Annotated in this window: 43 protein-coding genes, 4 tRNA genes and 2 pseudogenes; 32 read left to right on the forward strand and 17 right to left on the reverse strand. The window is 26.7% G+C overall.

Features of this window, described 5'->3' with window-relative positions; genetic code table 11:
- The first annotated feature begins 8 nt into the window (after nt 1-8).
- The 6 genes from J2Z53_RS11610 (at nt 9) to feoB (ending at nt 2,920) form a co-directional block, all read left to right on the forward strand.
- A tRNA-Glu gene (locus tag J2Z53_RS11610) sits at nt 9-83 on the forward strand.
- A gap of 24 nt (nt 84-107) precedes the next feature.
- Nucleotides 108-183, forward strand: a tRNA-Val gene (locus J2Z53_RS11615).
- Nucleotides 184-198: 15 nt separating this feature from the next.
- Nucleotides 199-273, forward strand: a tRNA-Glu gene (locus J2Z53_RS11620).
- Nucleotides 274-286: 13 nt separating this feature from the next.
- Nucleotides 287-363, forward strand: a tRNA-Asp gene (locus tag J2Z53_RS11625).
- A 191-nt stretch (nt 364-554) separates the two neighbouring features.
- Complete coding sequence (locus J2Z53_RS11630) at nt 555-776, forward strand: FeoA family protein (protein ID WP_209797658.1); 222 nt, start codon at nt 555-557, stop codon at nt 774-776.
- A 17-nt stretch (nt 777-793) separates the two neighbouring features.
- Nucleotides 794-2,920 (forward strand): ferrous iron transport protein B, encoded by a 2,127-nt coding sequence (gene feoB / locus J2Z53_RS11635; protein WP_209797659.1) that lies wholly within the window; start codon nt 794-796, stop codon nt 2,918-2,920.
- A 50-nt stretch (nt 2,921-2,970) separates the two neighbouring features.
- Here feoB and J2Z53_RS11640 read toward each other — a convergent pair whose 3' ends face one another.
- Both J2Z53_RS11640 and J2Z53_RS11645 read right to left on the reverse strand, forming a co-directional pair.
- Nucleotides 2,971-3,948, reverse strand: a complete 978-nt coding sequence (locus J2Z53_RS11640; RefSeq protein WP_209797660.1) for an ATP-binding protein — start codon at nt 3,946-3,948, stop codon at nt 2,971-2,973.
- Nucleotides 3,941-4,942, reverse strand: a complete 1,002-nt coding sequence (locus tag J2Z53_RS11645) for a DnaD domain protein (protein ID WP_209797661.1) — start codon at nt 4,940-4,942, stop codon at nt 3,941-3,943. Before J2Z53_RS11645 ends, J2Z53_RS11640 begins: the two co-directional genes overlap by 8 nt.
- Nucleotides 4,943-5,131: 189 nt before the next feature.
- Between J2Z53_RS11645 and J2Z53_RS12975 the strand changes: the two genes are divergently transcribed.
- Nucleotides 5,132-6,328 carry a peptidoglycan DD-metalloendopeptidase family protein gene (locus J2Z53_RS12975; protein WP_209797662.1) on the forward strand — a complete coding sequence of 399 codons (1,197 nt, stop codon included), beginning with the start codon at nt 5,132-5,134 and terminating at the stop codon, nt 6,326-6,328.
- On the opposite strand, the gene J2Z53_RS11655 is transcribed toward J2Z53_RS12975, so the two are convergent.
- The 5 genes from J2Z53_RS11655 to J2Z53_RS11675 form a co-directional block, all read right to left on the reverse strand.
- Complete coding sequence (locus tag J2Z53_RS11655) at nt 6,329-7,525, reverse strand: S8 family serine peptidase (RefSeq protein ID WP_209797663.1); 1,197 nt, start codon at nt 7,523-7,525, stop codon at nt 6,329-6,331.
- A gap of 67 nt (nt 7,526-7,592) precedes the next feature.
- Nucleotides 7,593-8,417: an MBL fold metallo-hydrolase gene (locus tag J2Z53_RS11660; protein WP_209797664.1), complete on the reverse strand. Its 825-nt coding sequence runs from the start codon at nt 8,415-8,417 to the stop codon at nt 7,593-7,595.
- Nucleotides 8,418-8,440: 23 nt separating this feature from the next.
- Nucleotides 8,441-8,872 carry a DMT family transporter gene (locus J2Z53_RS11665; RefSeq protein ID WP_209797665.1) on the reverse strand — a complete coding sequence of 144 codons (432 nt, stop codon included), beginning with the start codon at nt 8,870-8,872 and terminating at the stop codon, nt 8,441-8,443.
- Between the two features lie 84 nt (nt 8,873-8,956).
- Nucleotides 8,957-9,418, reverse strand: coding sequence for a dUTP diphosphatase (locus J2Z53_RS11670; RefSeq protein ID WP_209797695.1), 462 nt, complete (start codon nt 9,416-9,418; stop codon nt 8,957-8,959).
- A gap of 153 nt (nt 9,419-9,571) precedes the next feature.
- Nucleotides 9,572-10,102, reverse strand: a complete 531-nt coding sequence (locus tag J2Z53_RS11675; protein WP_209797666.1) for a hypothetical protein — start codon at nt 10,100-10,102, stop codon at nt 9,572-9,574.
- 146 nt (nt 10,103-10,248) lie between these two features.
- On the opposite strand from J2Z53_RS11675, the gene J2Z53_RS11680 reads away from it, so the two are divergent.
- The 8 genes and pseudogenes from J2Z53_RS11680 to J2Z53_RS12880 form a co-directional block, all read left to right on the forward strand.
- Nucleotides 10,249-10,407, forward strand: a complete 159-nt coding sequence (locus J2Z53_RS11680; protein ID WP_209797667.1) for a DUF1540 domain-containing protein — start codon at nt 10,249-10,251, stop codon at nt 10,405-10,407.
- Nucleotides 10,408-10,656: 249 nt separating this feature from the next.
- A complete protein-coding gene (locus tag J2Z53_RS11685) occupies nt 10,657-11,922 on the forward strand; it encodes a UDP-N-acetylglucosamine 1-carboxyvinyltransferase (RefSeq protein ID WP_209797668.1) in 1,266 nt (421 codons plus the stop codon).
- Between the two features lie 20 nt (nt 11,923-11,942).
- Nucleotides 11,943-12,734, forward strand: coding sequence for an MBL fold metallo-hydrolase (locus tag J2Z53_RS11690; protein WP_209797669.1), 792 nt, complete (start codon nt 11,943-11,945; stop codon nt 12,732-12,734).
- A 27-nt stretch (nt 12,735-12,761) separates the two neighbouring features.
- Complete coding sequence (locus tag J2Z53_RS11695; protein WP_209797670.1) at nt 12,762-13,262, forward strand: SEC-C metal-binding domain-containing protein; 501 nt, start codon at nt 12,762-12,764, stop codon at nt 13,260-13,262.
- Between the two features lie 66 nt (nt 13,263-13,328).
- On the forward strand, nt 13,329-13,970 hold the full coding sequence (locus J2Z53_RS11700) for a lactate utilization protein (protein WP_209797671.1): 642 nt from the start codon (nt 13,329-13,331) through the stop codon (nt 13,968-13,970).
- 203 nt (nt 13,971-14,173) lie between these two features.
- A complete protein-coding gene (gene rlmH, locus J2Z53_RS11705) occupies nt 14,174-14,653 on the forward strand; it encodes a 23S rRNA (pseudouridine(1915)-N(3))-methyltransferase RlmH (protein WP_209797672.1) in 480 nt (159 codons plus the stop codon).
- 326 nt (nt 14,654-14,979) lie between these two features.
- Nucleotides 14,980-15,177 (forward strand): annotated as a pseudogene (locus J2Z53_RS12995) (CoA transferase); the annotation flags it as partial.
- A 102-nt stretch (nt 15,178-15,279) separates the two neighbouring features.
- A pseudogene (locus tag J2Z53_RS12880) lies at nt 15,280-16,008 on the forward strand (linear amide C-N hydrolase); the annotation flags it as partial.
- A 123-nt stretch (nt 16,009-16,131) separates the two neighbouring features.
- Here J2Z53_RS12880 and J2Z53_RS11725 read toward each other — a convergent pair.
- Both J2Z53_RS11725 and J2Z53_RS11730 read right to left on the reverse strand, forming a co-directional pair.
- Nucleotides 16,132-16,794, reverse strand: a complete 663-nt coding sequence (locus J2Z53_RS11725) for an FBP domain-containing protein (protein WP_209797673.1) — start codon at nt 16,792-16,794, stop codon at nt 16,132-16,134.
- 201 nt (nt 16,795-16,995) lie between these two features.
- Entirely contained in the window at nt 16,996-17,274 is a 279-nt protein-coding gene (locus J2Z53_RS11730) for a CD3324 family protein (protein ID WP_209797674.1), read from the reverse strand.
- A 392-nt stretch (nt 17,275-17,666) separates the two neighbouring features.
- On the opposite strand from J2Z53_RS11730, the gene J2Z53_RS11735 reads away from it, so the two are divergent.
- The 4 genes from J2Z53_RS11735 to J2Z53_RS11750 all read left to right on the forward strand — a co-directional run bounded on the left by J2Z53_RS11735 (nt 17,667) and on the right by J2Z53_RS11750 (nt 19,017).
- Nucleotides 17,667-17,951, forward strand: coding sequence for a CoA transferase (locus J2Z53_RS11735; RefSeq protein ID WP_327786721.1), 285 nt, complete (start codon nt 17,667-17,669; stop codon nt 17,949-17,951).
- 195 nt (nt 17,952-18,146) lie between these two features.
- Nucleotides 18,147-18,284, forward strand: a complete 138-nt coding sequence (locus J2Z53_RS11740; RefSeq protein ID WP_209797675.1) for a hypothetical protein — start codon at nt 18,147-18,149, stop codon at nt 18,282-18,284.
- Nucleotides 18,285-18,631: 347 nt separating this feature from the next.
- Entirely contained in the window at nt 18,632-18,775 is a 144-nt protein-coding gene (locus tag J2Z53_RS12885) for a hypothetical protein (protein ID WP_234925857.1), read from the forward strand.
- A gap of 56 nt (nt 18,776-18,831) precedes the next feature.
- Nucleotides 18,832-19,017 carry a hypothetical protein gene (locus tag J2Z53_RS11750; RefSeq protein WP_209797676.1) on the forward strand — a complete coding sequence of 62 codons (186 nt, stop codon included), beginning with the start codon at nt 18,832-18,834 and terminating at the stop codon, nt 19,015-19,017.
- 93 nt (nt 19,018-19,110) lie between these two features.
- Here J2Z53_RS11750 and J2Z53_RS11755 read toward each other — a convergent pair whose 3' ends face one another.
- From J2Z53_RS11755 to J2Z53_RS11765, 3 genes are all read right to left on the reverse strand, one after another.
- Nucleotides 19,111-19,941, reverse strand: coding sequence for a phosphoenolpyruvate hydrolase family protein (locus J2Z53_RS11755; protein WP_209797677.1), 831 nt, complete (start codon nt 19,939-19,941; stop codon nt 19,111-19,113).
- Between the two features lie 34 nt (nt 19,942-19,975).
- Entirely contained in the window at nt 19,976-21,184 is a 1,209-nt protein-coding gene (locus J2Z53_RS11760) for a Tm-1-like ATP-binding domain-containing protein (protein WP_209797678.1), read from the reverse strand.
- 156 nt (nt 21,185-21,340) lie between these two features.
- Nucleotides 21,341-22,534, reverse strand: coding sequence for a phosphoenolpyruvate hydrolase family protein (locus tag J2Z53_RS11765; RefSeq protein ID WP_209797679.1), 1,194 nt, complete (start codon nt 22,532-22,534; stop codon nt 21,341-21,343).
- Between the two features lie 360 nt (nt 22,535-22,894).
- On the opposite strand from J2Z53_RS11765, the gene J2Z53_RS11770 reads away from it, so the two are divergent.
- The 5 genes from J2Z53_RS11770 to J2Z53_RS11790 all read left to right on the forward strand — a co-directional run bounded on the left by J2Z53_RS11770 (nt 22,895) and on the right by J2Z53_RS11790 (nt 26,969).
- Complete coding sequence (locus tag J2Z53_RS11770; protein WP_209797680.1) at nt 22,895-23,119, forward strand: hypothetical protein; 225 nt, start codon at nt 22,895-22,897, stop codon at nt 23,117-23,119.
- A 567-nt stretch (nt 23,120-23,686) separates the two neighbouring features.
- The gene (locus tag J2Z53_RS11775; protein ID WP_209797681.1) at nt 23,687-24,664 is read left to right on the forward strand and encodes a mannose/fructose/sorbose PTS transporter subunit IIA; all 978 of its coding nucleotides are present in this window, start codon (nt 23,687-23,689) and stop codon (nt 24,662-24,664) included.
- A 37-nt stretch (nt 24,665-24,701) separates the two neighbouring features.
- On the forward strand, nt 24,702-25,508 hold the full coding sequence (locus tag J2Z53_RS11780; protein ID WP_209797682.1) for a PTS mannose/fructose/sorbose transporter subunit IIC: 807 nt from the start codon (nt 24,702-24,704) through the stop codon (nt 25,506-25,508).
- Between the two features lie 19 nt (nt 25,509-25,527).
- A complete protein-coding gene (locus J2Z53_RS11785; RefSeq protein ID WP_209797683.1) occupies nt 25,528-26,439 on the forward strand; it encodes a PTS system mannose/fructose/sorbose family transporter subunit IID in 912 nt (303 codons plus the stop codon).
- A 155-nt stretch (nt 26,440-26,594) separates the two neighbouring features.
- Complete coding sequence (locus J2Z53_RS11790) at nt 26,595-26,969, forward strand: DUF956 family protein (RefSeq protein WP_209797684.1); 375 nt, start codon at nt 26,595-26,597, stop codon at nt 26,967-26,969.
- A 200-nt stretch (nt 26,970-27,169) separates the two neighbouring features.
- Here the strand turns inward: J2Z53_RS11790 and J2Z53_RS11795 are convergent, their stop codons facing one another.
- Entirely contained in the window at nt 27,170-28,435 is a 1,266-nt protein-coding gene (locus J2Z53_RS11795; protein ID WP_209797685.1) for a cation:dicarboxylate symporter family transporter, read from the reverse strand.
- A 596-nt stretch (nt 28,436-29,031) separates the two neighbouring features.
- On the opposite strand from J2Z53_RS11795, the gene bsh reads away from it, so the two are divergent.
- From bsh to fliB, 4 genes are all read left to right on the forward strand, one after another.
- On the forward strand, nt 29,032-30,027 hold the full coding sequence (bsh, locus tag J2Z53_RS11800) for a choloylglycine hydrolase (protein WP_209797686.1): 996 nt from the start codon (nt 29,032-29,034) through the stop codon (nt 30,025-30,027).
- Nucleotides 30,028-30,223: 196 nt separating this feature from the next.
- Complete coding sequence (locus tag J2Z53_RS11805) at nt 30,224-31,048, forward strand: hypothetical protein (RefSeq protein ID WP_209797687.1); 825 nt, start codon at nt 30,224-30,226, stop codon at nt 31,046-31,048.
- Between the two features lie 114 nt (nt 31,049-31,162).
- On the forward strand, nt 31,163-31,693 hold the full coding sequence (locus tag J2Z53_RS11810) for a helix-turn-helix domain-containing protein (protein ID WP_234925858.1): 531 nt from the start codon (nt 31,163-31,165) through the stop codon (nt 31,691-31,693).
- Nucleotides 31,694-31,716: 23 nt separating this feature from the next.
- On the forward strand, nt 31,717-32,946 hold the full coding sequence (fliB, locus tag J2Z53_RS11815) for a flagellin lysine-N-methylase (RefSeq protein ID WP_209797689.1): 1,230 nt from the start codon (nt 31,717-31,719) through the stop codon (nt 32,944-32,946).
- Nucleotides 32,947-33,092: 146 nt separating this feature from the next.
- Here the strand turns inward: fliB and J2Z53_RS11820 are convergent, their stop codons facing one another.
- The gene (locus J2Z53_RS11820) at nt 33,093-33,743 is read right to left on the reverse strand and encodes a GNAT family N-acetyltransferase (protein ID WP_234925859.1); all 651 of its coding nucleotides are present in this window, start codon (nt 33,741-33,743) and stop codon (nt 33,093-33,095) included.
- 111 nt (nt 33,744-33,854) lie between these two features.
- On the opposite strand from J2Z53_RS11820, the gene J2Z53_RS11825 reads away from it, so the two are divergent.
- From J2Z53_RS11825 to J2Z53_RS11840, 4 genes are all read left to right on the forward strand, one after another.
- Nucleotides 33,855-34,667, forward strand: a complete 813-nt coding sequence (locus J2Z53_RS11825; RefSeq protein WP_209797690.1) for a MerR family transcriptional regulator — start codon at nt 33,855-33,857, stop codon at nt 34,665-34,667.
- Between the two features lie 169 nt (nt 34,668-34,836).
- A complete protein-coding gene (locus J2Z53_RS11830; RefSeq protein WP_234925860.1) occupies nt 34,837-35,178 on the forward strand; it encodes a zinc ribbon domain-containing protein YjdM in 342 nt (113 codons plus the stop codon).
- 198 nt (nt 35,179-35,376) lie between these two features.
- Complete coding sequence (locus J2Z53_RS11835) at nt 35,377-38,136, forward strand: YfhO family protein (protein ID WP_209797691.1); 2,760 nt, start codon at nt 35,377-35,379, stop codon at nt 38,134-38,136.
- A gap of 58 nt (nt 38,137-38,194) precedes the next feature.
- Nucleotides 38,195-39,622, forward strand: a complete 1,428-nt coding sequence (locus J2Z53_RS11840; RefSeq protein ID WP_209797692.1) for a glycosyltransferase family 39 protein — start codon at nt 38,195-38,197, stop codon at nt 39,620-39,622.
- A 77-nt stretch (nt 39,623-39,699) separates the two neighbouring features.
- Here J2Z53_RS11840 and arcC read toward each other — a convergent pair whose 3' ends face one another.
- The 3 genes from arcC to J2Z53_RS11855 all read right to left on the reverse strand — a co-directional run.
- Entirely contained in the window at nt 39,700-40,644 is a 945-nt protein-coding gene (gene arcC, locus J2Z53_RS11845; RefSeq protein ID WP_209797693.1) for a carbamate kinase, read from the reverse strand.
- A 159-nt stretch (nt 40,645-40,803) separates the two neighbouring features.
- Entirely contained in the window at nt 40,804-42,246 is a 1,443-nt protein-coding gene (gene arcD / locus J2Z53_RS11850; protein WP_209797694.1) for an arginine-ornithine antiporter, read from the reverse strand.
- A 95-nt stretch (nt 42,247-42,341) separates the two neighbouring features.
- Nucleotides 42,342-42,440: hypothetical protein (locus J2Z53_RS11855; protein WP_407927652.1), on the reverse strand; the 99-nt coding region annotated here is incomplete at its 5' end.

The following is a 42,440-nucleotide window of genomic DNA, read 5'->3' on the forward strand; positions in this document are numbered from 1 at the left end:
CTTAATATGGCTCCTTGGTCAAGCGGTTAAGACACCACCCTTTCACGGTGGTAACAGGGGTTCGATTCCCCTAGGAGTCACCATTTATTTTTTTTATATTTTTATATGGGCGCATAGCTCAGCTGGGAGAGCACCTGCCTTACAAGCAGGGGGTCACAGGTTCGAACCCTGTTGTGCCCACCAAATGTTTTAGGTTTTGGCTCCTTGGTCAAGCGGTTAAGACGTCACCCTCTCACGGTGAAATCAGGAGTTCGATTCTCCTAGGAGTCACCATAAAATTTAATACGGCTCAGTAGCTCAGTTGGTTAGAGTGCCGGCCTGTCACGCCGGAGGTCGAGGGTTCGAGCCCCTTCTGAGTCGCCATATCAAAAAAGAAGTAAGATAATCTTACTTCTTTTTTTTGTATACAATTATTAAGCTAATAGTTCATTATAAATTCAATATTGAATTTATATAATTAAAAGCAATCACAATGAATAAGTTTTTTCATAGATTATTAATAGGAAAATTTACACTTTTCAATTTGAATTTCTGTTTTAGAAAGGAGGAGAAGTATGAATTTAAAGGAGGCAGAATTAAACAGTATTGTAGAAGTATCTAAAATATGGGCTGATGGAGAACTTAGGAGGAGATTTTTTGACTTAGGAATAATAGAGGGAACTTCTATAGAAATTTTATATGAAAGTCCATTTGGAGACCCTAGAGCATATTTAATAAGAGGGGCTGTAATTGCAATTAGGGAAGAAGACAGTAAAAAAATTGAAGTAATAAATTAATTTTAGGAGAGGTTTGTATGGGCTTAAGTAAAAATTCAACTGGTGCTAAAATATTATCTTTAGATAGTAAAAGAAGCTCTATAAAAGAGGATTATGTGATTGCATTGGCTGGAAATCCAAATGTAGGGAAAAGCACTGTCTTTAATGCCTTAACTGGATTAAACCAACATACTGGAAATTGGCCAGGAAAAACTGTAGCTAATGCAGAAGGAAATTATACATTTAAAGGTAAAACTATAAAAGTGGTAGATTTACCTGGGACTTATTCTCTTTTATCAAATTCAGAAGAAGAAGAAATTGCTAGAGATTATATATGTTTTAATGAACCTGATTTAGTTGTAGTAATAGCAGACGCAACATCTTTAGAGAGAAACTTAAATTTATTTTTTCAAATATCAGAAATAAGCAAAAGAGTAATACTTTGTGTAAACTTAGTAGATGAAGCAAAGAAAAAGAACATAATTATAAATTCAAAATTGCTTTCAAAAGAAATAAATGCAACTGTTATAGAAACAGCAGCAATAAGTGATTTTGGAATAGAAGAACTGAAAGAAGCTGTCTTAAATGAAATACAATTTACGAAGAAGACGGAAAGCAAAATAAGATATGATTTAGATATAGAAAGTGGTATAAAAATTTTATCGGAAGTAATAAAAAAATTTAATAATGATATTAGTGAAAAGGATCTTAGATGGATATCTTTAAGATTTTTAGAAGGAAATTTAAGTATACAAGACTCGATAAAATTTAAATATGATTTTACTGAAGATGAATTAGAAAATATATTAATGGAAGTTGATAATATAAAAAAAAGAGAAAAAGAAAAAAACATAGAAGATAGGATAGTAAAAAACCTTATAAGTGAAGCTGAAAGAATAGGTAAAAAGGTAGTTACTATGGAAAAGTCATATGATAAATTCCAAAGAAAATTAGATAAGATATTAGTTTCTAAGGTAACAGGAATACCTATAATGATATTTACCTTACTTATAGTATTATGGATAACAATAACTTTAGCTAATTATCCTTCATCAATGCTTTCGAACTTATTTGGTCAAGGGGAAGAATATCTTAGAGGATTATTTCAAGATACATCAATTCCTCATTGGATTACTGGAGTATTAATAGATGGTGTATATGTAACATTAGCTTGGGTTATTTCTGTAATGTTACCTCCTATGGCTATATTTTTTCCTATGTTTACTCTGTTAGAGGATTTAGGCTATTTGCCAAGGATAGCTTTTAATTTGGATAAATGTTTTAAAAAATGTTGTTCCTGTGGAAAACAAGCTTTAACTATGTGCATGGGACTTGGGTGTAATGCAGCTGGAATAATAGGATGTAGAATAATAAACTCTCCTAGAGAAAGATTAGCAGCTATATTAACTAATGTATTTATGCCATGTAATGGTAGATTCCCTATGCTAATTTCTATAGCATCAATATTTATTGGTGGAATTTCAATTGGGTTTAAAGGAAACTTAATATCAGCAGTAACAGTTACAGTTGTTATTATACTTGGTGTTTTTATGACATTAATTGTATCTAAGATATTATCAAAAACTGTATTAAAGGGAATACCCTCAAATTTCATATTAGAATTACCACCTTATAGAAAACCACAAATAGGGAAGGTTATTATTAGATCAATATTTGATAGAACACTTTACGTTCTAGGTAGAGCTATTGTTGTTGCAGCACCAGCAGGTGTAGTAATATGGATATTTTCTAATGTTTCAGTTGGAGATGGATCACTTTTATCTGTATGTGCAGACTTTCTATCCCCATTTGCAAATAGTATAGGAGTAGATGGATATATTTTAATGGCTTTCATTTTGGGGCTTCCTGCTAATGAAATAGTTATGCCAATAATAATAATGAGCTATTTAAGAGCAACAACAATGCTTGAATTAGATACTTTATATCAGCTTAAGGATTTATTAGTTGCTAATGGATGGACGCTTTTAACTGCAATTAATGTTATGATACTATGTTTAATGCATTATCCTTGTGGAACTACTTTATTAACTATAAAGAAAGAGACTAATAGTGTTAAGTGGACTATTATAAGTTTTATGATTCCAACTATTGCAGGAATAGGTATATGTTTCTTTACAACACAATTATGGAGATTATTTGGGTAATTAAAAGAGGTTATTGCTTTTGCTAATAACCTCTTTTAATTATAAATATATTATCTTTTTGATAAATTCAATTTTATTCTTATATCATCAGAATAAAACTTTTGTAGTTTAAAGTTTCCAATAAGTCTTGATGATATTCTTTCACTATAGTTCATAGTGATTTCTGGTAATGTAAAATTAGTTGATATAATCATCTTCTTCTTTTTAAGAAGTTTCTTATTAATTAGGTTAAATAATTCTGTTGCGACAAAGTCATTTAATTGTTCTGAACCTAAATCATCAATTATAAGAAGATCACAATCAATTAATAATTTTTCAAGAGAAGAATTATCATTAAACTTTGCATCTTTTAAACATCTTATTAATTCATCTGAAGTTTTATATACAACTAAAAAACCTTGATCTAATAATTCTTTAGCAATACAGTAAGATAAAAATGTTTTACCACTACCTGGAGAGCCATAAAATAATAAGTTATCTGAACTAAATCTAAAGTTTGGAATAAATTCATTCCTTACATAATCTACATTATTTTTCATATTAGTTCTAGCAGAATATTTTTCTCCAAAATCTTTAGAAGTTGAAAATAATGATAAATTAAAGTTACTAAAGTTATTATCCTTAAGTATTTCTTCAAGTTCAGAATCTTTATAATAAAGTCTTATAAGTTTATCTTTATAACAATCACATTTTTTAGTTCCTATATATCCAGTGTCCTGACATTTAGAGCATTTATAATGCATATTAAGATATTCAGGATTATATCCATATTCAACTAGCTTTTCGCATTTCTTTGCTCTTAAGTCTGTAATTTCATCTCTTATTTTTTCAATATCATCTTCAGTTGTAGAGTCTTTTAAAATTGTCATGGAAAGTTTTAATGATAGCTTGTGAATGTCGTTATCTAATTGTATTATTTCAGGATGTAGAGCTTTAATTTCAGCTCTTCTTTGTTTTAACTTTTTATCTTCTTCATTTCTAATTTTTTGATATACTTCCATTAATTCTGTTTGATACCCTTTAATCATCCTTATCCCATCCTAACAATTTCTTTTCTAAAGAATCATAGTCATATTCTCTTTGTTTAAAGTTATTAAATCTTATAGCTTTAGATTTATTGTTATTAAAATTATTGTTAAATTGTTTATTATTAGATTTTTTAATATTTTTATCTTTAAGAGCTACATCCTCTAAAGTTTTAATATTATTTTCTTTCCATTTACCTAGTATACCATCTATGTATTTGAAATCTGCTCTGTTAAGTCTTTCAAAACATATATCACAAGCTTTTTCAATTAATTCCATGTTGAATTTATAAGTAAAAATCCATTTTTCAAGCATTTCCTCTTGGGGTTTCATAACTTCTGAATTTTTCATTCCAAGATAAGATAATATCCTTCTTATTTTAGTCCATTTATCTTCATTCTGCTTAATATGAATTTGAGCTTCCTCAACAGTTTTTATGTTCATATCATTCCAAGACTCAGCTACCTTTTCCATGTATCTAAAGTTATTTTTCCCCTTTGATGAACAGTATTCTATTAATATAAGAATAAGTTCAGATGGAAAATTAAAATCACGTTGCCATCCAAGGTATATTTGCATTTCCTTACTTGATAGAGGCCTTGCTAGAATTTTTTCAATATCTTTAAGCATATCAGTAGTTTCGGAATTATTTAAGGCATCTAATATGTTAATACTTTCTGTGTCCACATTGCTTTCATCTTCTTCTAGGTTTAAAAATTCTATACTAAAGTTATTCATCTTATCTATTGGAACAAATTTAATAACACCTTCATCATTCCAATAGTTTAGTGCATTCATTATATCTGATTCTAGTAAATTAAGTGTTGAAGCTAAAACTTGTGAACTAACACCAATTTCGCTAGCAATATTGTATTTTAACATTAATAAATAAACCTTAACAAACTCACCACGAGCTTTTGGCATATATTTTTCTATAAATATATTACTTACAGGGGTAAAATCTAAAGGTGTATTTTTAAGCATAAAAGTGCTCATTTATAATATCTCTACCTTTCAAAATTATATTTAATAAATTTAAGTTATAACATTCATTATATGTAAGCTAATTATAACAAAGTGATGTTAGGATAACAACTTAAGGAAAAAATAACATATGTATAAAAAGATAATTATTGGATAAGTTAAGAAATATGTTACAAATTTGTCTAAAAAGAGGAGATACATATGTACAATAATAATGTAAAAAAGATTATTTTTCTAATTATATCATTAATTATAATTTATATATCAGTAAATAAATATTTAGATTATAATTCTAAAGGATATGAAGTCTATTTAGGTAATTCAGTTGTTGGATATACAAAGAATAAAGATATTACTAAAAGTAATTATAAACAAATAATAGATAATTTAAACAGTAATATTGATGAAGATAAAGTAATAACTAAAAAATCACTTTATTTTAAAAGAGTATATGAAGACGTTAATTCAAGTGATTATAATGAATTTGAAAGAAATATATTAAATACAATAAATGATAAAATAAATCTTAAATCCTTAACTATAGATAATAAAAAAGTTGGTTATGTAGCAAATAAAATAAATGTAAATGATATTTTACTTAAAGTTTGTGATATATATGCTAAAAATAATGGTATAAGCAAGGATAAAATAAAATCAGTTAATGTTAAAGGTAATATTAAATTAAAAGATGAAGTTGCTAGTGTATCAAAATTAGATAGTATTGATGAACTTGCAAATAAGATAGTGAATATTAATAAAGATATGTTATGTATGGACATAATTACTAATGATAAAAAAGTAGTCAATATAGAACCATCAGTTAAAATAGAGAGAACTAATGATATGCTGTTAGGGGAAAGTAAAGTTAAAGAAGGAAAGTTAGGGAAGAAAGAGCAAAGTATAAAAGTAACATATAGAAATGGTCAAAAAATTAATACAGAAGTTTTATCAGAAAAAATAATAAAAGATAGTGTTAGTAAAGTTGTATATAAAGGAACTAAAAGTACTATGACTTCAAATAAAGCTTTATTAATTAATCCAACTAGAGGAGGTTTAGTAATAACATCAGCTTTTGGTGAAAGATGGGGTAGACACCATAATGGTATGGATATAGCAGGTAATATGGGAGATCCGATTGTAGCTACTACTGATGGAGTTGTTAAGAATGTCTTTTATGAGAAGGATGGCTATGGAAATGTTGTTATTTTAGAACATAAAGGTGGAATAGAAACTAGATATGCACATATGAGCAAATCAGAAGTTAAGGAGGGGGAGAAGGTTAAAAAGGGAGATTTGATAGGTCGAGTAGGAAATACAGGAAGGAGCACAGGACCTCATTTACACTTTGAAGTAAGAATAAATGGAAATCCTGTAGATCCACAAGGTTATTTAAAATAATTACTTTAGAATTCTATTTATATTTAAAATTCCTTCGCCTACATTATCTTTTGATAAATCTTTACGGTCACAAGCTAATTTTAATATAGATTGTAAGTCATTAAATGAGTAAGAATTATTGTGCTCTAATAAAAGTGCGCATACTGCAGTTATAAAAGCTACTGATATTGATGTTCCACTAAAAGATTTATAATTAGTATCAAGTTTTTTGGGGTAAAGTTTAATACCATCTTTTTCAGATATATATGATGTATCACTATTAAGTGATGTTATATTTGTACAACTTGAAACCAAATCTGGTTTAGTTATTTTAGAATAAGGTCCTTTTGATGAGTAAATATAGGGTGTTTTACTTTGAGTTTCAATTCCACCAACTGTTAAGCAATTTTTTAGAACGGAAATACCCATAATGTTATTATTAAGGTAATTATTACTTCCACTTGGAACTATTGGAATGATTTTGTTGTTTATTGCTACATTAAATAATGAATTAAATGCATCTATAATAAAATAATTATGGTTTAAAAGTTCAAATGGAAGACATAAAATTCTTATATTTTTACTGCTAGAAATTTTTATTAGACTTTCTATACTATAAAGAATATCAGAGGCATATCCTTTACCTAATTTATCGAAGGCTTTGTAGCATACTATTTTACTTGAAGTAGCTATGCCTTTATAAAGACTATTAGATGAGGTGCCACTTCCACAAATTATTCCAGCCATTGCTGTTCCATGACCATTGTCATCGTAAGGATGAGTAAATCCATTAACTAAATCAAAAAAATCTTCTATTTTATTATTAGGGCTTAGTAAATCAGTGTGAGGATAAACTCCACTATCTACTAAGCCTACTTTTATATTATTTCCTGAATAGTTTAAATCATTTTTATTTAGAGAGTAGCAATTATTTGCAGAGCTTATACTAACTCCACATAAAAATAAATAATCATCAAAAAATATTTTTTCTACCTCTGGATATTCTAAAATTAGTTTGATTTCATATTTATTTAAATTTGCTACAATTATGTTGCAATACTCTAAAGGATATATTAAAGCTTCCTTAAAGTGAGAAACTTTTTTTAATATAACTGGAAATAATTTTTTGCATTTTATAAGAACCCTATATTTTTTATAGGCATTTTCCCTTATAGCAATGTTTAAATTGTAGTCAAGCTTACTTCTAATATTAAACATAAAGTACTCCTATAATATTTATCACAATATCATAGTATAGTAATAGTCTTTTAAATGTTAATAAATTTTATAGTTTATATGTTTCACCTACATTTATTATTTTTACCGTATCATCTTTAAAGTTTACAAGAGTCTCATGGGTTTCATTAAAATCTTCTAATGAAATTTTAAATGTCTTATAGTGTATAGGTATCATTATCTTACTCTTCATCATTTTATACATTTTATAACCTTCATCTGGGGAACAGTGCATATGTTGAAATCTAGCTGGCTTATAGCAACCAACAGGCATTAAAGCAACATCACATTCTATATCTTTAAAGTTTTCAGTATAAGCTGTATCTCCTGCAAAGAAAACTTTAGTATTATTTCTTTTAATTAGATAAGAATTACTTTCATTATCGATACCAACATAAAATCTACGACCGTCATGATTAGCTTTAACTGAAGTTATTTTTATAAATTCATCTTCAAATGTATCACCAGTTCTTAATAGATGAACATTATTATAGCCAAGAGCTGAAAGAATTTTTTTGTAACCTTTAGGAACTATAACTGTAGCATCTTTGTTTATCTTCCTTAATTTTTTTAGAGAAGGAAAATGCATATGATCCATGTGACCATGAGAAAGCAGTATATAATCAATTTTAATTTCACTTAACTCAAAGGGTTTATTAATAACCCTTTTAAAATACCCTAATCTATTAGATATTACTGGATCAGTTACAATTATTTTACCATCTATATTTATTACTGTAGTAGCATGACCATACCAGTTTATTGAATTATTTTCTATAGGATCACTATTTGATTCTTCTCTATCATTAAAATATTCTTTTATATTGTTATAAGTTAGCTTTGATAAAAAGCTTATATTCTTAAAAAAATTCATAATTTTGTATCTCCTTATTTAAGTTACCTTTTCCACTTAAATACTATAATACCTGCTATCATAATTGCAACACCTATAAATTCTTTTAAGGTAAAATTTATCTTTTCACTTCCAAAAAGGCCAAAATAATCAATTACTGCAGCAGCTATAAGTTGAGAGACTAAAATTATACCTATTGCACATGTAGTTCCTAAAGATCCTATGCTCATCATTACTGTAAAAATGATAACTACTCCTAATGCTCCTCCTAATAGATATATTTTATTAGATTCACTTAAAGCTTTAAAATTACCTTTACCAAAGAAAGCAGTAATTACTAAAGTAATTATTAATCCTGTTAATTGTACAATTGTGTTTGTTTCCCATGTTCCTATTTTTTCTCCAAGTCTTGTATTAAAAACTCCTTGTAAACTCATTGCAATTCCAGATACTATTGCAAATATAAATCCTAACAAATAAATCACCTCACTAGTAGTTTTACCAAGTAAAATAAATTTATAATAAAAAAAGCTATAAGAATTAACTTATAGCTAAAGAATTTATTTAATTTTACTTTGAAAACTATCTAGTATTTGTTGCTCTGAGAAACCAAGTGTATAACCAATACTTAAAAAATCTTCAAGCAATGTTTTGAAATGATCTTCAGAACGTGAAATGATTAAATCATTTATATCGATATATAAATTAAGGAATTGGTCACTTAAGCAATATTCATTAGGTTGTATAGAAATTTCTCTGACATTGTCATATCCATTAGTAATTCCAACTGAAAGTACTTGTTTTAAACAATCTACATATTTAGATAAAATAATATCATAATTATCTATAATATCTGTATTTTTAGTGTATGCATAACAATTAGTTTCATTTGCAAGATCACTTACTTTAATATGTAGTTCTAAGTTTTTACGAGCTTTAATTTTATACTCATCTAAATCTGGGTTTATACATAACTTTTCATCAAGTTCTTTTTGTATTTTGAATAAATTTGAAATAAACATTAACAAATCCCCCTGTTCTTAAGGCAATTATCCAAATCTATTTTACAAAAACTTTTTATTTATGAAAAGTGCAGTAAACGAATACAAAATAAATTTGTTTAAAAATTTATAAAATTTAAACAAAATCAGGGAAAAAGGAATAAATATACAGAATTAAAAAGTTTTTAATTCAAAATCTTTAACTCTAAGTTCTTTCTTATTGTGAGGAACTTTCCATAATTGAAATTTATCAATTTTTAAAGTTTTATTTTCAGGTATAATTTGTGGATCTATAAACTTCATTTTATTATCTTTAGGTAGATAATTTAAGTTTGCTAAAGATATAGAAAGATTGTCTATATTACCCTCTCTAATATTAAAACCATGTAGAATTAAAGTTTCTTTAAGTGTTCGTTCAATTTTTTTGATATAACCTACATCACTAATATTTAAATTTATTGTTTTTAAATCTTCGCAAATAGAAAAGTTGTTAGAAAGTTCTATTTTAAATTTTTTATATGGTTTTAATGTTTTTTCTATAAGTGTAGTTAATTTTTCAATATTTGGATTATCAAGTACTTCTAATGCTATATATGGTGCTGGTGAATTTCTATTACCCCTAAACTTTTTAGATACAGTTTTTTGTACTGGAGTAATAAATTCATAAGAAGAAGTATCAAATAATGCAACAATATAATATTTCATATCTTACCTCACAATTCTTTATGATATAGTATGTAAACTTTTCTATAAATTATAACATAATACTTTAAAGAAAAAAACTAGATGAATAAATAAAAGAAGAGTACACATAATACTTAATGTAATTAAGTTAAGGAGGGATTAGAGTTATGAAACATAACCCAAGTATTAAATGTAGTGTAGATGAATGTAAATATCATTGTAAGGAAGATGATTATTGTACTTTAAACTCAATAAAAGTAGGTAAGCATAAACATACTGCAAATACAGTAGAAGAAACTGATTGTAATTCTTTTGAATTACAATAAAATTTGCATGAAAATTTAACTTATTAAGTAAATTTATGGATAGGCAAAATCGTTAAAATGATTTTACCTATCTTATTTTTTTACTTTATTAAAAAAAATATTTCAATAATACAAGTTTGTGTTATAATGATAATCGAACTATAAAAAATAATAATAGGATTATAATGTCTAATAGATGTTTTTTTGGATAAATAATATAAATATTGGGAATTTTAAATATATAGAATCTAAAAAATAAGGGTGAATTGGATGAAAAAGTTAGTTATAAATGGAGGAAATCCTCTAAAAGGTTCAGTTGAAATAAATGGAGCAAAAAATGCAGCAGTTGCAATATTACCAGCAGCAATAATTGCTAGTGAAGGTAAATGTATTATTGATAATATACCAGATATTGAAGATGTACATTGTTTAGAGAGAATACTTCTTAGTTTAGGATGTAAATTAAATAAAATTAATAATAATACTTTAGAAATAGATAGTACAGAAGTACATAGTTGTGATGCATGCACAGAAGATGTAAGAAGAATGAGAGCATCATATTATTTTATTGGAGCACTTCTTGCAAGATTTAAGGAAGCAAGGGTAGAGCTTCCAGGAGGTTGTCCTATAGGGGTAAGACCTATAGATCAACATATAAAAGGTTTTGAAGCATTAGGAGCAGATGTTGTAATAGAACATGGCTCAGTAAGAGTTAAAGCAGATAGATTAATAGGAACTAATATATTCTTTGATGTAGTTTCAGTTGGAGCAACTATTAATGTTATGATAGCAGCTACAGGTGCAGAAGGTGTAACAACATTAGAAAATGTTGCAAAGGAACCTCATGTAGTAGATGTTGCAAACTTCTTAAATTCAATGGGAGCAAACATTAAAGGAGCAGGAACTGATGTTATAAGAATAACAGGAGTTGAAAAATTAAAGGGATGTGCATATAGTGTAATTCCAGATCAAATAGAAGCTGGTACGTTTATGATAGCTGCATTAGCTACTAAAGGTGATGTAACTATTACAAATGTTATACCAAAGCATTTAGAATCAATCACAGCTAAGCTTAATGAAATGGGAGCTATAGTTGAAGAAGGTGATGATTTGGTGAGAGTTAAGTATAATGGAAAGCTTAAAGGTGTAAACATTAAGACGGCTCCTTATCCTGGATTCCCAACAGATGTTCAGCAACCTATGTCAACATTATTAAGTATAGTACCAGGAAGAAGTTTAATAACTGAGTCTATATGGGAAAATAGACATAAACATATTGATGAACTTAAAAAAATGGGTGCAAATATAAAAGTTGAAGGAAGAGTAGCTATAATAGATGGAGTTAACAAGTTAACTGGAGCTGTAGTTAAAGCAACAGATTTAAGAGCTGGAGCTGCAATGGTTATAGCAGGTCTTATAGCAGATGGTGAAACAGAAATTACAAACATAGAACATATAGATAGAGGATATCCACACATTGAAGGCAAGTTTAGAAGACTAGGTGCAGATGTGAGAAGGATTGATGACGAAGAGTAAAATTTTTGGGGGAACAGCAGATGATATTTTGTTCACTTTATAGTGGCAGTAGTGGGAATAGTATATTTGTGGGAAATGAAAAAACAAAAATATTAATAGATGCAGGTGTTCCAGGAAAAAAGATAGATGAGGCATTAGCTAAAATAGATCAAAATCCTAGAGAAATTGATGGAATTTTTATTACCCATGAACATTCAGATCATATTAAGGGTGTGGGAGTCATATCAAGAAAATATGATATTCCTATATATGCAAATGAAAAAACATGGCAAGCTATGGAGAAATCTATAGGTAAAATAAAAGAACATAATATAAAAATAATGGATAAAAGAAGTACTGTGGATATAAAAGATTTATCAATTAAGTCTTTTAATATACCACATGATGCTATTTCTCCTGTTGGATATACAATTAAGTCAAAGGACAGAATTGCAAGCATAGCAACAGACTTTGGTACATTCACAGAAGAAATAAATGATAATATTAAAGAATCTGACATAATACTTTTGGAAAGTAATCATGATGTTAGTATGTTAAAGTTTGGACCATATCCTTATGTATTAAAAAGAAGAATATTAAGTGAAATAGGTCATTTATCAAATGATGATTGTGGTAAAGCAATAATAGATCTAATTAAACATGATAACAATAAACAAATAGTGTTAGGTCATTTAAGTGGAACTAATAACCATCCAGACTTAGCTTATCAGACAGTTATTAATATTTTAGAGGAAAAGGGTGTTAAGCAAGGGGAAGATGTTAAGATTTCAATGGCTAGTAGACATGAACCTAGCTCATTAATTAACTTATAATTTAAAAAAGAAAGAGGAGAAAATGAGATGAGTTTATACAAAAATTGGACTGATATGGTTGTTGAATATGTTAAAACAAAAGGAGAAAAGGCCTTCTGGGAAGAATATGGTAATATGGAGACAAGCATATATAAGGACTTATTATCAAATCACAAAGAAGTAAAAAAGGCAAAAATATGTGAATTAGCTAATGAATATAATACAACAAATGAATTTATAATGGGATTTGTTGATGGAATAAATGATAGTTTAAAAGAAGGTTATGATTTAGAGAATATTGATGAAAATACAGAATTAGTATTTGATATTGATTTAGAAAAATTATATTTCAATATGCTTGATGCTAAGGCTGATTACTTATATACTTTACCTCAATGGGAAGGAATATTCTCAGAAGAAAAGAGAAAAGAGATTCAAAAGAAATATAGAGAATCAAAGATCGTAAGAAATGATGAAAAGATTGGTAGAAATGATCCATGTCCATGTGGTAGTGGAAAGAAATACAAAAAGTGTTGTGGAAGAAAATAGTTTAATATATTTAAAAGCTCATAGTTTTAATTATGGGCTTTTATTTAATTTTTTAGGAGGGGTATAATGGATAAGAATGTTATTTGGTCAAATGAAGAAAAAATTAATAGAACAATAAAATCATTGAAAAATAATAATATGAATGGATACTATGCAAAAAGTAGGGAAGAACTTATAAATATAATAGAAGGCATAGTAAAATCAGGAAGTAAAGTTTCTTGTGGTGGCTCTATGACATTGTTTGAAACAGGAGTAATTGAGCATTTAAGATGTGGTAGATATGAATTCCTAGATAGATATAAAGAAGGTCTTACAAAGGAAGAAGTTATAGAGATATATAAGAAAGCATTTTTTGCAGATGCTTATTTTGTAAGTAGTAATGCAGTTACTGAAAATGGAGAACTTTATAATGTAGATGGAAATGGAAATAGAGTTGCAGCTATGCTTTATGGTCCAGATAAGGTTATAGTTATTTGTGGAGTAAATAAAATAGTTAAAGATGTTCATGAAGCTATAAAAAGAAATAGAGAATGTGCAGCTCCAATAAATGCAAAAAGATTAAATAAAAAAACTCCATGTACAAAGGTTGGTTATTGTATGGATTGTAATAGTCCTGAAAGAATATGTAATGAGTATACGTTAATAAAGAGACAAAATAATCCTGAAAGAATTCATGTTATCTTCTTAAATGAAAATATAGGTTATTAAAAAGAAAAGCACTAGTTATATTTAAAAAGTATACTATACTTAAATTAACGTAAGGAAACATTTTTTACGAATAACTAGTGCTTTTGGAATTATACTATGTTTTATATATATGAATTAAGAAATTTATTTATTACATAACCTAACAGTATGTAAATTAAATATAAAGTGTATCTAAAATTATAGAGGAAATCTTAGGAGGAAAAATGAATATAACTTTAATAACAGTAGGAAAATTAAAAGAGAAATATTTAAAGCAAGCAATAGATGAGTATTCAAAGAGATTAAGTAGATATTGTAAACTTGAAATTATAGAATTGCCAGATGAAAAAACTCCTGATAATGCATCAGCAAATGAAGAGAAACAAATAAAGGAGAAGGAAGGAAGAGGTATTCTATCTAAAATAAAGGACAATTCATATGTTATAGCTATGGATTTAAAAGGAAATCAAATTACTTCTGAGGAATTTGCAAGTTTTATTGATAGATGTGGAGTTACTGGAAATTCTAATATTGTTTTTGTTATTGGAGGTAGTCTAGGTCTTTCTGAGGATGTTTTGAGGAGGGCTAATTATAAGCTTTGTTTTTCTAAAATGACTTTTCCTCATCAGCTTTTTAGAGTTATGCTTTTGGAACAGGTTTATAGAGCTTTTAGGATAATGAAGGGTGAACCATACCATAAATAAATGAGGTTTTTAGTTCATAAATATATATTTTTATTTTATGATAAAGTTTAAATAACTCTAAACTTTCCCTTTTATATGCTAAATACTTTAATTTTTGATGTGAGATTAACTTATAAGTAAAAGAAAGTTATTAAACTTTTTTATCTAAATAATTGAATACTTTTTAACTTAAAGAATAAAAAGGAGGAAATTATTATGATAGCACCATTAAATGGTATTAAGATTATTGACTGGACTCAAGTACAATAAGGCCAAGCTTGTACTCAGTTATTAGCTTGGTTAGGAGCTGATGTAATTAAAACTGAAGTCATGGGACTGGAGATTCAACGCGTAGTGAGTTAATTGATTTACCTGATTTAGACGGATTATATTTTTTACAACTTAATAGTAACAAGCGTTCAATAGAACTAGATATTAAAACTCCAGAAGGAAAAGAGATTTTAAAAAAATTTTTAAAAGATGCAGATATTTTTGTTAAAAATTTACATTCAGGAGCTGTAGGAACAGGATCATTTTTAATGTAATCTACTCTTGTTTTATATGAAGGTATTAATGAAAAAGGATTAATGGGCGGTCAATTATATTATCGTAATTATGCTCATTATTAACCTAAAGCAAAGGACGGAACAATAGTAGTACAACCACCTTATGTTGTAACATACTTATTAACACAATGTGCAACTGTAGAAGAAGTTGTTGATGCTTTAACAAATACAATAACAGTAGTTAACATACCAATGTTTGGAAGTGTAGGAATGGTTCGTTGGTCATTTACAGATAAAACTGGAGAAACAGTAATAGTAGAACCAGATGAAACTGGTATAACAATATATCGTAATGCAATGGGAGTATTAACTAATAGCCCAAGTTATGCATGGCATAAATTAAATTTATATAATTACTTTAATATAAGAGATTTAGATTATGATTCTTTAAGTGTTAATGGATTTACTTTAGAATAATGTGCATCAGGAAATGGTACTTTAGGACTTCTAGGAGATTCTACATCTCAATCTAGATTTGTAAGACTTGCATTCTTAAAGAAATATGGAGTTAAGGGTAAAACAGAAGAAGAAGGAATTACTTATGGAATACATTTATTTAATAATGTAGCAATGCCTTTAGGTATGGTTAGAGTTTCAGAGCCAGGAGATTTAAAACATGCTTCAGGTGTAGTTCCATTTGATTATATAGTATATACTTCAATGATGTGTGCTGAATCATTAAAATTCTATTGGGTAACTTATGAAAATCAAACAGTACAATGTGTAGATTTAAATGATTTATTAAGTAAAAATGATTATGCACAATTTGATCTTGGAAGAGTAACTGAATTTAAATATTTAACAAAATAAGTAGTAATATTATACAAAAAGTAGAGTGTTAATTCACCCTACTTTTTTAATTTATTAGGTAACTTGCATTACTAGATTTTTATTAAATAATAATAGTAAATTTCTAATTGTGAAATATGGGTACTATTTCTTTATGTGATTTACATTCCTTAAAATATCTTCAAGTTTTTCAGTAGAAATGATTCTTTCATTACAAGCTTCACTATCTAAGCATACATGGAAACCAAGAGATCTATAAGCATCTGCTCCAAGATGAGAAGTCTTACATACAGGAGAAACAAATGCAACTTCATTATTAGTTCCTATATGATTGCAGAAAGTACATACATTAGTATTATTTGAATTAGAATTAGTAAGTCTACAAGCCATACTTATAAATTTTCCATCTAGATTATAAACTATAAGCAATTTTCGTATAGATTGATCAATCCACCCTAAATATACTTTTGGTGAATCTTGTATACTTAAATCAGGTAATTTTAATTTCTTTTCCTTTTTAAAAAGTTTACTAATTTGTTGGTTTGTAATTTTTGGAATTCCATATACATAGCCATTTAATTTGGATAAAAAAGCATTTATATGAAATGAATCAGTAATATTACTTATATCAAGAAGCTCTCTTTCCTCTTCTGATAAGTTAGTAAAAAAACTATATATTTTGTCTTGTATGTATAATCTAGTTGTATCAACTGTACCAATATCTATGCAATTTTTTAAAGCATTATTTAAATCATATAAACATTTTTTTATATAATTGTATTCATGTTTTTTTATAAAAGGATTCATAAAGCATAACACCTCTCTTTATAAAATAAAAAAGATGATTATTATTGTTTAAATTAAAGCAAATAATAATCATCTAAATATACAAATAGTCATAATTATTTTGCTTATAAACTTAATATATTAACGTTAATCTATCTAATACAATGAAAGGATAACATAAATTAAAATAGTTACTCAATCTAATAAATGTTTCTGTAAAAATTATAAGCATAGACGTTTTTCTTCGTATATTATTCTTTGTATACTTTTCTCTGATAGAAAATATTCTTTAGTTAGTGAATTAATAGTAGCACCATTAAGATATTTGTTATATATTTCATTATTCCTAATCCTAAGGCTATTTTTTATACCACTCTTTTCACCCCATGATTTATGATTGCACTCTTTTCTTGGTATATAAAGGTATTCTCCATCAACATATTCTTGTATTATTTTAAGAATTTTATTTGGTAACACATCTTTTGCTTTTATATATTTCATTTTTTGCTCCTTTATCTTTAATAGTAATTATTAAAGCAAAGAGTACAAAAAGGCTATGTGTTACAGAACCTAAAATATACATTACATATCAGCTAACTTAATAGATTAGGCTCCAAACAAAGCATAGCTGCTTTTTGTTTAATCTCTGCAGGGAGCAAGTAGATTTAAAAATGAATGTACTACTAAGTACTTTCATTAAAAAACACCTCCAATACAATATGTTATGTATATTATATCATAATTAAATGGGAGCAACTAAATTCTAATTTAAATAGATAAATATTAAAATTTACATAAAATTATTATTACACCTTATTTTTCACAACATATTAAGAATATTATAGTGAAGTTAAATAGCGACTACAACTAGTTGGTGGGATAGAGAATATAATATTCCGACTCAATCAGGAGTAGCACTTGGACATAGTAATACAGGAATGCACTTAGTAATAGAATTACTTACAGCTTTAATGCAAAGAGAAAAAATAGGTGAAGGATGTTTTGTATATCAATCAATGCAAGAAGCGGTTTTAAATTTATGTAGAGTTAAACTTCGTGATCAATTAATCTTAGAAAATACAGGTACTCTTAAACATTTTCCAGGATACCCTGAAACTAAAGTGGGTAATATAGTTCCTTGTTATGGTGACTCTGAAGGTGGCCAAGTACTTGGGTAGTACTACAAGTGTAAGGGATAGGAAACTGACCCTAATGATTATGTTTATATTGTTCTTCAAAATGAAGAGAAAGCTTTTGCTCAAGCATGTAAAGGATTTGGAAAGCCAGAGTGGATAACAGACCCTAAATTTAACACTCCAGAGGCTCGTAATTTAGTTAAAAAGGAAATTTATAAAGAAATTTAAAAATATGCTATGACTAAGAGTAAGGATAAAGTTGATTTAAGTGAAAGAAAATTCATTAAAGAAATGACAACAGTTAAAAAATTACCTAAAGATTATCTTACAACTGAATTTGTAAGATATGTTAAAAAAAGATACAATTTAAAGTAGAATAATTCGTTAATTTTTTTAGTAGTTATATATAAATAATAATTTTTTTTGTAAATATTTTTAGTAGAAATAAATAAAATTATAAATATATATTATAACAAAGAAACGATATTTTAGTTAATAATGACAAGGTAGATAAAGTAAAATTGAATCTACCTTGTTTTTTTATAGAAAAATATAATAGGGGGAATAAATGTTACAATAAAGATTAGAATTAAAGAAGATGTAAATTTAATCAATAAAGAACAAAAGGAGGTTATATTTATAATAAAAAAATAATAAAAACTTTAGATGAAAATTATGGAGAAAACAGAAATGTAGATAAAGATTTAGAAGTATATGTTTTAGTGACTGAAAACATAGGAGATATTAAAGAGCTTAAAAATGGTATGCTGAAAGAAATACTACCAGAATACACAGATGAGATTATATGTAGTGAAGGAGTTAATTATACTTCTTCACTATTTTTACTTTCTAGGATTTTTCAGTAGTAGTCATAGCTTATGAAGAAATTCCTAAAGTACTTTTAGAATAAGGAGGTGATAGTGTGGCTAAAAAGATTGAAGAGGAAATAATAAAAAGCACTAGATACTGTAATCTTATAAAACAAGCTAGTTTGAAAGATGAAGATTATACATACTACATAGAAAAGATTTTTGCAGATCACCATTACAAGAAAAGGTATTTTCATATATTGAATTCTTTACTAACAGTGTATTTAAAGTATGGTTAGAAACCTAAGATAAAATTCTATTAAACTAAAGATACCAGATCTTAGATTAATAATCTAAGATCTGGTATAAAATGTAGTTTATTATAATATAATTTACTTTGTTATTGATTTGAATGATGATGTTTGTTCTTTAATACCTTTTTCAGCTGCAAATCTTTCAATGCTAGATGCACCAAAGAATCCATCTATTCCTTCTGTTCTTTCCATTACATACTCAGCATCTTTAGGCTCCGCAATAGGTCCGCCATGACAAATTACCATGATATCTGGATTAACTTCTTTACCAGCTTTAATAATAGCAGTTATTTTTTTCACGCAATCATCTAATGTAAGAGATGTTTTAGCACCAATTGTTCCCTTGGTAGTTAATCCCATATGTGCTACTAATATATCAGCACCTGCTTCAGCCATTGCTTTTGCTTGCTTCTCATCGAATACATAAGGAGTTGTAAGCATATCTAATTCATGTGCTTTTCTAATCATTTCAACTTCTAGTTCATATCCCATACCTGTTTCTTCTAAGTTTTGTCTAAATACTCCATCAATTAGACCTACTGTTGGAAAATTTTGAACTCCGTTAAAGCCTTGATCTTTTAATTGTTTTAAATATACATCCATAACTCTAAATGGATCAGTTCCACATACTCCAGCTAATACGGGAGTATTTTTTACAACTGGTAATACTTCTGAACCCATTTCAACTACAATTTGATTTGCATCTCCATAAGATAATAATCCTGCTAATGAACCACGTCCTGCCATTCTATATCTTCCAGAATTGTATATAATAAGCATATCAGCTCCACCAGCTTCACTACTTTTAGCTGTAATACCTGTACCAGCTCCTACTCCTACTAATATTTTTCCATTTTTAACCTCTTCCTTAAATTTTGCCATAATTTCTTTTCTTGTCATTGTATTCATTTATAAATCCTCCTTAAACAAATTATATATAATTTTATTTATTCATTAAATCTATTAACTTTTGTGCTGCTGCTTCTGCAAATTCTACATCATTAATTGCACAATCCATTTCAACTATTTCTACAATATTTTTATTAACACCATTTCTTAGTGTATCGAATAACATTTTATCCTCTTTTACACCATGGAATACTTCACCTTCTAAATCAATACTAGATATTCCTTTCAAAGGTAAAAATAAGGCTGTTTTTTCTTTTGCCATATTTAACTTCTCAACAAGCTTTTTACCAATTAATTCATTTTCTTCTATAGTTGTTCTCATAAGTGTTACTGTAGGGTTATGTTTATATAAGTTACGATTTTTAAATTGATTTGGCACTGTATCATATGGTCCAAAATTACACATATCAAGGGCACCAACTGATACAACTTGTGGAATGTTATTCTTTCCTGCTGCTTCTAATCTATGTGGTCCTGCATTTAAAGTACCGCCAACAATTTCATCTACCCACTCTGTGGTTGTAATATCTAACACTCCTTCTATGAATCCACCTTCAATAAGGGCTTCCATGGTCTTTCCACCTATACCTGTTGCGTGGAATACAAGTACCTCATAACCCCTATCTTCAAGATATTTCGCTGCTTTAGATACACAAGGGGTTGTAACTCCAAACATAGTTGCTGCAACTAATGGCTTTTTAGCAACTACTTTTTTATTTTCAAATTTAACCATACCTGCAATTGCAAATACTGCATTTGTAAAAATTTTAGTTGAAATTGAGTTAAGTCCTGCAACATCTACTATGGATGGCATCATAATAATATCACTTGTACCTATATATTGAGCAGTATTTCCTGATGCTACTGTTGATACCATAACCTTTGGTACACCTATAGGTAATGCTCTCATAGCTGGTGTTACTAATGAAGTTCCTCCAGTACCACCAAAGGAAATAATTCCATCAAATCTACCTTCTTCATATAATTGAGGTATTAATTTTTCTACTCCCTTTGATAATAATTCTGTTGCTAATGCTCTATCCTTTTTAGCAACAAGAGTTTCAATATCTGTACCTCCAGCTTTTGCTACTTCTTTGTTTGATATATCTGGTTCAAAAGCTGGTTTAAATACTCCTGTATGTATTGTAAGAGTATCAAGTCCCAAACTCTCAATTAATTCTTTAACATAAGAATATTCAATACCCTTAGTATCAAATGTTCCCACAATAGCGATTGTTTTCATTTTAAATCCCCCATTCAACCTTAGTTTGTTATACAGCCTGTATACTCTTAGATAAACCTTAAGAATATTCTTAAAAAAATAGTATGATTAACTATAAATTAATCATACTGTTTCTTCTTATTTGTGTAAACGTTATTATGTACTATGTTTTTGTGTTTATGTTATATTTTTAGATTTATGTTGTTTAGGTGAGTAGCCCATATATTTTTTAAACATTTTGCTAAATTGTGCATAGTCTTTATAACCTACCAATGATGCCACTTCAGATAATTGAAAATTTTTTCTATCTAAAATTTCTACTGCTTTGTTTATACGGAATTTAACTAAATACTCAGGAAAATTACAACCAACCTGCTTTTTAAATAAGCTACTTAAATAACTTCTAGATACATGTGCAACCTTAGCTAAATCTAAAAATGAAATTTCATTCATATAATTTTGAGCAACGTATTCCTTTACAAAATCAACATAATCATAATGTTTTGTAATTCCATCTAACATTTTACTCATTAAATCATCTTCATTTAATTGTCCTGATACTTTAAATGTTTTTGTTATATTAATAATTGATTTTTCAGAAGGAATTCTCTCAAATGCAGATCCACCTATATAGCCCATTAAATCATCATTATTGTTATACATATATTGAATATCCACAGGTGTTTTTATAGGCCCGCCATAAATTAATTTAATTACATTAGGATTTAATTCATTACATTTATCAAATATTTTTCTTGCTCTAATTTTTGCAGCTTCTAATGAAAATACTTTTTTTGATCCTAACAATCCTCCACCTGTTAAACCTAAATGTACACAAATAACATCAGCTCCAGAATTAATCATTTGAACTGCTTGTATTTCATCAAAAACAAATGCAACTGTGAATAAACCTTTTTCATGACCTATTCTTATTGCTTCTACTTCCATTAAATAATTTAAGCCATTTTCTTCAAGTGTCTCTCTAAATTGCCCATCTATAAGCCCAATTGTTGGATAATTATTAATTCCTGAAAAACCCATATCAATTATTTTTTCTATATAACTCTCTATATTTTTTGTAGGATCTGTTGCATTAAGTCCAAAAATAATTGGGATATCTTTTGCTAATGGTAATATTTCTTTAGAGGCAAAATCCATTACCATATCGTTGCTATTACAAAAAGGTAAAAATCCTGCTAAAGAGCCCCTTCCCATTTGACGAAATCTACCTGAGTTTAGCATTAGAAGAAAATCAGCCCCAGCATTCTGTGAATGTTTTACTGTCATTCCTGAGCCTGTTGCTATTCCAATAATATGATTACCTTTTTTTATTTGTAATCTGAGTTTTTCCAAAATTCTGTCTCTTTTCATCTTCTCAAATCCTTTAATCTATATAATATTTAATTATATTATATAGATAAATATTAAAAAAGGGTATGAAAAATATATTTTATATACTAAAAAATAGTGATGTAAAATATATTTGATACATAAATAAGTTCTAAGCAATAGGATTTAATTAGGAGGAAGATCAAAGTGGATATTAGTAAACAAATAAAAAAATATATGCTCAATTTAAAATTATCCTAGGCAGATTTGGTTGAAAAAGTATTTGTAATATGTAAGACAATTTAAAATTGGTAAAATTGAAGGAATTATCCATATATAAATATCTTGGTACTATTAAATATTCTCTTTGGTGCTTACATTGGTATTCTAGTTAAATAAGATTTGGAAGAAATGGAAGAAGAAATTAAAACAGAGAACATTAAAAGGTTTAAATGTGACGATATGATTTTTATAATACTACTGGTTGTTCCATTACTTCTTTACTTAAATTTTATTGTAATTATAATTTGCTTAGTACTATATGATATTCCAATGTATTATACAAAAGCTATTGAAAAACAAAAGAAAATTTATGATATTCAAACATACAAGGATAAATGCAAATAAAATAATTAGTGTATTAATTTAATATATAAGTGTATTATGTAAAATTTTAAGTTCAAAAGCTTGATTAAGCTAAAAGCATTCGACTAACTGTTTAATCAATATTTTCTATAGAAATTAACTATTAAAGGAGATTTAATACATAAATTTTTTAGAAGAAAATTAAATATAATTGTAATAAAAAATATATATAAGGAAATAATATATTAAAAGATATCTTGAATATTATGTTGAATAAGAACGAAATTTGTAATATTAATAAAATATTTAAATAAGTATATCAAAATACTTTAAACTAAAATAAAACAGTATCAAAAAACAGTTGAAGTGTATTAAATAAAAAATATTAATTATTAAAATTAAAGCTTAAATCATTGAAGTATATAGCTTTAAGTAGATTAAGTATTATTAATACATTTTATTGGCATGATACTTGCTACTAATATAAATGTAAATAATAAATTATTAAAAAATTTTGTTTATAAGAAAAATTATAATTAATAATTTTATTACAAGTTTTTAGAACTTATTTATAATTTTTGTAACAAATAAAAAATAGGAGGTATATATATGGTAGGAATTATTCTTGCTAGTCACGGGGATTTTGCTAAAGGGATCTTACAATCTGGTAAAATGATTTTCGGTGAACAAGAAAACGTTAAAGCTGTTACATTGATGCCTAGTGAAGGGCCTGATGATATTAAAGCAAAAATGAAAGATGCAATCGCATCCTTTGATAGCCAAGATGAAGTTTTATTCTTAGTTGATCTTTGGGGTGGTACACCATTTAACCAAGCAAATAGTTTATTTGAAGAACACAAAGATAAGTGGGCAATTGTAGCTGGTATGAATTTACCAATGCTTATTGAAGCTTATGCAGCTCGTCTTTCAATGGAATCTGCACAAGAAATTGCATCTAGTATTATAGAATCATCTAGAGAAGGAGTTAAGGTTAGACCAGAAGCATTAGAACCAGTTAAAGAGGTTAGCACTTCTGATAATTCTACAAATAATTCTAACTTAGGTAAACCAGGATCATTTGAGTATGTATTAGCACGTATTGATTCTCGTCTACTTCATGGACAAGTAGCAACTGCTTGGACTAAAACTGTTCAACCAACAAGAATCATTGTTGTATCAGATGCAGTAGCAAAGGATGATCTTCGTAAGAAATTAATTCAACAAGCTGCTCCTCCAGGAGTTAAAGCACATGTTGTTCCAATTAATCAAATGATTAAACTTGCAAAAGATAATGAGCATTTTGGAGGACAACGTGCAATGCTTCTTTTTGAAAATCCAGAGGATTTACTTAGAGCAGTAGAAGGTGGAGTACCTTTAAAGACAGTTAATGTTGGTTCTATGGCTCACTCAGCAGGTAAAGTTCAACCAAATAAAGTTCTTGCTTTTAGTCAAGAAGATATTGATACTTTTGAAAAACTTAAAAAAGCTGGGTTAGATTTTGATGTTCGTAAAGTTCCAAATGATTCAAAAGGAGATATGGACGAAATTATTAAAAAAGCACAAAATGAATTAAATAAATTAAAATAACTTAGGTTGTTTTAATAGAAAAAGGAGGATTAACACAGTGGATCTAAATATAGTTCAAATAATATTAGTTATTATTATTGCATTTTTAGCTGGGATGGAAGGAATACTAGATGAATTCCAATTTCATCAACCATTAGTTGCATGTACTTTAATCGGATTGGTTACAGGCAACTTAATACCATGTCTAATCTTAGGTGGTACTCTTCAAATGATTGCCTTAGGTTGGGCAAATATAGGTGCAGCAGTAGCACCTGATGCAGCATTAGCATCTGTTGCATCTGCAATTATTCTAGTTCTTGGTGGTCAACAAGGTAGAGCAGGAATTGATTCAGCTATTGCTATAGCAATTCCATTAGCAGTTGCAGGTTTATTATTAACAATTATCTGTCGTACAATTGCTACAGCATTCGTACATTTCATGGATGCTGCTGCAAAAGAAGGTAATATTAGAAAAGTTGAAATGTGGCAAATTATTGCTATTTGTATGCAAGGTGTACGTATAGCTCTTCCAGCAGCATTAATTTTATTAATTGGTTCTGGTCCTATTAGCGCATTACTTACTTCTATGCCAGCTTGGTTAACAGATGGTTTAGCAGTAGGTGGTGGAATGGTTGTAGCTGTTGGTTATGCAATGGTAATCAATATGATGGCAACAAAAGAAGTATGGCCATTCTTTGCAATTGGTTTTGTATTAGCAACTATTCCTCAAATTACACTTATGGGATTAGGTGCAATCGGTGTATCTATAGCTCTTATTTACTTAGCACTTAGCAAAAAAGGCGGTTCAGGTAATGGTGGATCAAATACAGGAGATCCAGTAGGCGATATTATCGATAATTATTAGGAAGGGAGAGAAGACGAATATGGAAAAAAAATTAAAGTTAACAAAAAAAGATCGTCTTTCTATTTGGTGGCGTTCAACTTTCATTCAAGGATCTTGGAACTATGAAAGAATGCAAAACGGTGGTTGGGCATTTTCATTAATTCCAGCAATTAAAAAATTATATAAAACTAAAGAAGAAAGAGCAGCTGCGTTAACACGTCACTTAGAATTCTTTAATACTCACCCATATGTAGCTTCACCTATTATTGGTGTAACATTAGCATTAGAAGAAGATCGTGCAAATGGATCACCTGTAGATGATGTAACTATTCAAGGTGTTAAAGTTGGTATGATGGGACCTTTAGCAGGTATCGGAGATCCAGTTTTCTGGTTTACTGTTAGACCTATATTAGGAGCATTAGGTGCTTCACTTGCTATGGCTGGTAATATAATGGGACCTATTATATTCTTCTTTGCTTGGAACATTATACGTATGGCATTTACTTGGTATACACAAGAACTTGGTTACAAAGCTGGTTCTCGTATTACAGAAGATTTATCAGGTAGCTTATTACAAGAAATTACAAAAGGTGCATCTATACTTGGTATGTTCATCTTAGGATCATTAGTTAATAGATGGGTATCTATTAAATTTACACCAGTAATATCATCTGTTCAATTAAGTAAAGGTGCTTTCATTGATTGGGCTAACCTTCCAGCTGGAGCAGAAGGTATTAAACAAGCATTAATTCAACAATCAGCTGGTTTATCATTAAGTCCTGAGAAAGTTACAACATTACAAGGTAACTTAGATTCATTAATTCCTGGACTTTCAGGATTATTATTAACACTTCTTTGTATGTGGTTACTTAAAAAGAAAGTATCTCCAATTGTAATTATTCTTGCTTTATTTGTAATTGGTATTGTATTCCACGTAATAGGATTAATGTAATATTTTTTATTCAGCCTAGGTTAGTATAATATTTTTACTTAGCCTAGGCTTTTATTAAACATAAAAAAGCTAAAATAAAAATAAATTTTGTGATATTATAAATTATGATAGTATATAAAAATAAATGTATACTTAAGTAGAAAAGAGGTAGAACGATGGTTGAATCACTTAATACAAATGTAGATTTAGTAATGGATGCAACATCTTTCGCAGGACTTACGGATTATGGGAAGATAATGATTGGCGATAAGGCTTTTGAATTTTATAATTCTAATGATTCTAGAAAATTTATTCAAATTCCTTGGAAAGAAGTTGATTGTGTAATTGTATCTGTAGTATTAAAAGGAAAATGGATTCCAAGATATGCAATTAAAACTAAAAAAAATGGTACATATTCCTTTGCATCTAAAGACCCAAAGAAGGTACTTCGTGCTATTAGAAATTATGTTGACCCAAATCACATAGTTAAGTCATTAGGATTTTTTGATGTTATTAAAAGAGGAATAAAATCTATATTCAAGAAGAATTAATATTAGCTTAATGATATGTAAGTATATAGGTAGAGCGTTTCTGTTTAAGGGAAGTGCTCTTTTTTGTTTTGTTGATGCTATAAATTTAATTATCTATTTTAATATTTAATTTAATAATTTTTATGTTAAGGAAAATGAAAAAAGATACAACTCTAATTTTAATAGATTTGTATCTTTTTTATAATTATATATATTTAAAATTATGCCATTTCACTAACTGATTTAATATATTCTTCTCCTTTTTTAGGGTGGAACTCCTTTTCCCATTTAGATATAACAACAACAGCTAGTGAGTTTCCAAGTACATTAACAACAGTTCTTGCCATATCAACAATACGATCTATACCTGCAATGAAAGCAACTCCTGCTACAGGGATTCCTAGAGAACCAACAGTTGCTAATAGTACTACAAAGGATGCACCTGGAACTCCTGCCATACCTTTTGAAGTAAGCATTAATACAATTACTAAGTTAATTTGAGCAGAAAGTGGTAGATGAATTCCGTATATTTGAGCAATAAAAAGTGCTGCAATAGATTGATATAAAGTAGATCCATCTAAGTTAAAAGAATATCCTGTTGGTACAACAAAAGATGTAATTGACTTAGGACATCCAAACTTCTCCATCTTCTCCATTAATTTTGGTAAAACTGCTTCAGAACTTGCTGTAGTATAAGCTAAAATAAGTTCATCTTTTAAAAGTTTTATAAGTGATAGGATATTTATTCCTGCTATCTTTGCAACAAAACCAAGAACAAAAAATACAAAGAAGAACATTGCACCATAAACAGTAATAATTAACTTTCCTAAAGGAATTAATGAAGCTAATCCAAATTTAGCAACTGTTACACCTATTAGACCAAATACACCAAGTGGTGCAAGTTTCATAATTTGATTAGTTATCCAAAACATTGCATCAGCTATTCCTTGAAATATTGCAAGAACAGGCTTTCCTTTTTCTCCAATTGCAGCTACCCCTAATCCAAACATAACTGAAAAGAAAATAATAGGAAGTAAGTCACCTTTTGCAAGAGATTCAAAAATATTAGTTGGAACAATATTTATAAATGTATCCATAAACCCATGGTTAGATGCAGCTTCTGCTGTATGCATATATTTATCAATATTAGTAGTTGCAAGATTGCTAATGTTTACTCCATTTCCTGGGTGAACTAAGTTAGCTACAATTAAACCTATTATAATAGCAAAGGTAGTTACAATCTCAAAATAAAGTATTGTTTTACCACCTATTTTTCCTAATTTTTTAATATCCCCAACTCCTGCAACACCAACAACAAGTGATGAGAAGACAATAGGAACAACAATCATTTTAATTAATCTTATAAAAATATCTCCAAATGGCTGTAAATATGAAGTAATAGCTTGATTACCATAAAAAACAGCTCCTACTATAATACCAAGAACAAGTCCAAGTATAATTTGAAACGCTAGTCCGAATTTTTTCATTTGTTTAATAGCCCCCTTGATTGATTTATAACTTAAAAGTCATTTTGTAAATTTTCTTAGATTACATAAATGCAAGAAATATATATGTAAAAATTCATTTTACAGACTATAGTATATCATAAAAAAAGTGAAATTAATCTTATATTTTTAAAAAAATATAGATTAATATATGTATTTTTTAAATTTTAACCTAAAAATTTAAAGTAAATATAGAGAAAATTGATAAAAATCCTTCATTAAATTAAAAAAAGTGCAAGTTTTATGTTAAAAATATCTATATATTCGAATGATATATGGGGAAATTGAAAGTTTACCATAATAATACAATTAATCTAATGTTAATAAAATTATGAAATTTATTAATAGATTTTAATTCAAAATTATAAATGAATATATTAGAGATAAAATGAAAAAATAAAAATTAAGCAGATAAATAAATTTTAATTATTAAAAAAAGAATTTATGGAATATTAATTTATAATTATAATATTTAAAAGGAATAAGTATTATAATTAAAGTTAATAAAATTATAATCTTATAAAAAGTATCTAACTTAAGTTTGATATTAATAAACAAATAAAATAGGGAGTGATTTTATGTGTACAGGATTAACACTAGAAACAAAAGATGGGTTACATTTATTTGGTAGAAATATGGATATTGAATACTCATTTAATCAATCTATAATATTCATTCCAAGAAATTTTACATGTATTAATTCTGTTTCTAAAAAGGAATTAACAACTAAACATGCAATTCTTGCTATGGGAACAATATTTAATAATTATCCAACTTTAGCTGATGGAATGAATGAGAAAGGTTTAGCTTGTGCAGGGTTAAACTTTCCACAAAATGCTTATTTTCCTAAGGAAAGATCAAAAGACAAAGAAAATATTCCAGTTTACAACTTTATTTTATGGGTTCTAGCAAACTTCAGTAATATACAAGATTTAAAAAAGGCATTGACAAATGTGAAATTGGTAGATGAAACTATTGATGAAAATATACCTAATTCAACACTTCACTGGATGGCAACAGATATAACAGGAAAATCTATAGTAATTGAACAAACAAAAGAGGAAGGATTACGTGTTTTTGATAACAATGTTGGTGTTCTTACAAATTCACCAGAATTTCCTTGGCATATAACTAATTTACGCCAATATATTGGTATGATAAATTATGATATAGTTCCATCATATGAATTGAGTGATGAAAATTTAATTGCACTAGGACAAGGAAATGGATTAATTGGATTGCCAGGAGACTTTACTCCAGCAGCTAGATTTATAAGAACATCCGTATTTAGGGATGCAGTTATGAAAAACGATAAAGATAAAATTGATATTATTGAATTTTTCCATATATTAAATAATGTTGCTATGGTAAAGGGTGCAGTTAGATTACCATCTTCAAAGAGTGATGTTACTCAATATACAAGTTGTATGAATTTAGAAAAGGGAATTTATTATTATAACACTTATGAAAATAGTCAAATAAATGCCATAGATATGAATAAAGAAAATTTAGATGGTAAAGAAATGAAGATGTTTAAGTATAATACAACTTTAAATATAAATTTTGAAAATTAATATATATAAATTATTAAAACATAAATATTTAAGTTTAAAATAAGAAGGATAGCTAATATATAAGGCATTTCCTTCTTTTTTTATTAAAAAGGTATTTAATTATGACTTTGTAAATTGTATACTAAAAAGTGCTTATTAAAATTTGGAAAATTTAATTTAATAAGTATTATTTTATAAAATAGGAGTTAAAAAATACATGAAGAAAAAACATAAGATAATGTTAGCTATTGTAAGTATTATTATAGTAGTAACTATATTAGGGGTTATATCCTTTTTTACATATAGAAGGATAAGTGAAAATAAGATACTAGAAAAAGGTATACACTTTATGGATGGGAAGGAATATGATAAAGCTTTAGTTTTATTTGATTTGGATTATAAGTCAAAAAATAAAGAAGCATTAGAATACAAAGATATGATAAAGGAATACTTATATTCTAAAAAGCTATTTAATGAAAATAAAGTAGAAGAGGCAAAAAATGAAATTAAAAAAATTAATTCTAGTTATGTGAAATTTTATGGATTAAAGGATGATGTTGATAATCTTGAAATAAAAATAGATGATTCAATGAAAAAGATAAGTGAATTTAATAAAATAAAAGAATTAATAAAGAAAAAAGACTCTAATGAAGCTACAAAATTACTCAAAGACTTAGAAAAAGAGAAATTAAATTTAAATGAAAAGAAAGAAATTAAAAAAATTAAGGATGAAATAAAATACATAGAAGATGAGAAAATAAATCCAAAGGAAGCAAAGAGAATTAAGAAAGAAAAAGAAGAAATTTTAGAAAATAAAAGTCATTGGAATACATTTTATAAAGCTGTTCAATTAGTTAATGGAGTGCTACCAGAAGGAACTGACTTTATATATGAAGGTATTATGAGTAAGGATAAAATCCAATATTATCAATTTTTAGATACTGATTTAGTGAGATATGCTGTACCTTTGAAAAAAAGTGATAATGTATATTTAGTTGTGAGTAATTATGGAGAGCCAATACTTAAGTTAATAAATAACTAATATTTATTTTAATATAAGACATGCAACTATTAGTTAACAGTATGCAACTACAAAGTTATTGTACATATTTAGAAGTTTAAATATAATTTAAGTTATAAGATGAGGTGGTTATATTTGAATTTAGGGGAAAACATAAAAAGATTAAGAAAAGAAAAAAACTTATCTCAAGAACAATTAGCTAAAATGTTAAATGTATCTAGACAAGCTATATCAAAATGGGAATCGGGGAGTACATATCCAGATATAAGTAATCTTGTTTTATTAAGAGATATATTTGATGTAACATTAGATAATTTAATAATTGATGAAATTAAAGATAGTGATAAAATTAAAAATAGTAAAACGTTAGGTAATAATTCTAAGGAATTAGAAAACAAAGAAGATTTTCAATCAATAGAAGATAATAAAAATCTAAATATTCAATGCAAAAGTTTAGAGGATGAAAACTGTAATGAAGAATTAAATGAGGAAGATGATCTTTTTAGTAGTTTAATGGTTGGTGGATTTGTTATTGGAACTGGATTAGGTTTTATTACAGATAATTTTATGCTAGGAACAGCTTTTAGTTTTATTGGAATGGGTATAGGATATATAGTAGAGATTACTAAAAAGAACTTTAAAAAAACAAATATAAAAGAAAAATAATTTATTTGTAAAGGAAGTATACAATGGAAAAGAGTATAAAAAAAAGATATCCAAAATATCTTAAAGAATTTAAATGTATAGGTGGAAAATGTACAGATAGTTGTTGTATTGGTTGGGATATAGAAATTGATAAGACAACTTTTAAGGAATATTATAAAGTTCAAGATAAAGAAATGAAAAAAATGTTCCAAAAGAATGTTCATAACAATGATAATTACATAAGTCCTAATATAGATTATGGAAAAGTAAAATTAAAAAAGGATAAAAGATGTCCATTTTTAGATGATGAAAATTATTGTATTATATATTCTAAACTCGGAGAAGAATATCTTTCAAATGTTTGTACATGTTTTCCAAGAATACTTAATAAAGTAGATGGATATTATGAAATGTCTTTAGATGTTTCTTGTCCAGAAGCTTCAAGAATCCTTTTGTTAAAGGAAGAAGGAATTAAATTTGAAGAATGTACAGAGGTTTTAGGAAAGCATATAGTATCAAGTGAAATAGATACTAAGTCTAAGGAATTTAGTAATTCACCTATAAAGTATTTTAAAGAGATTAGAGATTTAAGTATTAAGATCTTGCAAAATAGAAAGTTTGATTTAAATGAAAGACTTTATATATTAGGAGAATTTATAAATAAGTTAGAGGATGAACTTAAATATAATTTTAATAATGTACCTAAATTTATTAAAGAATATAATATAAATTTAGTTAATGATCCATATGAAAAAGATGATTTAAGTTATATTCTTCAAATGGATTTTTTTCAAAAAACACTAAAGTTTTTTAATAATTTTAGAGAAGTAGATAGTATTGTTTTTAATGAAGATACAAATAAAGTAATAGAAGGATTTAAGCTTGAAGAGAAAGGAAACCTAGGTAAATATTCAAAGGTTTATATAGAAGCATTTAAAAACTATACTGAAAAGTTTATAAAAAATAATAGCTATATATTTGAAAATTATTTAGTGAATTTTATGTATAATGATATGTTCCCTTTTTCTGAAACTGAATCAGTATTTGATGGATATATTATGCTTTTAATGAGATATTCTTTTATTAGATTTTATTTAGTTGGAAAATATTTATACAATAAACAGGATTCCATTGAAGAAATAGTTCAATTTATTCAAGTTTTTTCAAAGGGAATGGGACATCATAAAAGTTATTTAGTTGATATTTTAAAGTATATAAAAGAAAAGGAATTTAATAATATAGAGTTTGCTAAAATACACTTACCTAAAATGTAGAAATATTATATCAATAAATTATTATGTTTTAATTAAAAATAAATTTTAGACATTTTTTATACTAACTTAATTGTTCAGAAAGTTTTATAACAGATTAAAGTAGCCCTATAAAATTTATAATTTAAGGGCTACTATTTTTTTGTTAATTAGAAATCATAACTATATAGGAATACATTAAGTTTTGAATTTAAAGAAGTGAAAGTAATTTCCTTTTCATTTATACGCTTAAAGTTTTGACTATCATAAAATCCATAGTTGCATCTAGTATCTGTATATAAGTATATGGATTTTACATCTCTACTTTTCATATAGTTAAATAAATGATTAATTAGAGTCTTTCCAACCCCAAGTCCCCTAGATTCTTTAGATACAATAAATAATTGTATTGCACCTTGAAAGTTATCTTCCTTTCCTTCTATAATTTCATTATAGGTATCTTTAATTTTTAATAATTCTTGTATTATCATCTGATTTTCTTCGTTATCCATAATTAAATCAAGATTTTCATTTTCATCATTTGAAGTTTTATTAGGCTCTTCTAAAATATTTTCATCATTTTCTGCTTTTCCTAAAATAAATCCAATTAGTTTATTGTCTTTTTCTGCTACTTTACTAAAGGAACTATCTAAAAGGCAGTCTTTCATATAGGAATCTAATACTAAATCTAAAAATTTTTTATTTTTAATAAATTCATTAAAGCCAAAAGCCTCACCAATTAACTCTTTTATAATTCCATAATCCTCTTTAACTAAATCTCTATAAATTACCTTATTCATAGTTATACCAAACCCTTTCATATTAAAAATTAAATTTGTATTTTATGGTAAAACAACCTTATAATGATAGTAATATGTTCTCTAAGGGGAGAGTCAATAATAAATTTTAAAATATTAAAGGAAGTTATAAAAATGAAAAATTTATTTTCTATTGGTGAAGTTTCAAAGATTAAAAAGATAACCATAAAGGCTTTAAGATATTATCATAAAATGGGTATTCTTATTCCAAGTTATGTTGATGAAGAAACAGGTTATAGATATTATTCTATAGATCAATTTATTTATATAGATATTATAAAAGGATGTAGGGCTTTAGGAACAAGTATAAAAGAACTTCAAGAAATTTTTAAGGAATGTAATACTGATAAATTATTAGAATTTTTAGAAGTAAAGAAAAAAGAAGCAGAAGAAAATATAAATAAAATGAAAGAGATAATTAAAAATATTGATGATTTAAATGAAACCGTAAAAACTTCTAGAAGTATATTAGAAAATGATGAAATCGATATTAAATTTTTTGATGAACGTTATGTAATTACATCACCATGTAAAGAAGCTGGTAGCTTAAAGGAATTACTTTATTACTCAGATTTAGAAAGAGTAATTCAAGATAAAGATATAAAAATATCTTTGGATAGGGGAATAATGTATGAATTTAATTCAAATGGAAAAATAAATCCTTTATATGTTTTTAATGTAATAGATGTTGAAGAAAATACAGATATAGACTTAGAAGATAATATAAAAATATTACCAAAAGGAAAATATTTAACTCTAAATTATAGTAAAGATAATGAGAATGAACGTATTAGAAAAGTAATTAATTATGCAAAGGAGCATAATTTAAAAATTAAAAATTTTATTGAAATGGAACTTTTTAATGACATCTTTAATATAGAGTCTTATAATTGTCAAATTCAAATTCTTGTAGAAGATAGTAATTAAATAAAATTAAAATTGTTTGTGAATATAATAAGACTATGATATTATATAAACCTATAAATATCCCCCTATATGTTTTTGTAAATTTCAAGTTTATAATTCTTATTATTACAAAGTTATAAAAAGGGAATTTATTAGAATTAGCAATAATCAAAATGGAGGAAATCAAATAATGATTAAATTACCAAATTGTCCAAAATGTAATTCAGAGTATACTTATGAAGATGGAGTTTTATTAATTTGTCCAGAATGTGCTCATGAATGGACTTTAGGATCAGAAAATGAAAATAATGAAGATGACCTTATAGTTAAAGATTCTAACGGAAACATTTTAAATGATGGTGATTCTGTAACTATAATTAAAGATCTTAAAGTAAAAGGATGTTCATCAGCCCTAAAAAAAGGTACAAAAGTAAAGAATATACGTTTAGTTGAAGGCGATCATAATATTGATTGTAAAATTGATGGATTTGGAGCTATGCAATTAAAATCTGAATTTGTTAAAAAGTTATAAAAGATAGAATATACAATTTAAAATAATTAAAAATATTGAAAATAAAAACACCTATAGAAAATCTATAGGTGTTTTTATTTAAGTTTTAAATTACTTTAATGGTGATTGTGTTTGAGATATTTTTTTATACGTATTTATTGTAAGTATTTTGGATATAATCGAGAATAGTGATTATTTAATTAAAAAAGAGGTAAGTTTATGAAAACTGTAAAATCAATAAAGAACTATCCAATAATTACTTATACATTTATATTTTTATTTATTTTTTCTTTATATTATGGTCTATTTTTAATAGAAGGTAAAACGTTAATATGGAAAAGTGATGGAATTAATCAGCATTTTTCTATACTTTATGATTTTAATGAGATTATTAGAAATTTTATTAAAAATCCCTTAGATGGAATTAGTGAATGGTCATGGAATATAGGTTATGGAAGTGATATAATAGGTGCTTATTCTTATTATGTTATAGGAGATCCATTTTCATATTTATCATTATTATTTCCATTGGATAAATTAGAAATAGTATATGATTTATTAATTGCTCTTAGGTTATATTTTACTGGAGTAGCGTTTATATTATATTGTAAGAGGATTAAATTCTCTAATTATGGATCTATTTTAGGAGGAATTTCCTATGCTTTTTCAGGATTTATAATAATGTCTGCAATAAGACATCCTTATTTTATTAATCCCTTAATAATACTTCCACTTGTTTTTATTTGTATAGAAAATATATTAGATAATAAGAAAAAATATTTATTTTCTATTATTGTTTCAGTATCTATGATTTCTAATTTTTACTTTGCTTATATGCTTGCAATTATAAGTATAATATATTCTTTTTTAAGATACTTTGAATTAAAAAACTTAAAAAATATAAAATTTAGTAGGTACTTTTTTAATTTGCTGTTGTACTTTATTATAGGAATTTTAATATCGTCCGTTATATTTTTGCCAACCCTTTATTCAATATTAACGTCATCTAGAATTTTAAGTGATAATACACAACAATCAATATTAATTTATCCTATAGCTTATTATATTAATTTAATATATTCTTCTATTTCAAGCGGAAGTTATCCTTTTTGGACTGTACTTACATTACCAGTATTAACATTTATATTATTACCATTATTCATTAGAAATAGAAAAAATCATAAAACTTATTTTTATATGACTATAATATTTTCTATAATGATTTTAATACCTTTTTTTGGTTCTGCCATGAATGGTTTTTCCTCTATATCTAATAGATGGTCCTTTGTATTTGCATTTATTTCAAGTTTAATAATAGTATTAGGATTCGATAATATAAAAAGTATAAATAAAGTAGATATTTTATGGAGTATATTTATACTTTCTATTTTCTTTGTATTTGGAATTATAAAACTTAAATTTCCTAAAGTTAAAAATGAAGTTTTTCCAAGTGTATTTTTAGGAATAATAACAATTGGGTTTATATTGTATTATTTAAAATTAAAGAGAAAAAATATATTAAAAAATAATAGAATATTATTTTGGGGATTATGTATTTTACTTTCATTAAATATAATTTTTAATAATTATTATAGATATAGTATTAATGGAAACAAATATATTAAAGAATTTTTAGATAGGGGTGAGGCTTTTTCATACTATAAAGATTCTTTTAATGGTGCAGAAAAATATATTAAAAGTAATGATAAATCCTTTTATAGAATAAGTAAGGCTGATAATGTATCTCGTGATAAAACTAGAAATAATTCTATAGTATTAAATTATAATGGAATAGATTCTTTTTTATCTATAAATAATGGATATTTAGCGGAATTTTCTAGAAGCTTAAATAATAGAGCTTTTACCCCTAATAGTCCAATAATTAATTTTGATAATAGACCTATAGTAAGTAGTTTAATGGGAGTTAAATATTATATAAGTAAAGAGTATGAAGATCCAAGATTCGATTCATCAATAAATAAGGTTAAAAATATTGGAGAATTTTCTATATACAAAAATAATAATGTTTTACCTTTTGGATATGTTTATTCTAATATATTAGATATTGGTACATTTGATAGTTTAAATGGATTAGAAAAGGAAGAAGCATTAGTTTATTGTGCAAGTGTGGATTCTAAATATTCTAAGATCAATATAAAAAGTATACCTTCTAAATTAGAAAATATAATATTTGATACTAAAAATAGTACAGCAAAGATTAGTTATAATAAGATTACTGTAACCAAACCAAATGAGACGGTTATTTTAAATATTAATAATAAATCAGAAGGAAATATATATGTAAATATTAGAAACTTAAAATTTACACCTTTTTCAAAAGGCTTAGAAGGAAAAGGTGAAAGTAAAGATTTTAATAATAAAATAAAACATCTAGTTAAAAAGTTATATAACATTAATAATGGGGATGGTTTTAAGATAAATGCATCATATAAAAATATAAGTAAAAATTTTAATAAACCAGATGGGTTAGATGCTTCAGGATACTTTGATATGGATAATATATTATATAATTTAGGATATCATAATGATCTAGATAGTAGTGAACCTATTATACTAACATTTAAAAATCCAGGTGAATATAGTTATGATGACTTAGAGGTAATTAACTTACCTATTAAAAAGTATGATGAAGAATTTAAAAAGCTTAGATCAAATAATTTTGTTATAGATAAGGTATATAACGATAAAATATTAGGAAATATAAATTCTTCTAAAGATGGTATACTTACCTTTCAAATTCCATATTGTAGGGGTTGGGAAGTTAAGGTAAATGGAAAAATGGTAGAAACTTTTCCAGTAAATAAAGCTTTCTTAGGAATAAATATAGAATCTGGGAAAAGTGAAATAGAATTAAAATATAAAACACCATTGTTAAGAATTGGATTAGTGATTACTATAATTGGAATTACTATTCTTTTAGTTTTTATAATTTTAGAAAAGAGAAATAAAGATACTTAGGATTGTGTGATATAATCAGCTTGTACATTAGATTATAATTCATGAGAGGATTAATAATATGTTTGTAAATTTTATAAAGAAGTCATCATGGTTAGTTGTTACTGGAATTACACTAATTATATTAGGTGTAATGGTAAATTTAAATATTTCTCCCATTGGAAAAGTTAATTTATTACTAAGTGATAATATAAATGTATTTTTATATATTTTCTTATCATTGTTTATAGGGCTTTTATTATATCGAATAAAAAATAATAAATACTTTTTATTAGCATTATTTTTAACAGCGTTAATTATAAGAGTTATTTGGGTTTTAAATATTTATAGTCTTCCAGTATCGGATTTTATGCAAATGTATAATGGAGCACAAGATATATTAAATGGAAATATTGACGCTTTAAGAGGAAGTGAATATTTTCAAACATGGGTATATCAACTAGGATTTACTTTTTTTCAATACGTTATAATTAATATTTTTGGAAATTCAATAGGTGTATTAAAGTTAGTTAATGCTATTATAACTTCTTGTATTCCCATAGTTATTTACTTAATATGTAATACTTTAAAAAAGGGGAAAAGTGCTAGGGTTCCTGCTTTAATATACTGTTTTTATGTCACAAGTATAGCAATGACCTCTGTATTAACTAATCAACATCTTTCAACTTTACTTATTTATTTCGGATTGTATTTATTAATAAGTAAAGAAAAATACTTTTTTAGTATTATTTATGTTGGAGTAATAATTTCTTTAGGAAATATAATTAGACCAGAGGGTATTATAGTTATAATTGCAATAGTATTATTTTTAATATTTAATGATTTTGAAAATATTAAAAATCCTAAGAGATTTTTAAAATATAATATTTTAAGACCTACATTAATAGTAGCTATATACTTAATAACAAGCACAATGGTGTCAGGAGCATTTAAGTTAAGTGGATATACTGATTATTCTTTATCTAATAGAGAGCCTTACTGGAAATTTGTAGTTGGATTAAATGATAAGCATGGTGGACTTTGGAATTCTGAAGATGGTGATTTAGTTAATAGGTATCCATTAGGAGAAAAAAGAGATGATTATGAAAAACAATTAATTTTAGATAGGCTTAAAGATAAGGAAAAAGTAATAAACTTATTTAATAAAAAATTCCGTTATATGTGGACAAAAAATGATTTTGGAAGTCTTTCATTTTCTCTAAACTATAAAGGGGCATCTAAACATTTGATGAAGTTACTTTTAAAAATAGAAAAGGTTCAATTTATAATTATAGTATCTTTAGCATTTTTATCAGTAATTATAAGTGTGTTTAAAAGAATCAAATTTGGTTATTATCATCTTTTTATGATAATACTAATTGGATATGTGTTGTCTCATTTAATTTTAGAAGTACAAACAAGATATAGATATTTTATAATTCCTACTTTAGTAATTTTATCAATAGAAGCAATATCCTCTATGAACAAATATAGAAATAATTACGATTAGATAATTATGATAAATAATAAAATTAAGGTGATAGATTTTAAATCTATCACCTTAGTCTATTTTTAGGTGTAGTTTTATTACTTTACTATTTTTGTTCCAGATTTTCCAACTAAAGCATCATTAGCTCGGCTAAGAGAAGCAATTATTGCTGATTTATTTTCACCAGATTGAACGAACTTTTTACAAGCTTCAACCTTTGGTAACATACTTCCTGGAGCAAATTGTCCTTCTTCAATATATTTATCTACTTCTTCAATATTTATTTCTTCTAATGCTTTTTGGTTTGGTTTATTAAAGTTTACACAAACTCTATCAACAGCTGTAAGTATTAAAAGTACATCTGCATCTAAAAGTTCTGCAAGCTTTTCAGCAGCAAAGTCTTTATCAATAACTGCTGGAACTCCAACTAAGTCATTTCCTTCTTTTACTACTGGTATTCCACCGCCACCGCAAGCTACAACTACGAAGCCATCTGAAACCATTTTTTCTATAATATCTTTTTCAACTATATCAACAGGCTTTGGTGAAGCAACAACTCTTCTATATCCTCTTCCTGCATCTTCTTTCATTACATAACCTTTATCTTTTTGAAGCTTTTCTGCTTCTTCCTTGCTATAGAATGAACCGATTGGTTTAGTAGGATTTTTAAATCCATTATCATTTTTATCTACAACTACTTGAGTTACCATAGTTCCAACTGATTTTTGAATATTTCTATTTTTTAATTCTTCTAATATAGAATTTTGTAGGTGATATCCTATATATCCTTGTGAAAATGCTCCTACAACATCAAATGGGAATAATGTATTATTATTATCAGCTTGATATGCAGCTTCTAAACTAGCTAAGATTTGACCAACTTGTGGTCCATTTCCGTGTACTATTGAAACTTGATGTCCAGCTTCTATTAAATCTACTACTGACTTAGCAGTTTCTTTACAAGTTTTAAGTTGTCCTTCTGCACTTTTATCTTTTGGATCTGCTTGTAATGCATTTCCACCTAATGCTAAAACTATCTTCATAATTTTATCCTCCTTATAATTGAGTAAAATTTTATCATCTGTAAATTTAATTAAAATTATTTTATAAATTATAATATTTTATCTTTTGTTCTTTTAAATTAAAAAATTTATCTTTTGTAAATTTAACATCTTATCTTTTGTTTATTTATTTTATTATGATTAAATAGTAACCTTACCAGTTGCAAGTAAGATAATAGCTAATATACCAATTGCTAAAATTACTATCATAACAACATTTTCTTTTCCTTCAAAAACCTTTTGATCAGGATTAGTTTCCTTTTTAGCTTTCCAATAGAATATAATTCCTATTGCATAAAGAATGAAACATAATAATAAGTATTTTAATCCTGCAGCATAACATAACCATATAGCATAAATTGTTGCTATAGTTGAAGCTATTTTATCTTTAGTTCTTCCTTCAGGATTTACATCGTATGTTTCTCCTGAATAGGATAATTTCATTGCATACATTGCACTTAAAAGATATGGAACAAGTATAGCAGTACTTGCTATTGAATAAAGAGCTTGATAAGTACTATTTGAAACTAAAGTTAATAATAAGAAAACTTCTACTAATATGTTAGTAATAATTAATGATCCAACTGGAGCATCATTTTCATTTACTTTTGAGAATATTTTTGGAAGTGCACCATCTTTTGCAGCAACAAATGGAATTTCAGCTGAAAGTAATGTCCATCCAAGTAAAGAACCAAATAGTGAAATAATTAAACCTAAGTTAATTAAAACAGCACCCCATTTACCAACAGCAAATTCTAAAACATAAGCCATTGATGGGTTTTGTAAGTTTGCTAAATCCATTCTCTTCATAACACCAAGTGCCATTAATGAAATTAACATATAAATGCATAATGTTCCTATTAGTCCAATAACAGTTGCTTTACCAACATCACTTTGTTTCTTAGCTCTACCAGATACAACAACTGCACCTTCAATACCTATGAAACACCATAATGTTACAAGCATTGTATTTTTAGCTTGATCTATTACACTACCTAAGTCTGGACTTCCCCAGAATTCAAATGTGAAATTATCGAAGTGGAATGCAAATATTGCAGCTACTATAAATACAAAAATAGGTACTAATTTAGCTATAGTTGTAATTAAGTTAACTAAAGCTGCTCCGCTTACACCTTTAAAAATTAATAGTGCGAAAGCCCATACTAAAATGGAAGCACCTATAACAGAAGCTAAATTATTTCCTTCTCCAAATATAGGGAAAAAGTATCCTATAGCTCCGAATAATAATACTGCGTAAGAAACATTTCCAATCCAAGCACTTAACCAATATCCCCATGCTGAATTGAAACCTATATAATCACCAAAACCAGCTTTAGCATAGCTATAAACACCACCACTTAATTCTGGTTTTCTATTTGCTAATGCTTGATAAACAAAAGCAAGTGCTATCATACCAATACCAGTTATAACCCAACCTAAAATAATTGCACCAGATCCAGCTCCTCTTGCCATATCTGAAGGTAAATTGAAGGCTCCACCACCGATCATTGAACCTACAATTAGGGCTGCAAGCGAAGCAAATCCAAGATTTCTTTCTTCACCAGTAGATTGTTGTTCTGACATAATATTCACTCCCTATTCAATTAAAAATAAATTATTTATATAAAAAACTTTAGTCGACTATTAGGAAATAGTCGACTAATTCTAATGATATATTACTATTTTCCTGCAGTTGCAACCATTACAGCTTTAATAGTATGCATTCTATTTTCAGCTTCATCAAATACTACTGAATTTCTACTTCTAAATACTTCGTC

The organism is Clostridium moniliforme, assembly GCF_017873235.1.
Lineage (GTDB): Bacteria > Bacillota > Clostridia > Clostridiales > Clostridiaceae > Clostridium > Clostridium moniliforme.

What these genes read in the sequence shown, in the direction of transcription:
- J2Z53_RS11630 (WP_209797658.1), top strand. Translation starts at nt 555, where the DNA reads ATGAATTTAAAGGAGGCAGAATTAAACAGTATTGTAGAAGTATCTAAA.
- feoB (WP_209797659.1), top strand. Translation starts at nt 794, where the DNA reads ATGGGCTTAAGTAAAAATTCAACTGGTGCTAAAATATTATCTTTAGAT.
- J2Z53_RS11640 (WP_209797660.1), bottom strand. Translation starts at nt 3,948, where the DNA reads ATGATTAAAGGGTATCAAACAGAATTAATGGAAGTATATCAAAAAATT.
- J2Z53_RS11645 (WP_209797661.1), bottom strand. Translation starts at nt 4,942, where the DNA reads ATGAGCACTTTTATGCTTAAAAATACACCTTTAGATTTTACCCCTGTA.
- J2Z53_RS12975 (WP_209797662.1), top strand. Translation starts at nt 5,132, where the DNA reads ATGTACAATAATAATGTAAAAAAGATTATTTTTCTAATTATATCATTA.
- J2Z53_RS11655 (WP_209797663.1), bottom strand. Translation starts at nt 7,525, where the DNA reads ATGTTTAATATTAGAAGTAAGCTTGACTACAATTTAAACATTGCTATA.
- J2Z53_RS11660 (WP_209797664.1), bottom strand. Translation starts at nt 8,417, where the DNA reads ATGAATTTTTTTAAGAATATAAGCTTTTTATCAAAGCTAACTTATAAC.
- J2Z53_RS11670 (WP_209797695.1), bottom strand. Translation starts at nt 9,418, where the DNA reads ATGTTTATTTCAAATTTATTCAAAATACAAAAAGAACTTGATGAAAAG.
- J2Z53_RS11675 (WP_209797666.1), bottom strand. Translation starts at nt 10,102, where the DNA reads ATGAAATATTATATTGTTGCATTATTTGATACTTCTTCTTATGAATTT.
- J2Z53_RS11680 (WP_209797667.1), top strand. Translation starts at nt 10,249, where the DNA reads ATGAAACATAACCCAAGTATTAAATGTAGTGTAGATGAATGTAAATAT.
- J2Z53_RS11685 (WP_209797668.1), top strand. Translation starts at nt 10,657, where the DNA reads ATGAAAAAGTTAGTTATAAATGGAGGAAATCCTCTAAAAGGTTCAGTT.
- J2Z53_RS11690 (WP_209797669.1), top strand. Translation starts at nt 11,943, where the DNA reads ATGATATTTTGTTCACTTTATAGTGGCAGTAGTGGGAATAGTATATTT.
- J2Z53_RS11695 (WP_209797670.1), top strand. Translation starts at nt 12,762, where the DNA reads ATGAGTTTATACAAAAATTGGACTGATATGGTTGTTGAATATGTTAAA.
- J2Z53_RS11700 (WP_209797671.1), top strand. Translation starts at nt 13,329, where the DNA reads ATGGATAAGAATGTTATTTGGTCAAATGAAGAAAAAATTAATAGAACA.
- rlmH (WP_209797672.1), top strand. Translation starts at nt 14,174, where the DNA reads ATGAATATAACTTTAATAACAGTAGGAAAATTAAAAGAGAAATATTTA.
- J2Z53_RS11725 (WP_209797673.1), bottom strand. Translation starts at nt 16,794, where the DNA reads ATGAATCCTTTTATAAAAAAACATGAATACAATTATATAAAAAAATGT.
- J2Z53_RS11730 (WP_209797674.1), bottom strand. Translation starts at nt 17,274, where the DNA reads ATGAAATATATAAAAGCAAAAGATGTGTTACCAAATAAAATTCTTAAA.
- J2Z53_RS11740 (WP_209797675.1), top strand. Translation starts at nt 18,147, where the DNA reads ATGACTAAGAGTAAGGATAAAGTTGATTTAAGTGAAAGAAAATTCATT.
- J2Z53_RS11755 (WP_209797677.1), bottom strand. Translation starts at nt 19,941, where the DNA reads ATGAATACAATGACAAGAAAAGAAATTATGGCAAAATTTAAGGAAGAG.
- J2Z53_RS11760 (WP_209797678.1), bottom strand. Translation starts at nt 21,184, where the DNA reads ATGAAAACAATCGCTATTGTGGGAACATTTGATACTAAGGGTATTGAA.
- J2Z53_RS11765 (WP_209797679.1), bottom strand. Translation starts at nt 22,534, where the DNA reads ATGAAAAGAGACAGAATTTTGGAAAAACTCAGATTACAAATAAAAAAA.
- J2Z53_RS11775 (WP_209797681.1), top strand. Translation starts at nt 23,687, where the DNA reads ATGGTAGGAATTATTCTTGCTAGTCACGGGGATTTTGCTAAAGGGATC.
- J2Z53_RS11785 (WP_209797683.1), top strand. Translation starts at nt 25,528, where the DNA reads ATGGAAAAAAAATTAAAGTTAACAAAAAAAGATCGTCTTTCTATTTGG.
- J2Z53_RS11790 (WP_209797684.1), top strand. Translation starts at nt 26,595, where the DNA reads ATGGTTGAATCACTTAATACAAATGTAGATTTAGTAATGGATGCAACA.
- J2Z53_RS11795 (WP_209797685.1), bottom strand. Translation starts at nt 28,435, where the DNA reads ATGAAAAAATTCGGACTAGCGTTTCAAATTATACTTGGACTTGTTCTT.
- bsh (WP_209797686.1), top strand. Translation starts at nt 29,032, where the DNA reads ATGTGTACAGGATTAACACTAGAAACAAAAGATGGGTTACATTTATTT.
- J2Z53_RS11805 (WP_209797687.1), top strand. Translation starts at nt 30,224, where the DNA reads ATGAAGAAAAAACATAAGATAATGTTAGCTATTGTAAGTATTATTATA.
- fliB (WP_209797689.1), top strand. Translation starts at nt 31,717, where the DNA reads ATGGAAAAGAGTATAAAAAAAAGATATCCAAAATATCTTAAAGAATTT.
- J2Z53_RS11820 (WP_234925859.1), bottom strand. Translation starts at nt 33,743, where the DNA reads ATGAAAGGGTTTGGTATAACTATGAATAAGGTAATTTATAGAGATTTA.
- J2Z53_RS11825 (WP_209797690.1), top strand. Translation starts at nt 33,855, where the DNA reads ATGAAAAATTTATTTTCTATTGGTGAAGTTTCAAAGATTAAAAAGATA.
- J2Z53_RS11830 (WP_234925860.1), top strand. Translation starts at nt 34,837, where the DNA reads ATGATTAAATTACCAAATTGTCCAAAATGTAATTCAGAGTATACTTAT.
- J2Z53_RS11835 (WP_209797691.1), top strand. Translation starts at nt 35,377, where the DNA reads ATGAAAACTGTAAAATCAATAAAGAACTATCCAATAATTACTTATACA.
- J2Z53_RS11840 (WP_209797692.1), top strand. Translation starts at nt 38,195, where the DNA reads ATGTTTGTAAATTTTATAAAGAAGTCATCATGGTTAGTTGTTACTGGA.
- arcC (WP_209797693.1), bottom strand. Translation starts at nt 40,644, where the DNA reads ATGAAGATAGTTTTAGCATTAGGTGGAAATGCATTACAAGCAGATCCA.
- arcD (WP_209797694.1), bottom strand. Translation starts at nt 42,246, where the DNA reads ATGTCAGAACAACAATCTACTGGTGAAGAAAGAAATCTTGGATTTGCT.